The 56157-nt window shown below is 64.4% G+C and carries 53 protein-coding genes, 5 tRNA genes and 1 other RNA gene (1 of these 59 running past the window's edge); 23 read left to right on the forward strand and 36 right to left on the reverse strand.

What is annotated here, in order from left to right; all coding sequences use genetic code 11:
• From MUG94_RS10700 to MUG94_RS10725, 6 genes are all read right to left on the reverse strand, one after another.
• A protein-coding gene (locus MUG94_RS10700) for a DUF4233 domain-containing protein (protein WP_227890160.1) crosses the window boundary here: on the reverse strand, positions 1–278 show its 5' portion. The gene continues 196 nt to the left of window position 1, outside the view; 278 of the gene's 474 nt are visible here — the first part of the coding sequence; the start codon lies at positions 276–278; its stop codon lies beyond the left edge, outside the window.
• Positions 279–283: 5 nt separating this feature from the next.
• Entirely contained in the window at positions 284–1663 is a 1380-nt protein-coding gene (locus MUG94_RS10705) for a bifunctional folylpolyglutamate synthase/dihydrofolate synthase (protein WP_227908320.1), read from the reverse strand.
• Complete coding sequence (ileS, locus tag MUG94_RS10710; protein WP_227908319.1) at positions 1663–4971, reverse strand: isoleucine--tRNA ligase; 3309 nt, start codon at positions 4969–4971, stop codon at positions 1663–1665. The genes MUG94_RS10705 and ileS overlap by 1 nt, the downstream gene beginning before the upstream one ends.
• 326 nt (positions 4972–5297) lie before the next feature.
• Entirely contained in the window at positions 5298–6056 is a 759-nt protein-coding gene (locus MUG94_RS10715; protein ID WP_227908318.1) for an SDR family oxidoreductase, read from the reverse strand.
• A gap of 9 nt (positions 6057–6065) precedes the next feature.
• Positions 6066–6689 (reverse strand): NUDIX hydrolase, encoded by a 624-nt coding sequence (locus tag MUG94_RS10720; protein ID WP_227908317.1) that lies wholly within the window; start codon positions 6687–6689, stop codon positions 6066–6068.
• 39 nt (positions 6690–6728) lie between these two features.
• On the reverse strand, positions 6729–7106 hold the full coding sequence (locus tag MUG94_RS10725) for a DUF488 domain-containing protein (RefSeq protein ID WP_227908316.1): 378 nt from the start codon (positions 7104–7106) through the stop codon (positions 6729–6731).
• 114 nt (positions 7107–7220) lie between these two features.
• Between MUG94_RS10725 and valS the strand changes: the two genes are divergently transcribed.
• A complete protein-coding gene (valS, locus tag MUG94_RS10730; protein ID WP_227908315.1) occupies positions 7221–9863 on the forward strand; it encodes a valine--tRNA ligase in 2643 nt (880 codons plus the stop codon).
• Between the two features lie 86 nt (positions 9864–9949).
• On the opposite strand, the gene MUG94_RS10735 is transcribed toward valS, so the two are convergent.
• The 6 genes from MUG94_RS10735 to MUG94_RS10760 all read right to left on the reverse strand — a co-directional run bounded on the left by MUG94_RS10735 (position 9950) and on the right by MUG94_RS10760 (position 15264).
• Positions 9950–10567 (reverse strand): mycothiol-dependent nitroreductase Rv2466c family protein, encoded by a 618-nt coding sequence (locus tag MUG94_RS10735; RefSeq protein WP_423724396.1) that lies wholly within the window; start codon positions 10565–10567, stop codon positions 9950–9952.
• An 85-nt stretch (positions 10568–10652) separates the two neighbouring features.
• Positions 10653–11945, reverse strand: a complete 1293-nt coding sequence (gene clpX / locus MUG94_RS10740) for an ATP-dependent Clp protease ATP-binding subunit ClpX (RefSeq protein WP_227908314.1) — start codon at positions 11943–11945, stop codon at positions 10653–10655.
• 164 nt (positions 11946–12109) lie between these two features.
• Entirely contained in the window at positions 12110–12781 is a 672-nt protein-coding gene (locus MUG94_RS10745; RefSeq protein ID WP_227890168.1) for an ATP-dependent Clp protease proteolytic subunit, read from the reverse strand.
• Positions 12782–12827: 46 nt separating this feature from the next.
• Complete coding sequence (locus MUG94_RS10750) at positions 12828–13448, reverse strand: ATP-dependent Clp protease proteolytic subunit (RefSeq protein WP_227890314.1); 621 nt, start codon at positions 13446–13448, stop codon at positions 12828–12830.
• A gap of 306 nt (positions 13449–13754) precedes the next feature.
• On the reverse strand, positions 13755–15134 hold the full coding sequence (tig, locus tag MUG94_RS10755; protein ID WP_227890169.1) for a trigger factor: 1380 nt from the start codon (positions 15132–15134) through the stop codon (positions 13755–13757).
• Positions 15135–15190: 56 nt separating this feature from the next.
• Positions 15191–15264: transfer RNA gene (locus MUG94_RS10760), tRNA-Pro, on the reverse strand.
• Between the two features lie 139 nt (positions 15265–15403).
• Between MUG94_RS10760 and MUG94_RS10765 the strand changes: the two genes are divergently transcribed.
• Both MUG94_RS10765 and MUG94_RS10770 read left to right on the forward strand, forming a co-directional pair.
• A tRNA-Gly gene (locus tag MUG94_RS10765) sits at positions 15404–15474 on the forward strand.
• Between the two features lie 248 nt (positions 15475–15722).
• Entirely contained in the window at positions 15723–17210 is a 1488-nt protein-coding gene (locus tag MUG94_RS10770; RefSeq protein WP_227908313.1) for an HNH endonuclease, read from the forward strand.
• Positions 17211–17214: 4 nt separating this feature from the next.
• Here MUG94_RS10770 and MUG94_RS10775 read toward each other — a convergent pair whose 3' ends face one another.
• On the reverse strand, positions 17215–18102 hold the full coding sequence (locus tag MUG94_RS10775) for an Fpg/Nei family DNA glycosylase (RefSeq protein ID WP_227908312.1): 888 nt from the start codon (positions 18100–18102) through the stop codon (positions 17215–17217).
• The gene (locus MUG94_RS10780) at positions 18102–18578 is read right to left on the reverse strand and encodes a ribose-5-phosphate isomerase (protein ID WP_227890172.1); all 477 of its coding nucleotides are present in this window, start codon (positions 18576–18578) and stop codon (positions 18102–18104) included. Before MUG94_RS10780 ends, MUG94_RS10775 begins: the two co-directional genes overlap by 1 nt.
• 277 nt (positions 18579–18855) lie before the next feature.
• On the opposite strand from MUG94_RS10780, the gene pepN reads away from it, so the two are divergent.
• Positions 18856–21408: an aminopeptidase N gene (pepN, locus tag MUG94_RS10785; protein ID WP_227908311.1), complete on the forward strand. Its 2553-nt coding sequence runs from the start codon at positions 18856–18858 to the stop codon at positions 21406–21408.
• A gap of 138 nt (positions 21409–21546) precedes the next feature.
• Complete coding sequence (locus tag MUG94_RS10790; protein ID WP_227908310.1) at positions 21547–22023, forward strand: OsmC family protein; 477 nt, start codon at positions 21547–21549, stop codon at positions 22021–22023.
• A 63-nt stretch (positions 22024–22086) separates the two neighbouring features.
• Here MUG94_RS10790 and MUG94_RS10795 read toward each other — a convergent pair whose 3' ends face one another.
• Positions 22087–23100 (reverse strand): NAD-dependent epimerase/dehydratase family protein, encoded by a 1014-nt coding sequence (locus tag MUG94_RS10795; RefSeq protein WP_227908309.1) that lies wholly within the window; start codon positions 23098–23100, stop codon positions 22087–22089.
• A 96-nt stretch (positions 23101–23196) separates the two neighbouring features.
• On the opposite strand from MUG94_RS10795, the gene MUG94_RS10800 reads away from it, so the two are divergent.
• Positions 23197–23937 carry a mechanosensitive ion channel family protein gene (locus tag MUG94_RS10800; RefSeq protein WP_227908308.1) on the forward strand — a complete coding sequence of 247 codons (741 nt, stop codon included), beginning with the start codon at positions 23197–23199 and terminating at the stop codon, positions 23935–23937.
• 26 nt (positions 23938–23963) lie between these two features.
• The gene (locus MUG94_RS10805; protein WP_227890315.1) at positions 23964–24377 is read left to right on the forward strand and encodes a globin; all 414 of its coding nucleotides are present in this window, start codon (positions 23964–23966) and stop codon (positions 24375–24377) included.
• Positions 24378–24448: 71 nt separating this feature from the next.
• Here MUG94_RS10805 and MUG94_RS10810 read toward each other — a convergent pair whose 3' ends face one another.
• A complete protein-coding gene (locus tag MUG94_RS10810; RefSeq protein ID WP_227908307.1) occupies positions 24449–25141 on the reverse strand; it encodes a DUF8185 domain-containing protein in 693 nt (230 codons plus the stop codon).
• Complete coding sequence (locus MUG94_RS10815; RefSeq protein WP_227908306.1) at positions 25138–25656, reverse strand: acyl-CoA thioesterase; 519 nt, start codon at positions 25654–25656, stop codon at positions 25138–25140. The genes MUG94_RS10810 and MUG94_RS10815 overlap by 4 nt, the downstream gene beginning before the upstream one ends.
• Positions 25657–25807: 151 nt before the next feature.
• On the opposite strand from MUG94_RS10815, the gene MUG94_RS10820 reads away from it, so the two are divergent.
• Positions 25808–26692: an acyl-CoA thioesterase gene (locus MUG94_RS10820; RefSeq protein ID WP_227908305.1), complete on the forward strand. Its 885-nt coding sequence runs from the start codon at positions 25808–25810 to the stop codon at positions 26690–26692.
• Between the two features lie 133 nt (positions 26693–26825).
• Here the strand turns inward: MUG94_RS10820 and ettA are convergent, their stop codons facing one another.
• From ettA to MUG94_RS10840, 4 genes are all read right to left on the reverse strand, one after another.
• The gene (ettA, locus tag MUG94_RS10825; protein WP_227890180.1) at positions 26826–28508 is read right to left on the reverse strand and encodes an energy-dependent translational throttle protein EttA; all 1683 of its coding nucleotides are present in this window, start codon (positions 28506–28508) and stop codon (positions 26826–26828) included.
• Positions 28509–28638: 130 nt separating this feature from the next.
• Positions 28639–29097, reverse strand: coding sequence for a DUF6993 domain-containing protein (locus MUG94_RS10830; RefSeq protein WP_227890181.1), 459 nt, complete (start codon positions 29095–29097; stop codon positions 28639–28641).
• Positions 29094–29684 carry a single-stranded DNA-binding protein gene (gene ssb, locus MUG94_RS10835; protein WP_227908304.1) on the reverse strand — a complete coding sequence of 197 codons (591 nt, stop codon included), beginning with the start codon at positions 29682–29684 and terminating at the stop codon, positions 29094–29096. The genes MUG94_RS10830 and ssb overlap by 4 nt, the downstream gene beginning before the upstream one ends.
• A gap of 270 nt (positions 29685–29954) precedes the next feature.
• A tRNA-Arg gene (locus MUG94_RS10840) sits at positions 29955–30027 on the reverse strand.
• A 193-nt stretch (positions 30028–30220) separates the two neighbouring features.
• Here MUG94_RS10840 and MUG94_RS10845 point away from each other — a divergent pair.
• From MUG94_RS10845 to MUG94_RS10865, 5 genes are all read left to right on the forward strand, one after another.
• Complete coding sequence (locus tag MUG94_RS10845) at positions 30221–31039, forward strand: DUF4397 domain-containing protein (protein WP_227890183.1); 819 nt, start codon at positions 30221–30223, stop codon at positions 31037–31039.
• Between the two features lie 166 nt (positions 31040–31205).
• Complete coding sequence (locus MUG94_RS10850) at positions 31206–31883, forward strand: class F sortase (protein ID WP_227908303.1); 678 nt, start codon at positions 31206–31208, stop codon at positions 31881–31883.
• An 80-nt stretch (positions 31884–31963) separates the two neighbouring features.
• Entirely contained in the window at positions 31964–32536 is a 573-nt protein-coding gene (locus tag MUG94_RS10855) for an RNA polymerase sigma factor (protein ID WP_227908302.1), read from the forward strand.
• A complete protein-coding gene (locus tag MUG94_RS10860; RefSeq protein WP_227908301.1) occupies positions 32517–33392 on the forward strand; it encodes an anti-sigma factor in 876 nt (291 codons plus the stop codon). Before MUG94_RS10855 ends, MUG94_RS10860 begins: the two co-directional genes overlap by 20 nt.
• Positions 33392–34141 carry a M50 family metallopeptidase gene (locus tag MUG94_RS10865; protein ID WP_227908300.1) on the forward strand — a complete coding sequence of 250 codons (750 nt, stop codon included), beginning with the start codon at positions 33392–33394 and terminating at the stop codon, positions 34139–34141. Before MUG94_RS10860 ends, MUG94_RS10865 begins: the two co-directional genes overlap by 1 nt.
• Here the strand turns inward: MUG94_RS10865 and MUG94_RS10870 are convergent.
• Complete coding sequence (locus MUG94_RS10870) at positions 34138–34554, reverse strand: DUF3224 domain-containing protein (protein ID WP_227890188.1); 417 nt, start codon at positions 34552–34554, stop codon at positions 34138–34140. The genes MUG94_RS10865 and MUG94_RS10870 overlap by 4 nt on opposite strands.
• A 117-nt stretch (positions 34555–34671) precedes the next feature.
• Between MUG94_RS10870 and MUG94_RS10875 the strand changes: the two genes are divergently transcribed.
• Positions 34672–35943 carry a glycosyltransferase family 87 protein gene (locus MUG94_RS10875; protein WP_227908299.1) on the forward strand — a complete coding sequence of 424 codons (1272 nt, stop codon included), beginning with the start codon at positions 34672–34674 and terminating at the stop codon, positions 35941–35943.
• Here MUG94_RS10875 and mptB read toward each other — a convergent pair.
• Both mptB and MUG94_RS10885 read right to left on the reverse strand, forming a co-directional pair.
• Positions 35906–37444 carry a polyprenol phosphomannose-dependent alpha 1,6 mannosyltransferase MptB gene (gene mptB / locus MUG94_RS10880; protein WP_227908298.1) on the reverse strand — a complete coding sequence of 513 codons (1539 nt, stop codon included), beginning with the start codon at positions 37442–37444 and terminating at the stop codon, positions 35906–35908. The genes MUG94_RS10875 and mptB overlap by 38 nt on opposite strands.
• 801 nt (positions 37445–38245) lie before the next feature.
• Positions 38246–38515, reverse strand: a complete 270-nt coding sequence (locus MUG94_RS10885) for a hypothetical protein (protein WP_227908297.1) — start codon at positions 38513–38515, stop codon at positions 38246–38248.
• A 43-nt stretch (positions 38516–38558) separates the two neighbouring features.
• Here MUG94_RS10885 and MUG94_RS10890 point away from each other — a divergent pair, with 43 nt between their 5' ends.
• The 5 genes from MUG94_RS10890 (at position 38559) to MUG94_RS10910 (ending at position 41729) form a co-directional block, all read left to right on the forward strand.
• Positions 38559–38882 carry a hypothetical protein gene (locus MUG94_RS10890; protein ID WP_227908296.1) on the forward strand — a complete coding sequence of 108 codons (324 nt, stop codon included), beginning with the start codon at positions 38559–38561 and terminating at the stop codon, positions 38880–38882.
• 71 nt (positions 38883–38953) lie between these two features.
• Positions 38954–39556 carry an oligoribonuclease gene (orn, locus tag MUG94_RS10895; RefSeq protein ID WP_227890193.1) on the forward strand — a complete coding sequence of 201 codons (603 nt, stop codon included), beginning with the start codon at positions 38954–38956 and terminating at the stop codon, positions 39554–39556.
• A gap of 142 nt (positions 39557–39698) precedes the next feature.
• Positions 39699–39774: transfer RNA gene (locus MUG94_RS10900), tRNA-His, on the forward strand.
• 170 nt (positions 39775–39944) lie between these two features.
• Entirely contained in the window at positions 39945–41102 is a 1158-nt protein-coding gene (locus MUG94_RS10905) for an acyl-CoA dehydrogenase family protein (protein ID WP_227908295.1), read from the forward strand.
• Between the two features lie 54 nt (positions 41103–41156).
• Entirely contained in the window at positions 41157–41729 is a 573-nt protein-coding gene (locus tag MUG94_RS10910; RefSeq protein ID WP_227908294.1) for a peptide deformylase, read from the forward strand.
• Between the two features lie 111 nt (positions 41730–41840).
• Here MUG94_RS10910 and MUG94_RS10915 read toward each other — a convergent pair whose 3' ends face one another.
• The 3 genes from MUG94_RS10915 to rnpB form a co-directional block, all read right to left on the reverse strand.
• Positions 41841–43307 carry a glyceraldehyde-3-phosphate dehydrogenase gene (locus tag MUG94_RS10915; RefSeq protein WP_227908293.1) on the reverse strand — a complete coding sequence of 489 codons (1467 nt, stop codon included), beginning with the start codon at positions 43305–43307 and terminating at the stop codon, positions 41841–41843.
• A gap of 169 nt (positions 43308–43476) precedes the next feature.
• Positions 43477–44766, reverse strand: coding sequence for an MFS transporter (locus MUG94_RS10920; protein WP_227908292.1), 1290 nt, complete (start codon positions 44764–44766; stop codon positions 43477–43479).
• 116 nt (positions 44767–44882) lie between these two features.
• Positions 44883–45282: RNase P RNA component class A (gene rnpB / locus MUG94_RS10925), an RNA gene on the reverse strand.
• An 88-nt stretch (positions 45283–45370) separates the two neighbouring features.
• Between rnpB and MUG94_RS10930 the strand changes: the two genes are divergently transcribed.
• Positions 45371–46150, forward strand: coding sequence for a YaaA family protein (locus tag MUG94_RS10930; RefSeq protein ID WP_227908291.1), 780 nt, complete (start codon positions 45371–45373; stop codon positions 46148–46150).
• Here MUG94_RS10930 and MUG94_RS10935 read toward each other — a convergent pair.
• The 3 genes from MUG94_RS10935 to MUG94_RS10945 form a co-directional block, all read right to left on the reverse strand.
• Positions 46147–47106, reverse strand: a complete 960-nt coding sequence (locus MUG94_RS10935; RefSeq protein ID WP_341482163.1) for a reverse transcriptase-like protein — start codon at positions 47104–47106, stop codon at positions 46147–46149. The genes MUG94_RS10930 and MUG94_RS10935 overlap by 4 nt on opposite strands.
• A 3-nt stretch (positions 47107–47109) precedes the next feature.
• A complete protein-coding gene (locus MUG94_RS10940) occupies positions 47110–47850 on the reverse strand; it encodes a zinc ribbon domain-containing protein (protein WP_227890199.1) in 741 nt (246 codons plus the stop codon).
• Positions 47851–47921: 71 nt separating this feature from the next.
• Positions 47922–48857 carry a Nif3-like dinuclear metal center hexameric protein gene (locus MUG94_RS10945; protein ID WP_227908290.1) on the reverse strand — a complete coding sequence of 312 codons (936 nt, stop codon included), beginning with the start codon at positions 48855–48857 and terminating at the stop codon, positions 47922–47924.
• A 133-nt stretch (positions 48858–48990) separates the two neighbouring features.
• Between MUG94_RS10945 and msrA the strand changes: the two genes are divergently transcribed.
• The 3 genes from msrA to epsC all read left to right on the forward strand — a co-directional run bounded on the left by msrA (position 48991) and on the right by epsC (position 51201).
• Positions 48991–49515, forward strand: coding sequence for a peptide-methionine (S)-S-oxide reductase MsrA (gene msrA / locus MUG94_RS10950; RefSeq protein ID WP_227890201.1), 525 nt, complete (start codon positions 48991–48993; stop codon positions 49513–49515).
• Between the two features lie 113 nt (positions 49516–49628).
• Positions 49629–50564 (forward strand): cysteine synthase A, encoded by a 936-nt coding sequence (gene cysK / locus MUG94_RS10955; RefSeq protein WP_227890202.1) that lies wholly within the window; start codon positions 49629–49631, stop codon positions 50562–50564.
• 52 nt (positions 50565–50616) lie between these two features.
• Positions 50617–51201, forward strand: a complete 585-nt coding sequence (gene epsC / locus MUG94_RS10960; protein WP_227908289.1) for a serine O-acetyltransferase EpsC — start codon at positions 50617–50619, stop codon at positions 51199–51201.
• A 93-nt stretch (positions 51202–51294) separates the two neighbouring features.
• Here the strand turns inward: epsC and gndA are convergent, their stop codons facing one another.
• The 6 genes from gndA to MUG94_RS10990 all read right to left on the reverse strand — a co-directional run bounded on the left by gndA (position 51295) and on the right by MUG94_RS10990 (position 56057).
• Entirely contained in the window at positions 51295–52731 is a 1437-nt protein-coding gene (gndA, locus tag MUG94_RS10965; protein WP_227908288.1) for an NADP-dependent phosphogluconate dehydrogenase, read from the reverse strand.
• Positions 52732–52809: 78 nt separating this feature from the next.
• Positions 52810–53763, reverse strand: coding sequence for a serine hydrolase (locus MUG94_RS10970; RefSeq protein ID WP_227908287.1), 954 nt, complete (start codon positions 53761–53763; stop codon positions 52810–52812).
• A gap of 227 nt (positions 53764–53990) precedes the next feature.
• Positions 53991–54063, reverse strand: a tRNA-Val gene (locus MUG94_RS10975).
• A 116-nt stretch (positions 54064–54179) separates the two neighbouring features.
• The gene (locus tag MUG94_RS10980; protein WP_227908286.1) at positions 54180–55154 is read right to left on the reverse strand and encodes an NAD-dependent protein deacetylase; all 975 of its coding nucleotides are present in this window, start codon (positions 55152–55154) and stop codon (positions 54180–54182) included.
• Entirely contained in the window at positions 55151–55633 is a 483-nt protein-coding gene (locus MUG94_RS10985; RefSeq protein ID WP_227908285.1) for a peroxiredoxin, read from the reverse strand. Before MUG94_RS10985 ends, MUG94_RS10980 begins: the two co-directional genes overlap by 4 nt.
• Before the next feature lie 4 nt (positions 55634–55637).
• A complete protein-coding gene (locus tag MUG94_RS10990) occupies positions 55638–56057 on the reverse strand; it encodes a DUF3052 domain-containing protein (RefSeq protein WP_227890208.1) in 420 nt (139 codons plus the stop codon).
• Positions 56058–56157: the final 100 nt, after the last annotated feature.

Raw genomic sequence — 56157 nt, forward strand, 5'->3', positions numbered from 1 at the left:
ATGATGACCAGCTGCAGGATCCAGCCGACGACGGGTCCGGCTGGCTTGGACAGGAAGGCGCAGGTACCGATCAATGCAGCAAACAGGACCAGTCCGCCGGTCAGGATGATGGCGGGAGACAGGACGTCGCGTTGCAGGCCGAAAACGGCGAGCGTCGCGAAGAGCACCAGGAACGCTTCCAGGACGAGGACCGTCGAGGCGAACATGATGCGGATGGAACGCCGTTTCTTGGGCATTCCCGGGCGCCACTCGCGCTGGGCCTTGGTAAGTTTTGCCATCGTGCTTACTTTCCGAGAAGGGTGCGCGCTTCGGCCACCAGGGTAATGGAGCCGATGATGAGCACGCCGCCGGCGAGGTCATTGTTTTCCTCGGCCTTGGCCACCGCCCATTCAATGGCGTTGTCCAGGCCGGGTTCCACCTGCAGCTCTTCGTCGGCAAAGCCTGCGTCCACGGCGTCCTGGACCAGGTCTTCGGCCGAGAGGGCGCGCGGTGAGCTGGATTGCGTGAGGCAGACGCCGGCGATCTGGTCGCCAAGGGTCTCCCGCAGTTCGGTCAGGATGCCCACCGAGTCCTTCTCCGCCAGGATGCCGACCACCAGCACCAGTGAAGTGAAGCTGAAGGCTTCCAAGACCGCTTCGGCCGATGCCTTGGCACCGGCGGGGTTGTGGGCGGCATCCACCACGATGGTGGGCGCGGTACGCACCACTTCAAGGCGTCCGGGAGACGTGACCGTGGAGAACCCGGTGCGGAGCAGTTCCACGTCAAGTTCCTTGGTGCCGCCGCCAATGAAGGCCTCCAGTGCAGCCACGGCGACAGCTGCGTTCTCCGCCTGGTGCTTGCCGTGCAGCGGCAGGAGCAGCTCCTCATAGCGCCCGGCCAGGCCGGCAATGGTGAGCATCTGCCCGCCCACCGCCATGACACGGGACTCGACGCCGAATTCGACACCCTCGAAACGGTACGGAATGCCCACTTCTCGGGCCTTTTCCAGCAATACCTGCGCAGCTTCCATCGGCTGGGCGGCACTGATCAGGAAGCCGCCCTCCTTGATGATGCCGGCCTTTTCCATGGCGATGTCAGCGACGTTGTCGCCCAGCAGTTCCGTGTGGTCCAGGGAAATGGGCGTGACGACGGCAACGGAGCCGTCGCCCACGTTGGTGGCGTCGGTGATGCCGCCCAGGCCCACTTCAATGACTGCCACGTCCACGGGTTCGTCGGCGAAGACCGCAAACGCCAGGATGGTGACAGCCTCAAAGTACGTCAGGCGCGGCTCCCCGGCGGCCTCGAGTTCGCCGTCGACAATGTCCAGGTAGGGGTGGATTTCGTCCCAGATCCGGACAAACGTCTCATCGGAGACCGGTTCGCCGTCAATGCTGATCCGCTCGGTGACCTTACTCAGGTGCGGGCTGGTGTACCGGCCGGTGCGCAGCCCGTAGGCCCGCAGTCCGGCCTCGATCATCCGCGCGGTGGAGGTCTTGCCGTTGGTTCCGGTGATGTGAATGATCGGGAACGCCTTGTTCGGCTCCCCCAGCACCTCCATCGCCCGGAACAGCGGCGCCATGCGCGGTTCCATCTTGTTCTCGGGGGCGCGGCTCAGCAGCTCGGCGTAGACGCTTTCCACGGAGAAACCGTCGATTGCCCCGGAGGGTCCGTCGGACATGCTCATTAGATCTTCTCCACGGTGACGGTGAATTCTTCGGCGCCGTCGGCAAGCTCGACGGCGGTGACCACCAGTTGATCGGTCAGGGTTTCAGACTTGATCAGTTCCGCATTCGCCTCAAGGGCCGCAGCAGCTGCCGGCGATGTTTTTACCTCGGTGCGGATGTGGTCGCTGATGTGCAGGTCCGCGTCACGGCGGGCCTGCTGGATGGCGCGGATGCCGTCGCGGGCGGTGCCCTCGGCGGCCAGCTCCGGCGTGACCTCGGTGTTCAGCACCAGGAAGCCGCCGCCGGGCAGCACGGAGACAGCCTTGGAAGACTCGCCGTCGGCGGTTTCCACCACTGTTTCCAGCGTGTATTCCTGCGGCTGCAGTTCCAGGCCGCCCGCGGTGACCGTGCCGGCGTCGTCCACCGACCAGTCCCCTGACTTGGAGGCCTTGATTGCGGTCTGGACGTTCTTGCCCAGTCGGGGGCCTGCGGCACGGGCGTTGACCACGAGCTTCTGCGTGATGCCGAACTCGGCAGGATCAGCTGCGGCAGCCTCCATCAGGCGAACGGACTTCAGGTTCAGTTCATCGGCGATGATTGCCGCGAACTGGCCCTGCAGCGACTCGGCATCGGGCGCGACGACGGTCAGTTCAGACAGCGGCAGCCGCACCCGGAGGTTCGCGGCCTTGCGCAGGGACGAACCCACCGAGGCGATCCGGCGGGTGCGGTCCATCCGGTCCACCAGCGCGGGATCCTGCGGGAACAGTTCCGCGTCCGGCCAGTCGGTCAGGTGCACGGAGCGGCCGCCGGTGAGTCCGCGCCAGATCTCCTCGGAGACCAGCGGCAGCAGCGGAGCGGCCACCCGGCAGACCGTTTCCAGGCAAGTGTACAGCACATCAAACGCCTGGGTGTCTTCATCGAAGAACCGGGTGCGGCTGCGGCGGATGTACCAGTTGGTCAGCGTGTCCATGTACTGGCGCAGCGTTTCGCAGGCCTCGGACACGTCATAGCTGTCCAGCTCGGACGTCATGGTCCGCACCAGGTCACCGGTGGCGGCCAGCATGTAGTTGTCCAGCGGTTCGGTGGACTCGTAGCGCGCCGTCGCCTCGTAGCCGTTGCCGTTGTTCGCGGCGTTGGTGTACAGCGTGAAGAAGTGCCACACGTTCCACAGCGGCAGGATGACCTGGCGGACGCCTTCGCGGATGCCCTGTTCGGTGACGATCAGGTTGCCGCCGCGCAGGATCGGTGAGGCCATGAGGAACCAACGCATGGCGTCGGAGCCGTCGCGGTCCAGGACCTCGGAGACGTCCGGGTAGTTGCGCAGCGACTTGGACATCTTCTGCCCGTCGGAGCCCAGCACAATGCCGTGGCTGATGACGTTCCGGAAGGCCGGGCGGTCAAAGAGCGCGGTAGCCAGGACGTGCAGCGTGTAGAACCAGCCGCGGGTCTGCCCGATGTACTCCACGATGAAATCGCCCGGGTTGTGGTGCTCAAACCAGTCGGCGTTCTCGTGCGGGTAGTGCACCTGGGCGTAGGGCATGGAACCGGAGTCGAACCAGACGTCCAGGACGTCTTCGACGCGGCGCATGGTGGACTGGCCCTCTTCGGGGGTCCGCGGATCGTCCGGGTTCGGGCGGGTCAGTTCGTCGATGAAGGGGCGGTGCAGGTCCGGCTCGCCGGCATGGTTCAGCGGCAGCCGGCCGAAGTCGGCCTTGAGCTCTTCCAGCGAACCGTAGACATCGGTGCGCGGGTAGTTGGGATCATCGGAAACCCAGACCGGGATGGGGCTGCCCCAGTAGCGGTTTCGGCTGATGGACCAATCGCGGGCGTTCTCCAGCCACTTGCCGAACTGGCCGTCCTTGACGTTTTCCGGGATCCAGTTGATCTGCTGGTTCAGTTCGACCATGCGGTCCTTGATCTTGGTGACCTCCACGAACCAGGAGGAAACAGCCTTGTAGATCAGCGGGTTCCGGCAGCGCCAGCAGTGCGGGTAGCTGTGCTCGTAGCTGGCCTGGCGCAGCAGGCGTCCGTCGGCGCGCAGCACACGGGTGATGAGCTTGTTGGCATCAAAAACCTGCAGTCCGGCAATGTCGGACAGTGGGCCGTCGGCGAACATGGGCAGGAACTTGCCGCCCTCATCCACGGACAGGATCACGGGGATGCCGTTGGCTTCGCAGATCTTCTGGTCGTCTTCACCGTAGGCCGGAGCCTGGTGAACAATACCGGTGCCGTCGGTGGTGGTGACGTAGTCGGCCACGACAATCCGCCAGGCATTCTGCGTGCCCCACTTCTCGGTGTCCGTGTAGTAGTTCCACAGCGGTTCGTAGGCCAGTCCGGCCAGCTCGCTGCCCAGGTGCACGGAGGTGACGGCCGCGCGGGCGGCGTCGGCGTCGTCGTACCCCAGGTCCTTGGCGTAAGAGCCCACCAGGTCTTCGGCCAGCAGGTAGCGGACCTCCGGGTTGTCCTGCGGCGTACCGTTGGGTCCGGCGGGCACGACGGCGTAACGGACCGAGGGTCCGACGGCGAGGGCCATGTTGGTGGGCAGCGTCCAGGGCGTGGTGGTCCACGCGATGGCGAGGACGCCGTCGAGCTCCGCGGACAGCGCGTTGTCGCCGGCAGTGATGGGGAAGGTGACCGTGACGGTCTGGTCCTGCCGGTCCTTGTAGACGTCGTCATCCATGCGCAGCTCATGGTTGGACAGCGGGGTCTCGTCCTTCCAGCAGTACGGGAGCACCCGGAAACCGCTGTAAGTCAGGCCCTTCTCGTGAAGGGTCTTGAAGGCCCAGATGACCGACTCCATGTACTCGACGTTGAGCGTCTTGTAGTCGTTCTCGAAGTCCACCCAGCGGGCCTGGCGGGTGACGTAGTCCTTCCACTCGCCGGCGTACTCCATCACGGAGGCGCGGCAGGCGTCGTTGAACTTGTCGATGCCCATCTTCTCGATCTGGACCTTGTCGCTCATGCCCAGCTGCTTCATGGCTTCGAGCTCGGCGGGCAGGCCGTGGGTGTCCCAGCCGAAACGGCGTTCCACGCGGCGGCCGCGCTGGGTCTGGTAACGGGCCACCAGGTCCTTGACGTAGCCGGTGAGCAGGTGGCCATAGTGCGGCAGGCCGTTGGCGAAGGGCGGGCCGTCGTAGAAGACAAACTCGTTGGAGCCGTCCTTGCCGGCGGACCGGGCGTCAATGGAGGCCTGGAAGGTGCCGTCCTCGTCCCAGTACTTCAGAACCAATTCTTCGAGTTCCGGAAACTTCGGGGAGGACGGGGCGGCGTTTTCTGCCGGAGCGGCGGCCGTGGTGGCCTTGGGATAGATAGAAGGCATATTCGTCATCCTGATAGCGGCAAGTAGTTCTGATGAAGTACAGGATGCGAGGGCGGAGTTCTTGCCGGCCAAGGCCGGCGGGGAACCCGCGGTACCACCTCGCTTGCCGCCGTCGTCGTCCGCGCTGTGCTGTAAGACTTCAGTGCACTGCGCCGCCGAGTCGGGCTGCCGCTCGTTGACTGCTGTGACGGGCTTACCCGTCCGGTTCTACTGGGCCCCGTGCGCTGAAACGTTCTGGGCCGTTCTTCCGGAAGCTCACCGGTGATAGCCGGGTCAAAGCTGCTTCCGCCAGTTTAGGCCACACCCCCGGGGTTGTCGAAGTTGGGCTGTGGACGTTAGGCCTGGGCCGGCTGGCGGCGGATGACCTTGTGGTTGGCGGCCTGGGCGACGGGGCGCAGCACCACCTTGTCCAGGTTGATGTGGTGCGGCAGGTTCAGGGAGTAGGCCATGACGTCAGCGACGTCCTCTGCAGTGAGGGGCTTCTCCACTCCGGCGTAGACCTTTTCCGCCGCGTCTTTGTCGCCGAGCCGGTTCAGGGAGAATTCCTCGGTCTTGACCATTCCCGGGAGGATTCCAATGACGCGGACGTTGTTCTCCGCTTCCTCCAGGCGGAGGGTTTCCGCGAGCGCCTGCTCGGCGGACTTGGCGGCGCAGTATCCGCCGCCGCCTTCGTAGGAGGCGAGCGCAGCGGTGGAGGTCAGCATCAGGACGGAGCCCTGTCCGGAGGCGCGCAGCGCCGGCAGGAAGGCCTGGGTGACACGGAGCGCCCCGAGCACGTTGACGTTGTACATGGCTTCCCAATCCGCGAGCTTTCCCGTGCCCACGGAATCAACGCCCCAGGCACCGCCGGCATTGTTGATGACGGCGTCCACTCCCCCGGTAGCCAGCACCTCGTCGGCCATCCGGGCCACGGATTCGCTGTCGGTCACATCGGCGGTGATGACCTGTGCGCCGGTCTCAGCGGCGAGCGCCTGAAGCTTGTCCCCGCGGCGGGCCACGGCCACCACGTCCCAGCCTGAGTTACGCAGGGCACGTACGGCCGCTGCTCCAATGCCTGAACTTGCTCCGGTGACTACTGCTCGCTTAGGGGTCATGGCACTACCCTAGCGACTTCCTCTCCCGCGGCAGGCTTCTGTGTTGCGGTGTTGCAGCGACATTGCCCTGCGCCGGACATGCTCCAACCGGGCACCGAAGCCGGCCGGAACCTGAGCCGGCAGATTGTCCACCGGGAACCAGCGGACGTCCTCACTTTCATCGCTGACGGAAACTGCAGCATCCGGGCTAACAACCGCTGCGTATCCCACGTCCCAATGGGCGGAGCATGAGAAGCCCGCGTTCAACCGGTGCAGGTCAAGATCCATGAGCACGGGAGACGGAGCAGAGGAAGTCTCTGAGGCTGAGACAGAGGGCGGCACGGTGGACAGCAGGGTCAGATCATCGATTCCGGACTCTTCCCGGGCTTCCCGTTGGGCGGCTTCCGCCACTGTTGCGTCCTGCGGCTCTAGGTGCCCGCCGAACTGCACCCAGAACTGCCCCTTGCGATGGAAACACAACAGAACCCGATCGAAACCGGGAGAAAACACGAAACAGGACCCGGTGACATGTTCCGGGCCGCCGGCCCGCCGCAGGGCGGCGTCCCCGGTCTCGTTCAGGAACCGCAGGTACTCGTCCCGCGGTCCAGATTCCGGAAGTGCCCTGAGGCTGATGAGCAGGTTTTCAAGAGGCATGCTGCCATTTTGCCGCACCGGGCGGTGAAGGCTTGAACGTCAGGGCCGGCCAGCCAGGCCCAGCAGGTACTCACGGAGCACCGCTGCTTCGTTCTCGGTCGCACTGCGCGCCCCGTAGAGCAGCACCGTGTCAGGCCGGGAGGCACAGTCCCGGGAAAAGTCCGGAACCTCCGGATTGGCGGCAAGCTCCTCCCGGTACCGGTCCTGGAATCCGGTCCAGCGCTCTTCCCGGTGCCCGAACCATTTGCGCAGTTCCGTACTGGGCGCCAGATCTTTGAGCCACTCGTCGAGTTCTGCACGGGCCTTGGAAACCCCGCGCGGCCACAACCGGTCCACCAGGACCCGGTAGCCGCCGTCTGGCGCTTCATAGATGCGGCGGATACGGATCGAATCCGGGTTCTGCGCAGTCGTTGCCATACATCGGATGCTACGGCCGGCCGGCAGGACGAGGACAGAGCCGCCGGCCAGGGACTGCTGCCGGGCGGCGCAACAGTTCCCCTTGCTCCACCGCCCGCATGGAAGAATGGCAGTATGGCTGAAAACTTTCCGGGCACAGACACGCCCGACAATGAACCCAAGACCGTATCCGTCCCCGACAAGCCCGCCCTTGAAGGGCTGGAAGCAACACTGAGCCGCCGCTGGCGGGAAGAGGGAACGTACGCGTTCAACGAAGACACGGTCCGCGAGGACGTCTACTCGATCGACACTCCCCCGCCCACTGCCTCGGGCTCGCTGCACGTGGGGCACATGTTCTCCTACACGCAGACCGACGTTATGGCGCGTTACCAGCGCATGACCGGCAAGAACGTCTTCTACCCCATGGGCTGGGATGACAACGGCCTTCCCACCGAACGCCGGGTGCAGAACTACTACGGCGTCCGCTGCGATCCTACAAAGCCGTACGATCCCGATTACCGGCCCCCGGCCACCGCGCCGAAGAACCAGCGCGATTTTGACGTGATTTCCCGCCGGAATTTCATCGAGCTTTGCGAAGAGCTGGCGGTGGAGGACGAGAAGGTCTTCGAGGACCTCTTCTCCACCCTGGGCCTGTCCGTCGACTGGACGCGGACCTACCGCACCATCGATGACAACTCCCGCGCCGTCAGCCAGCGCGCCTTCCTGGAGAACCTCAAGGCCGGCGACGCCTACATGTCCGAGGCCCCCACCCTGTGGGACGTCACCTTCCGCACAGCCGTGGCCCAGGCCGAGGTGGAGGACCGGGAACAGCCCGGCGCCTACCACCGCATCAGCTTCCATGCGCCCGACGGCGAAAAGGTCTTCATCGAGACCACCCGCCCCGAACTGCTTCCGGCCTGCGTGGCCCTGGTGGCCCACCCCGACGACGAGCGCTACCAGCGCCTGTTCGGCACCAAGGTCACCTCCCCGCTGTTCGACGTCGAGCTGGAGGTGCGCGCCCACCCGCTCGCCAAGCCGGACAAGGGTTCGGGCATTGCCATGATCTGCACCTTCGGCGACCAGACCGACGTCACCTGGTGGCGCGAGCTGAACCTGCCCACCCGCGCCGTCGTCGGCCGTGACGGCCGCCTGCTGGCTGACACCCCGGAGTGGATCACCACGGACAAGGCGAAGGAAAACTACGCCGCTGTGGCCGCCAAGACGGTCTTCAGCGCCAAGGAAGCCATCGTGGAAATGCTGCGCGAAAGCGGCGACCTCGAAGGCGAGCCGAAGAAGATCACCCACCCGGTGAACTTCTTCGAAAAGGGCGACAAGCCCCTTGAGGTTGTCACCAGCCGCCAGTGGTACATCCGCAACGGCGGCCGCGACGAGGACCGACGTGCGGCCCTGATTGCCCGCGGCAAGGAAATCGACTTCCACCCGTCCTTCATGCGCTCACGCTACGAAAACTGGATCGAAGGCCTGAACGGTGACTGGCTGGTCTCACGTCAGCGCTTCTTCGGCGTTCCGGTTCCTGTCTGGTATCCGCTGGATACCTCCGGCAACCCGGACTACGACAACCCCGTGCTGCCGTCCTCCGAGCAGCTGCCCGTGGATCCGGCCGCTGAACCGGCTCCGGGCTACGAGGAATCCCAGCGCAACCAGCCGGGCGGCTTCGTGGGCGACGCCGATGTCCTGGACACCTGGGCCACCTCGTCCCTGACCCCGCAGATTGTGGGCGGCTGGAGCCGGGACGAGGACCTGTTCAGCAAGGTCTTCCCGTTTGACCTGCGTCCGCAGGGCCACGACATCATCCGCACCTGGCTGTTCTCCTCCGTGGTGCGCGCCGATGCCCTGAACCACGTGGCGCCGTGGAAGCACGCGGCCATCTCCGGCTGGATCCTGGATCCGGACCGCAAGAAGATGTCCAAGTCCAAGGGCAACGTGGTGGTCCCCACCGATGTGCTCAATGACTACGGATCCGACGCCGTGCGCTACTGGGCGGCTTCCGCCAAGCTGGGCGCGGACACGGCCTACGAGATTGCGCAGATGAAGATTGGCCGCCGCCTGGCCATCAAGTTGCTCAACGCCTCCAAGTTCGTCCTGAACCTGGGTGCCACCGAGGCAAACGTCGTCACGGCGGACACTTCGGTGATTACCAACGCCCTGGACTCCGCACTGCTAAAGCAGCTGGCCGAAGTGGTCAATGCTTCCACTGCGGCGTTTGAGCGCTACGACTATGCCAAGGCCCTGCAGCTGACCGAGTCCTTCTTCTGGTCCTTCACGGACGACTATGTGGAGCTGATCAAGGACCGCGCCTACGGTGCCGCCGGCGAGGCGGAGCAGGCTTCGGTGCTGGCTACCCTGGCCACCACGCTGGACGCGCTGCTGCGCCTGTTCGCCCCGTTCCTGCCCTTCGCCACCGAAGAGGTCTGGGGCTGGTGGCGTCACGGCTCGGTGCACCGCGCACCGTGGCCGAACGTCGACGCGTTGTCCTCCGCAGTGGCAACGGCCGACGCCGGCATCCTGGCCACGGTTGCCACCGCTCTGGGCGGCATCCGCAAGGCCAAGTCCGAGGCGAAGGTCAAGCAGCGCACCGAGGTTCTCACGGCCACGGTGACGGCGTCCGAGGCGCAGGTTTCGCAGCTGCGGGCGGGCCTCGCGGATCTGAAGGCAGCAGGCAACGTCCGGGAGCTTTCCTTGGCGACGGGCGACGGCGAACTGGCCGTGTCCGATGTCGAGCTGGCGCCGGTGGAACCGGCTCCTGCGGCCGAATAAACAGCACGCCCTGAGCACGAAAAGGCCCCGCCGGAAGAAATCCGGCGGGGCCTTTTTGTGTCCCGAGGTCTAAAGCGGAACGGACCTTAGTCGAACTGCGGGCTCTCGGTGCGGCTGCGCTTGAGCTCGAAGAAGGCGGGGTTCTCCGCCAGCATGACGGCGCCGTCGAACATCCGGCCTGCCTCTTCGCCGCGCGGGATGCGGGTCAGGACCGGACCGAAGAAGGCGGTGCCGTTGAAGGCCACGATGGGAGTTCCGACATCGTCGCCCACCTTGGAGATGCCTTCCTGGTGCGAGGCACGCAGCTGGGTGTCGTACTCGTCGCTGTCGGCGTACCGTGCCAGGTCGGCCGGAAGGCCAACCTCGTCGAGGGACTCGCGGATGACTGCGTCGAGATCATCATTGCCGCCGACATGGATCCGGGTGCCCATGGCATCGTAGAGCGGCTTGATGTACTTGTCGCCGTGGAGCTCGGTGGCGGCAATGATGACGCGTACCGGCTTGATGGCCGCCTTCATACGCTCCATGTAGTTCTCGGGCAGGTCCCGTCCTTCATTCAGGAGGGACAGGCTCATCACGTGCCAGTCGGTGCTGACGTCGCGGACCTGCTCCACTTCACCCATCCAGCGGGACGTGACCCACGCGAACGGACAGATCGGGTCGAACCAAAAATCGGCTTTTGCTGCAGAATCGGGCAAGCTCACGAAATTCTCCTTCAGGGCATTGCGGACCCGCGGCGAAGATCGCGGGTTGCTGGGAACAGCATTGGTTATTCGTGCAAACCCGCGGTCAGGCTGATTTGTTCCGGCGTTTGGTCGCAACTGCCTGGGAGATCAGCGTGGGTTCAGCCTTGTGGGTGACAACCTCTTCAGTGATGACCACTGTGGCGATGTCGTCACGGCTGGGCAGGTCAAACATGACGGGCAGCAGGACTTCCTCAAGGATCGCCCGCAGCCCGCGCGCACCGGTGCCGCGCGACAAAGCGGCATCCGCGATCGCGTCCAGGGCGGCAGGCTCGAAGGTGAGTTCAACGCCGTCGAGCTGGAACATCTTTTGGAACTGCTTGACCAGGGCATTCTTCGGTTCGGTGAGGATCCGGATCAGTGCCTCCCGGTCCAGGTTGGAGACCGTGGTGATCACAGGCAGCCGGCCGATGAATTCCGGGATCAGGCCGAACTTCAGCAGGTCCTCGGGCATGACATCGGCATAGGAATCGGCTTCCTTGGCATTCTCATTCAGCGGGGCGCCGAAACCGATGCCCTTGCGTCCGGAGCGGGACCCAATAATCTCCTCCAGCCCGGCGAAGGCACCGGCAACGATAAAGAGCACGTTTGTGGTGTCGATCTGGATGAATTCCTGGTGCGGATGCTTGCGGCCACCCTGCGGGGGCACCGAGGCCACCGTGCCTTCCAGGATCTTCAGCAGCGCCTGCTGCACACCCTCGCCGGATACGTCGCGGGTGATGGAGGGGTTTTCGCTTTTGCGCGAGATCTTGTCGATCTCGTCGATGTAGATGATGCCCTGCTCGGCCTTCTTGACGTCATAGTCTGCGGCCTGGATGAGCTTGAGCAGGATGTTCTCGACGTCCTCACCCACGTATCCTGCTTCGGTCAGCGCCGTGGCGTCGGCGACGGCGAAGGGCACGTTCAAGCGGCGTGCCAGGGTTTGCGCCAGATAGGTTTTGCCGCACCCGGTGGGACCGATGAGCAGGATGTTGGACTTGCCGATTTCCACGTCATCCGAAACGACAGCATCCGACAGATTGCCGGTGTTGCGCGGCGCGTGGCCGGACTGGATGCGCTTGTAGTGGTTGTAGACGGCGACGGCGAGGGAACGCTTGGCCGGTTCCTGGCCAATGACATATTCCTGCAGCGAATCGAAGATCTCCCGCGGCTTGGGCAACTCGAAGGAGCCCAGGTCAGCTACTTCGGAGAGCTCTTCTTCAATGATCTCGTTGCAGAGATCAATGCACTCGTCGCAGATGTAGACTCCGGGGCCGGCAATAAGCTTGCGGACCTGTTTCTGGCTCTTTCCGCAGAAAGAGCACTTGAGCAGATCTGTGCTCTCACCAATGCGAGCCATAGTTCAGTCCCCTTAGATGGTCCAGCGTTATACGGTGCCGACGGTCATCCCGTGCAGGACGGCAGAAGCCGGTCGGCATGTTCCACTCTAGGACACTTGGTTGGGTGATACAGCAACCGAAAGGCCCGCGGTGCGATATTTCGCGCCGCGGGCCTCCCTGATGCTTACATTCGGTTGATGGCCGGAGTCTTGATCTTGCGGGAGTCCAGCACCTGGTCAATCAGTCCGTATTCAAGGGCACCGGCGGCCGTGAGAATCTTGTCACGCTCGATGTCCCGGTTGACTTCCTCGGACGTGTGGTTGGAGTGCAGGGCCAGAGTGTCCTCCAGCCAGGTCCGCATCCGCATGACTTCCGCTGCCTGGATTTCCAGGTCGGAAGCCTGTCCACGCTCGCCGCCGCCGAGGGCCGGCTGGTGGATCAGCACGCGGGCGTTCGGCAGCGCCAGCCTCTTCCCCGGCGTACCGGCAGCCAGCAGCACAGCTGCGGCGCTGGCTGCCTGGCCCAGGCAGACGGTCTGAATTTCCGGCCGGATGTACTGCATGGTGTCGTAAATGGCCGTCATGGCCGTGAACGAACCGCCCGGAGAGTTGATGTACAGGGTGATGTCGCGGTCCGGGTCGTTGGACTCGAGGACCAACAGCTGGGCCATGACGTCGTCGGCTGACGCGTCATCCACCTGGACGCCGAGGAAGATGATGCGGTCCTCAAACAGCTTGGTGTACGGGTCCTGGCGCTTGAAGCCGTAAGGCGTGCGCTCTTCGAACTGCGGCAATACGTAGCGGTTGGAGGGCATTTGCGGTGCCGTTCCGCCTGCGGTTCCAAAATTCATGTTCATTGTTACTCCTGAAGTCTAAGAAAGGTGCGCTGGAGGGAAGGGAGAGTCAGTCCTCGACCGGGGCTGCGCCCTTGTCCTGATCCGTTCCGCCGCCGCCGGTAACGCCGCCGGCATGCGCGGAAATCTTGTCAAAGAATCCGTATTCCAGAGCTTCCTGGGCCGTGAACCACTTGTCACGGTCGTTGTCCTTCAGGATGGTCTCCACGGTCTGGCCGGTCTGCTCGGCGGTCAGTTCCGCCATGACCTGCTTCATGTGGAGGATCAGTTCTGCCTGAATCCGGATATCGGAAGCGGTGCCGCCGATGCCGCCGGAGGGCTGGTGCATGAGGATGCGTGCGTGGGGCGTGGCGTAGCGCTTGCCCTTGGTGCCCGAGGACAGCAGGAACTGGCCCATGGACGCTGCCAAACCCGTTGCCACGGTGACCACGTCGTTGGGGATGAACTGCATCGTGTCGTAGATGGCCATGCCGGCCGTCACTGACCCGCCGGGAGAGTTGATGTAGAGGAAGATGTCCTTCTCAGGGTCCTCAGCCGAGAGCAGCAGGAGCTGCGAGCAGATGGCGTTGGCGTTGTCATCGCGGACTTCCGAGCCCAACCAGATGATCCGCTCACGCAGCAGACGATTGTAGATGTAGTCGTCCCGGCTAGCCGGGTCCACCGTTGCCATTGTGGGTGTGTTGGGTGCAATTGCCATACTGAGTGACCTCTCGCTCTGGCGGGGTACAGAACCGCTAACCGCGTCAGCTGGTCCCGCCGTTTATCTCTCCTAGGACACTAACCTGTTGCGCGTGTGATCTGCTCGCGTTTCGCGGACTGTTCGCTGACGGCGCACGATGCCCGTCACAGCACGGCGCCGGGCGGGTCACAGCCCCGGACGCCGTCGAGAGCACCTTAAACGCAAATACGCCGCCTGCCCTTTCGGGCGGACGGCGCATTTGCGGTGACCTTGGATCACCCTGTGTTCTTGGTCCGACTATGCCTTGTCGTCGCTCTTGGACTCTTCGGCAACCTCAGCCTCGGCGGCTTCAGTCTCGGCGTCAGCAACCGGTGCTTCTTCGCCGGCGGGGCGGACGAATTCGCTGAGGTCGATTTCAACGCCTGCGGTGTCGGTGACCTTGGCCTGCTCGAGGACCTTGGCAAGTGCCTTGCGGCGGCGAACTTCGCCAACCATCATCGGGACCTGGCCGCTCTGGTCGATCAGCTGGGCGAACTGGTTCGGATCCATGCCGTACTGGCCCGCTGCGGAAACGATGTAGTCGATCAGCTCGTTCTGGCTGACACCCACTTCTTCCTTGTCGGCAACAGCGTCGAGGATGATCTCGTTCTTGAAGGCGGCAGCAGTGTTCTCGCGAACTTCTGCGCGGTGCTCTTCGGTGTCGTGATCCTCGCCCTGGGACTGTGCGCTCTCAGAGTTGAAGTGCTGCTCCAGCTGTTCTTCGATGACGGACTCCGGAACCGGAACCTCGATCATTTCCAGCAGCTTCTCCAGGACCTTGTCGCGGGCTTCGACGCCCTGCTCCATGAGCTTGGACTCTGCGGCACGCTTGGTCAGGTCTTCGCGGAGTTCTTCGATGGTGTCGAATTCGCTGGCCAGCTGAGCGAAGTCGTCGTCGGCCTCGGGAAGCTCGCGCTCCTTGACCGCCTTGACCGTCACCGTGACAGTGGCGTCTTCGCCGGCGTGCTCGCCGCCGGCCAGCTTCGTTTCGAAGGTGGCGGATTCGTCAGCGGACAGACCGGTGACTGCTTCGTCCATGCCCTCAAGCATGGTGCCGGCGCCAACCTGGTAGGAGAGGTCAGCAGCGGAGTCGATTTCTTCGTCGCCAACCTTGGCCACGAGATCCATGGTCAGGAAGTCGCCCTCGGCGGCGGGACGGTCCACGGACTTCAGCGTGCCGAAGCGGCCGCGCAGTTCGTCCAGTGCCTTGGTGACGTCGTCGTCGGAGGCTTCGGCAGGCTCAACCGTGACCTCAAGGCCGGAGTAGTCCGGGAGCTCGATTTCGGGGCGGATGTCCAGCTCAACATTGAAGACCAGCTGGCCTTCGTTCGTGGCGGGGTCCGGAACTTCGCTGATCTCAACCTCGGGGCGGCTCAGCGGACGGATGCCCGTTTCCTGCACGGCACCCTGGTAGAAACCGTTCAGGCCGTCATTGATCGCGGTCTCCAGGACGTAGCCGCGGCCGACGCGCTGGTCGATGAGCCTGTTGGGGACCTTGCCCTTGCGGAAGCCAGGCACCTGCACCTGGGTGGCGATGGTCTTGTAGGCCTCGTCGATGCTCGGCTTCAGTTCCTCGAACGGAACTTCGACAACGAGCTTTACCCGGGTGGGTGTGAGGTTTTCTACAGCGCTCTTCACAGCGTAGTTCTCCTGAGGTTTCTGGGGATTGGGTCTGCACCATGTGTACTACAGAGTCGGGGTGACAGGATTTGAACCTGCGACTTCCTGCTCCCAAAGCAGGCGCTCTTCCAAGCTGAGCTACACCCCGTCAGTGCACCTGACAGCCTACCGGCAGAAACCGCCCTGTGCACAATTGGAGGGAGCCCAGCCTTGCCGCAGGCCGTTTCCCGGAAGGGATTACCGAACCGCTGAATTCCCGTGCTAAGGTAAAACCTGCCTTAGGCGCCGGGGATGTAGCTCAATGGTAGAGCCTCAGTCTTCCAAACTGATTACGCGGGTTCGATTCCCGTCATCCCCTCAGTAATATAACCGGCACCCGCCGGCTTCGAAAGGGTTCTGCACTACTGTGCAGGACCCTTTTGTGTTTGCCGTTTATTCCATCGGCCCTGGGGCTGATGCGCTCGACCCCCGGAGTTGAGGTGATCGATCCCCGAGGCTGAGGTGCAGCCGCCGGCGGCACTGCGGATCGCTGGCCGGGAAATACGGGTATTCCGCAAGTAACCGCGGGCCTGATGAACAGCGGCCTGAGTTACTAAAATCGAATGTATGTACTACTCAACAGGGCGTCTCGTCGCCTCGAATCAGGTCAGCCGTGTCGCTAACCGGCCGGCTTCAAACCTTACTGCTGGTCGGGTTTTCAACCCCTCCGTAACCCGGGATGCTCTGGAAGCCGCCGAGCGGGTGCGCCTGATCGATGAGATTCGAGCGTTGGAGGAGTTGAAGTGTGCCGTAGCCGCGGCTCAGGCACGTGCTGCGGCCGCCTTTGACGAATCCACCCGTGCTGCACAGTCCCGGGCCGGACTCAGGGCGGAACAGCTGGGACGCGGCGTCGCAGCACAAATTGCGCTGGCGCGGCGGGAGTCGCCCCATAACGGTGCCAAGCTGCTCGGCTTGGCGCGAATTCTTAGCACCGAAATGCCGTGGACCTTGAAAGCCCTCGCTGCGGGCGTAATCAGCGAATGGCGGGCCACTATCCTGGTCCGGGAAACAGCGTGCCTGTCGCTGGCTCACCGGCAGCAGGTGGACAAGCTCATTGCCGGCAACCCCGCAGAACTGGAACAACTTGGAGACCGAAAGCTCATAGCCCGGATCAAGTCCCTGTCCTACGGCCTGGATCCGCACTCCGTGGTCAACCGGGCGGCGAAGGCGGCAGCCGACCGCTACGTTTCCTGTCGTCCGGCGCCGGACACCATGGCCTATGTATCCGCACTTCTGCCGGTGGCCCAGGGTGTAAGCGTGTTCGCTGCCCTCACCAAGGAAGCGCACCGGCTCCGCGCCGCCGGAGATCCCCGTTCCAAGGGGCAGATCATGGCGGACACCTTCGTCGAGCGCTCTACTGGTCAGGCACGGGCAGAAGATGTGCGGGTTGAAGTGCAGCTCATCATGACGGACAGGGCCCTGCTGCACGGAATCCTGCCCACGGCCGGATCCGGCTTGAACCGGGAACCGGCACCGGCGTCAGCATCAGCATCAACGTCAACGTCAACGTCAACGTCAGGTGAGGATTCCATCCCCGACGGTTCAGAACCGGCGCTACTGGCCGGGTACGGCGTAGTTCCGGCACAGTGGGCGCGGGATCTGATCCTCAGCAGCCGTGCTGGAAGCGATCGGCACACGGGCCGCGGCCGCCGCACAGAAGTCTGGCTGCGGCGCCTCTACACGGAACCGGCTTCGGGCCGCTTGACGGCAATGGATTCCAGAGCACGCCTCGTTCCCGCCGGACTGGCGAGACTGATTGCCACCAGAGACCAGCTCTGCCGGACACCGTGGTGCGGGGCACCGATCCGGCACTTCGACCACATCAAGCCCTTCCGTAACGGCGGGCCAACCAATGCCGAGAATGTCCAAGGCCTTTGCGAAGCATGCAATCAAGCGAAAGAGGCACCCGGTTGGTCTGCGTCCGCCGTTTCTGTGGCCGCTCCAGCTGCGGGCAAGTGCGGCTCAGGCAACGCAGCCGGCAGGCACACTGTGCTCACGAAGACACCCACGGGTCACATCTACCGCTCCACGGCGCCGCCTCTTCCAACCGGATGATCGGTCAGGCGTCCTGGCAGTTCGGGCACCAGTAGAGTTTCCGGGCACCCATCTCGGTACCGGCAACCGCCGTTCCACATCGACGGCACGGCAATCCGGTCCGCTTGTAAACGTAGTGGGCGTCCGCCAGGGGCACTGGCACGGAGTCGCTGTCCCGATCGGCAGGCAGGGTGGTGATAATCCGGCCCTCGGCAACGCCGTCGCGCATAACGGACGCAATGTCCGCCCACAGGTTCGCTGCTTCGTCCTCGCTCACATCCCGTCCCAGCCGGAAGGGCGAGATCCGCTGCCGGAAGAGCACTTCGGCACGGTAGACGTTGCCCACCCCGGCCAGGATTTCCTGGTTCATCAGCAGCAGGCCCACCGGAGAACCTTTACCGCGCAGGCGCGCTGCGAATTCCGTACCGTCAGCTTCGTCCTGAAGCGGGTCCGGTCCCAGCCGTGCGACGACGGCGGCACGCTCCGCTTCGGTGATCACCTCGCAGGCAGTGGGGCCGCGCAGATCTGCCCAGCCGTGCTCCGACACCAGCCGCACCCGGACAGCACCCTTGGGAGGGGGCGGTCCCGCGTAGGTACCGCCGTCGTCGTCGGACGCGATCTCCCGCTCCCCCACCTTCCGCGGGGCACCAATGCTGGAGGCACCAAGGAAGCTGGAGTCTCCGCCAAAATCAAACGCGCCGTACAGGCCGAGGTGGATGCGCAGGTACAGGTCGTTGTCGAACCCCAGGAACAACTGCTTTCCGTGCGCCGCAGCGCCCGCCAGAACGTGTCCGTCCAGCCGCGCTGCACCCGCCGCGAAGCGGCCCTGCGGGCTGGATACTTCCAGCCGGTGGCCGGCAAACACCGAGGTGAACTGCCGGGCTAACCGGTGGATGGAATGCCCTTCAGGCATCAGGAGTCCGCGATGGTACCGGTGGTCTCGTACTCGGCGATCTTCGCGATGCGGCGGTTGTGCCGCTCGGCATTGCTGTAGGGCTCGGCGAGGAAAGCCTCGATAATTTCAGTGGCTTCCTCAACCGTGTGCTGCCGGCCGCCGACGGCAACGACGTTCGCATCATTGTGTTCGCGGGCCAGCTTGGCAGTGGAGAGATTCCAGGCGAGGGCGGCACGGACGCCCCGAACCTTGTTGGCGGCAATCTGCTCGCCGTTGCCGGAACCGCCCAGCACGATGCCCAGGGCGTCAATTCCGCTCTGCTGGTCAATCACCACGGCCTCGGCGGCTGCAATGCAGAACGCCGGGTAATCGTCCTCGGCGTCGTAAACCTGCGGGCCGTGATCGACCATCTCGTAGCCCTTGCCGCGAAGGTGGGCCAAGAGGTGGGCACTTAGTTCCATGCCCGCGTGGTCGGTTGCAATATGGACGCGCATGTTCCATCCGTTTTCTGTGAGGGGATATCCTGCGCTTCCAGCCTAGCCGCTGTCCTACGGGCACAAATAATGCTCCGGCGGTCTGTGTCCTGGTGTGCACGCGCCGGGAAAACTGCACCCTTTAGCCAAACAATCAGCGGTTCCTTTCTTTACTGGGCGTAAACCAGTGAGACAATGTTGCAATTGTTATAAGCCGTAAGGCCGAGTTCCGTCAGGCCGAGTTAGAGCACGGCGGACTCCACTTCGCACATATTGGAAAGGCAACACCTTGCCAGGTATGAATCTCACGCGCTCAGAAGCCCGTGAACGAGCAGAACTGATCAGCGTCGATTCCTATGACGTGAACCTGGACCTCACCCGCGGGGACGAGGTCTTCGGCAGCACCACCGTGGTTCGGTTCTCCGCGCGGCAGGGCGCCTCCACGTTTATCGATGCGGTGACCGCCGCCGTACGCCGTGTCACCCTGAACGGCGTTGATCTGGATCCTGCCGAGGTGTCCGACGGCGTCCGCATCCAGTTGCCGAACCTCGCAGCGACCAATGAACTTGTGGTGGAGGCCGAAGCCTTCTACATGAACACGGGTGAAGGACTGCACCGCTTCGTGGACCCGGTGGACAACGAGGTATACCTCTACTCCCAGTTTGAGGTCCCGGATTCCCGCCGGATGTTCACCGTCTTCGAACAGCCCGATCTGAAGGCCACCTTCCGCTTCACCGTTACGGCGCCGTCGCACTGGGATGTCATCTCCAACTCCCCCACCCCGGAACCGGTGCCCGCCGGCTCGCTGGAAGAGGGCGGCAAGCACGCCACCTGGTCGTTTGACCCGACGCCCCGTATCTCCTCTTACATCACGGCATTGATCGCTGGTCCCTACCAGTCAGTGCGCAGCGAGCTCACCAGCTCCGACGGCCGCGTGATTCCGCTGGGCGTGTTCGCCCGCAAGTCACTCATGCAGCACTTGGACGCGGAGAACGTGTTCAAGCTGACCCGGCAGGGCTTCGAGTTCTACGAAGCGCAGTTCGGCACGCCGTACCCGTTTGAGAAGTATGACCAGTTGTTCGTGCCGGAATTCAACGCCGGAGCCATGGAAAACGCCGGAGCCGTCACCTTCCTGGAAAGCTATGTCTTCCGCTCCCGCGTGCCCGACGCCACTGTGGAGCGCCGTGCCATCACCATCCTGCACGAGCTGGCGCACATGTGGTTCGGCGACCTGGTCACCATGCGCTGGTGGAACGACCTGTGGCTGAACGAGTCCTTTGCCGAATTCATGTCCACGCTGGCGGCCGCCGATGCCACTGAGTTCAAGCAGTCCTGGACCACGTTCGCGTCCATGGAGAAGGCCTGGGCCTACCGCCAGGACCAGCTCCCCACCACCCACCCGATCGTCGCCGAGATCCGCGACCTCGAAGACGTGCAGGTGAACTTCGACGGCATCACCTATGCCAAGGGCGCCTCCGTGCTCAAGCAGCTGGTGGCCTGGGTTGGCCAGGACCAGTTCATGGCCGGTGTCCGCCAGTACTTCGGCAAGCATGCCTGGGGCAACACCGAGCTCAAGGACCTGCTCTCGGAATTGGAAGCAGCCAGCGGCCGCGACCTGAAGCAGTGGTCCGAGCTGTGGCTCGAGACCGCCGGCGTCAACACCCTGCGGCCTGAGCTGGAAGTGGACGACGACGGCGTGATCACCTCGTTTGCGGTTCTCCAGAGCGCCGTGGCCGAGTATCCGACGTTGCGCCCGCACCGGCTGGCCATTGGCTTCTACGACAGCGGCGAGGACGGAAAGCTGCACCGCACCCACCGGGTGGAGCTGGACGTCGACGGCGAACGCACCGACGTTGCCGAGCTGGTGGGACGGCAGCGTCCGGACCTTCTCCTGCTGAACGACGATGACCTGGCCTACGCCAAGATCCGCCTCGATCCGAAGTCCGAACACACCGCCGTCCGGCGGCTGCGGGACATTGCGGAGTCGCTGCCCCGCACGCTGGTCTGGGCTTCCGCCTGGGACGCTGCACGCGACGGCGAGATTCCGGCCCGCAACTACGTGGAACTGGTGCTGCAGAACATCGGCTCCGAGTCCGACTCTTCGGTGGTCCAGGTGCTGCTGCGCCAGCTCGCCACCACGCTGGCCTTCTACGTGGCTCCCAAGGACCGAGAGCCCATGATGGCCGCAGCGGCGGACAGCCTCTGGGAGCTGGCGGCCGCAGCGGCCCCGGGTTCCGATTCCCAGCTGCAGTTCGTGAAGTCCTTCGCCGGACACGCAGTGACGGATGAGCACCTCGACACGCTGGACGGTCTGCTGTCCGGCGACCGGACGCTGGAGGGCCTGCAGATTGATGCCGACCTGCGCTGGGAACTGCTCACCGGTCTGGTCGCCGGCGGCCGCCTGGGCGAAGCGGACATCGCAGCTGAGGCCGAGAAGGACCCCACTGCCACCGGCCAGCTCGCTGCCGCCATGGCCCGTGCCGCCCTCCCCACCGCTGAAGCAAAGGCCGCAGCATGGGAAGCCATTGTGGAGCGCACCGACATGCCCAACGCAGCCCAGCGTTCGGCGATTGTTGGCTTCAGCCGCGTGCACGACTCAGCGCTGCTGGAACCCTACGCGGAGAAGTACTTCTCTTCGGTACGTGAGGTCTGGAATACCCGGACCCATGAAATTGCCCAGCAGATCGTCACCGGCCTGTACCCGTCCCGGCTGACCACGCAGGCCACTGTGGATGCCACGGACGAGTTCCTGGCGTCCCTGGGCGACGAAGCTCCCTCGCTGCGCCGGCTGCTGCTGGAAAGCCGTGACGGAGTGGTCCGTGCGCTGAAGGCCCAGGCAGCGGACAAGTAAAACCCGCCGGCCGGTGGATAACGCCTGCCGGTGGCGCTCAACCATTGCGCACGGCGGTGTCCAGGACCAATCCGGGACACCGCCGTCGGCCCCTGTCGGTAGAAAACGAGCCACACCAGAAACGAGATGCCAGGAATCATGAACCTGTCCGAACACCGGTACGCCATCTCCCTGGAGTGGACGGGGAACCGTGGCAGCGGCACCTCGACTTATCGGGGCTACGGCCGCGACCACATCATCCGAGCCGCCGGCCTGCCGGACCTGGCTGGAACCGCCGATCCCACCTTCCACGGCGACCGGGACCGGTGGAACCCGGAACAGCTGCTGCTCACGGCGCTCTCGCAGTGCCACATGCTGTCCTACCTGCATGTTGCCGTGAAGCACGGCATCACCGTGGTGGCCTATTCCGACGACGCCGAAGGAACCCTGCGCCTAAACCGCGACGGAAGCGGTGAGTTCACCGGCGCACTGCTCCGGCCCCGGGTCACCATTGCCGCCGGCGGCTCCCCCATCACCGCCGGGGAGCTTCACGCCGAGGCCAACCGGCTGTGTTTCATCGCGCGCAGCGTGAACTTTCCGGTGCTGCACGAGCCCGAGACCGCCGTCGCCGGCTGAAAACCGCGCTGCCCGCTGGCCTGACCGCTTCTCCGGGCCTGACCCCTTCTACAGGGCCGGCTGCTACTTCCTGGCGCCCGATTCGTCCAAAGCGGCCAGCAATGCCGTTTCACGGGCGGCCGACAGCCCGGATTTGCGCTCCCGGTGCAGTCCCCTGGACTCTTCGTCCGCGAGGACGTCGCGGACGGTGTGTTCGACGGGACGCAGGACAAGCCCGGCGGCCAGGGCAGCAGCATTGGAGCGGGTGGAGAAACCCTCATACCCTTCCGGCATCCACAACGGCAGCGACTCGTTTCCCGCCCAGTAGGCCACGCCCTGCTCATGCAGCCACTGGGGGTCCGCGGTGCGGAAACTGCCGTGGTAGCCGGCCGCTGCGGTGGACAGGGCCAGCAGCTCTCCAAAGGGAACCGAGGGACCCATGGCGTTGTAGGTGCCCGTCCGGTGTTCTTCTGCTCCGGTGACCAGCCACAGTGCCAGGTCGCGGACGTCGATGGTCTGCGTCATTGCCTCGGCCATGTCGGGGATGAGGACCGGACTGCGTTCCTGGGCCACCCGTGCCGGCCAGTAGCCAAACCGGTCACTTTCGTCCTCCGGGCCGGTGATCAGACCCGGTCTTGTCACCAGCACATCCCCCGGGCCCAGGTCCCACACCAGTTCTTCGCAGGCAACCTTGCCCTCACCGTATTCATTGTCGGCGGGGTCCGGAAACACCCCGTCAACGGGCTTCAACGCCGGAACCAGCTCGGCATTCTCGTCTTCTCCCGGAGTGTCGCTGGAGGCGTACACCGAGGCGGTGGACACCAGCGACCAGTGGCTGCTGCGTCCTGACAGCGCTGCCAGGGCTTCCTGGACCTGCCGGGGTTTGCGGGCAACGTCGATCACTGCGTCCCAGGCGCCGTCGAGCTGCTCATAGGCGGCCGCGCCCGCGTCCCGGTCCGCTCGGACAAAGGCCGCACCGGTGACGGGCGGCCCGGACTCTCCCCGGGCCAGACACGTCACATCATGGCCGCGGGCAACCGCCTGCCGGGCAACTTCACGGGACAGGAACCGGGTTCCACCAAGAATAAGGATGCGCATGTTGGGAGCCTATCCCGGTAGCCTTGTTTGTGCCCGCAGCTTGCTTGCCAACACGGAAGACAAGCTCCTCCACATGAAAGAGACGGTAACCGTCCGTTGCTGACCGCCGCAGAAATCGACACCCCATCCGTCCCCATCGAGGACTTTGACTGGACCGGGCTGATTCAGGCAGGGTTCATTATCCTGACCGGCCTGCTGCTCTGGACGGCAGCACGGTTCCTGATCAACCGCGTGGTCCAGCGCGCACAGAAGGGGTATGCGCTCTTCAGTTCCTCGAAGCTGAAATGGGCCCAGCCCGTCATGCGCACCCTGGACAAGAAACGCCGCGCCCAGCGGGCAGACACCATCGGCGCGCTGCTGCGCAGCGCCGTGAGCCTGTTCATTTGGACCACCGTGATCATCATGGTGCTCAAGGCCGTCGGCATCGACGTTGCCCCCTTGATTGCCAGCGTGGGGATTGTCGGCATCACCCTCGGCTTTGGTGCCCGCGAGCTGATCCGCGATGCCCTGGCCGGATTCTTCATTACCATCGAGGACCAGTACGGCATCGGCGATGTGATTGAAGTGGGCGACACCATCGGTACCGTGCAGTCAGTGGGCATCCGCATCACCCGCATGGTCGATGACCGCGGCGTGATCTGGTACATCCGGAACGGCGAGCTGGCCAAGGTGGGCAACCGCTCCCAGGGGAATTACCGTGAGCCCCAGGAGGTTCCCGAAGAGGGCCCCGCCGCCGGCAACGCTGCTTCCGGAAACGCTGCCGCGGTCCCCGCTGAAGCGGCGCCGGCTACGGCGCCCGCTGCACCCACTGCTTCCACCAAGGGAAAACAACTGTGAGCACACCATCCGAGAACCGGCCCGCCATGCCGCTGTCAGTCCAGCCGGCCTTTACCCAGCCTGCCTACACCGAAAATTTCTACGAAGCTGTGGGCGGGCACGAGACCTTCGCCAAACTCGTTGACGTTTTCTACGCCGGTGTGGCTGAGGACGCCCTCATGCGGCCCATGTACCCGGAAGAAGACCTGACCGCCGCCAAGGAACGTTTGCTGGGGTTTTTGGAGCAGTACTGGGGCGGTCCGCGGACCTACTCGGAGCAGCGCGGACACCCGAGGCTGCGGATGAGGCACATGCCCTTTGCCGTCACACCGCAGGCCCGCGACGCCTGGCTGAAGCACATGCGCGACGCCGTTGACGCCTTGGAACTCTCACCGCTGCATGAGGCGACACTCTGGGACTACCTTGAACGCGCAGCACACTCGATGGTCAATTCTGCCTGAGCGGGTCCTTTCGCCTGAGTGGTCCGTTTCGCCTCACTCCGGAGCAGGCTCAACCCAAGACCGGAGCAGGCTCAACCCAAGACGGATGCGGAACGGATCAGCACGTGGCCACGCGGCATGCTTAGCCGGGTCCAGCGGCCGCAGCGGAAGACTGCAGCTTCCCCGTCCGATTCGCCCGGGAGGAAACCAAGCGTCAGCGCCGCAAACGCCGCTCCGGCCGGAATGGCCGCGGCAACGTCCGGCAGCTGCTGTCCCCAGACCGCACCCCGCGCGGTTTGGACCACCGGCGCTCCCGAGCTGGCCGGAACCAGAGCAGCCACTTCCCTGATGCCGCGGTGCGCGGCCTGCTCCAAAAGCTTGAAGGGAACATCATCGCTGCGTTCCCACCCGCTGCGCGGCGCACCCACACCGGTCCAGCTTTCCGTGACGGTCATGGGCGGCACCGGCAGCACCGTCTCCGTCTCCCCCATCCGCGCCAGCCGGTCCGCAACTGAGGCCAGGGACACGGCGGCATCCAGCCGGGCCGGAACTGCAAGAGGCATGGTCCGCATGCCCAGCACAGTGGGGGTGTCCTCCCCCAATGCTCGAGGCCGCAGCACGCAGACGTAGGCAGCCAGCACGGACCCGACGGCTTGGAGGCGCACGGCGCCGTCGTCGGCCGCCCGGGCGCGCACAACGAACGTCCGCAGGTCGGCTGTGACCTGCGGGTCCGCGAGAACCAGTTCAGTGGATTCCGGCATCGACGAGGCGGCCGGCGCGGTCATCGGGTTACCCCGGCGGATGCGGATACGCCGTCGTTGGCCTTGGACCGCGTGCTTCGCCGGAACGGCACGGGGTCCCCGCGCCAGCTCTCCAGCACCCGAATCTGCACATCGGACAGGGCCGTCGGACGGCCGGTTTGCGCGTCAGCCATGACCAGCGTCGATTCGGCGAGGGCATAGACCATACCGCCGTCGTCGTCAGCGATGCGGAAGCCGTACGTCAGGCTGGAGCCTCCGATTGCGGTCACCCAGACTTCCACCCACACCGGCTCCTGGCGGTAGATCAAGGGGGCACGGTATTCGATCTCCTGGTGTGCCACCAGGGTCATCCCGGTTCGGGACGTCACTGAGCGGAAGGTGTCGGCGGGTTCGGCCGGGCTGATTTCCGCACCCAGCGGCAGAAGGCTCAGGCGGACCCGAGCCTCTTCCAGGAATTGGATAAAGCGCACGTTGTTCACGTGTCCGTTGGAATCCTCGTCGCCAAAGCGCAGCTGGATGGGAAAGCGATTCATAGGCATGACCCCATCTTCTCAAACGCCGCGGGCACCTGCGCATTCCTGCTCCGGCTTGGGTGTTGTTGAAGGGTGCGTCTAATCTCGAAGAGGGCCCGGGGATTTTTCGGGGCCCTCACCACTGCCTGTTTATTTTGTCCGAGGAGACCAACCACCCATGGCCGACACCGTCGATCCCACCGCTTCCCTGCTGAGACTGCTAAAACTCAGCCCTGCCGACGGCGCGCAGACGGACGAAGATATTTTTGTGGGCGGATCCCAGCAGGAACCGCGCAAACGGGTGTTCGGCGGGCAGGTGCTTGGGCAGTCCCTCGTCGCCGCGGCGCTGACCGTGGAGCCCGGCCGGCTGATGCATTCGATGCACGGCTACTTCCTGCGCCCCGGGGATACGGAGATTCCCATCACCTTTGGTGTGCAGCGGCTGCGTGACGGCCGGTCCTTCTCGGCCCGACGGACACATGCCTACCAAAACGGCTTGCCCATCCTCTCCATGATTTCCTCGTTCCAGGAGCCGGGCGAGGGGCTGGACCACCAGGTTGAGATGCCGGAAGGGATTCCCGAGCCTGAGTCCCTGCCGACCACAGCCGAGCTGCTCAAAGGTATCGACCATCCGGTAGCCAAGGCCTGGTCCCATGACCGGCCGATGGACATCCGCCATGTGGAAAAGCCCGTGTACTTTGAGGCCGGACCGGAGAAGGTGGCCCGCAATGCCGTCTGGATGAAGACTTTCGGACCCATGCCCGATGACCAGAACCTGCACCGCGCGGCCCTCGCGTACGCCAGCGACTACACACTGCTGGAGTCGGTCCTGCGCCGCCACGGCCTCGCATGGTCCACACGGGGCATGTCGGTTGCCAGCCTGGACCACGCCATGTGGTGGCACCGTCCGCTGCGGGTGGATGACTGGTTGCTGTACGTCCAGGAATCGCCGAGCGCCTCCGGTGCCCGCGGGCTGGCCAGCGGAAGGATCTTCAACCGTGCCGGCGAGCTGGTGGCCACCGTTGCCCAGGAGGGCATGCTCCGCATACCGGAACAGCCGTAGCCCCGGCGGGTCTGGTCCCGCCACAGGCCAAGCCCTCCGAGACAACCCGGCACAGACAAGAGGAACCCGCTCCGTTCATACGGGGCGGGTTCCTCTTTTCAGGCGGGCTGCCAGTGTCTGGCCGGCCGCTTTCCTAGTCGCGGGTCAGGCGGCGGTGGGTCACGCGGTGCGGCTTGGCTGCATCCGGGCCCAGACGCTCGATCTTGTTCTGCTCATAGGATTCGAAGTTACCCTCGAACCAGTACCAGTTCGCCGGGTTCTCCTCGGTGCCTTCGTACGCCAGGATGTGGGTGGACACGCGGTCCAGGAACCACCGGTCGTGCGAGACAACCACGGCGCAGCCGGGGAATTCCAGCAGCGCGTTTTCCAGGCTGGAGAGGGTTTCCACGTCCAGGTCGTTAGTGGGCTCATCGAGCAGGAGGAGGTTTCCGCCCTGCTTCAGGGTCATGGCCAGGTTCAGGCGGTTCCGCTCACCACCGGAGAGCACACCTGCCTTCTTCTGCTGGTCCGGGCCCTTGAACCCGAAGGCGGAGACGTAGGCTCGGGAAGGCATTTCCACCTGGCCGACCTGGATCCAGTCGTGACCTTCGGAGACAACCTCCCAGAGGCTCTTCTCGGGGTCGATGCCGCCGCGGGACTGGTCGACGTAGGAGATCTTGACGGAATCGCCGATCTTCAGGTCACCGCCGTCGAGCTCTTCAAGGCCAACGATGGTCTTGAACAGCGTGGACTTACCCACACCGTTGGGACCGATGACGCCGACGATGCCGTTGCGCGGCAGGGAGAAGGACAGTCCGTCGATGAGCTGGCGGTCGCCAAAACCCTTCTGCAGGTTCTTGGCTTCCAGCACCAGCGAACCCAGGCGCGGGCCCGGCGGGATCTGGATTTCTTCGAAGTCCAGCTTGCGGGTGCGGTCCGCTTCGGCTGCCATTTCCTCGTACCGGGCGAGGCGGGCCTTGGACTTGGTCTGGCGACCCTTGGCATTGGAACGGACCCAGTCCAGTTCCTCCGTGAGGCGCTTGGCCAGTTTCTGGTCCTTCTTGCCCTGGACTTCCAGGCGGGCGCGCTTCTTCTCCAGGTAGGTGGAGTAGTTGCCCTCATACGGGTAGAGGTGTCCGCGGTCCACTTCGGCGATCCACTGGGCCACGTGGTCCAGGAAGTACCGGTCGTGGGTCACGGCCAGCACGGCGCCGTGGTAGGCGGAGAGGTGCTGTTCGAGCCAGAGCACGCTCTCGGCGTCGAGGTGGTTGGTGGGCTCATCGAGGAGCAGCAGGTCCGGCTTCTGCAGCAGCAGCTTGCACAGTGCAACACGGCGCCGCTCACCACCCGAAAGAAGCGTGACATCGGCGTCCGGCGGCGGGCACCGCAGTGCGTCCATGGCCTGTTCGAGCTGGGAGTCAATGTCCCAGGCATCGGCAGCGTCGATGGCTTCCTGCAGCTTGCCCATTTCTTCGAGCAGGCTGTCGAAATCCGCGTCAGGCTCGGACATTGCCTCGGAGATCTCGTTGAAGCGCTGGATCTTGGCATAGATCTCGCCAACGCCCTCCTGGACGTTGCCGAGTACGGTCTTTTCCTCATTCAGCGGTGGTTCCTGGAGCAGGATGCCCACAGAGTAGCCGGCACTCAGCCGTGCTTCACCATTGGAGGGGGTGTCCAGTCCGGCCATGATTTTCAGGATGGTGGACTTACCCGCACCGTTGGGACCCACCACGCCGATCTTGGCACCGGGATAGAAGGACATGCTTACGTCGTCGAGGATAACTTTGTCGCCAACGGCCTTGCGGGCCTTGGTCATCGTGTAGATAAATTCCGCCATAGGTTCAAGGCTAGTGGGTCAGGCGGGATAAGTGCCATTTGGTCGCCGACGCATGGTGGCGCCGGCCGGCGGGCGGGAACGCATTCATCCCCCAATGACCGCCGCCGGCCCTTCCCTGACCAGCAGCGGTCTAGCGCTGATCCCCCACGAAGCAGTACCCGCTGTCCAGCACCGGCAGCGTGGTGACCGAGACCGCTCCGTCGCGCACCTCTCCGAAAAGGCACGAGCCATCCTCGATTGCCGCTCCGCGGATGGAATCGACGGCGAGACCCGTGGGCGTAATATCCAGGGACACTTCCACGGAATCACCGGAGAATCCTGCCTCTGAGAAGGCCTGCAGGATCATGGCGCGGTCCGGACTGGGTGATGTTGCGGCGAGCGCTTCCAACGCCGTGGACAAGCTCTCCGGGGTCCGCTCCGCGGCTGCCGGAACCATGGTGCCGGCCCCCTGCAGCACGGACGCCGCCTGCCGGGCTCCCGGCAGAGGCGACGCCGGGACGGCGGCCGGCGCGAGCAGGCCCAGCGAACCGATCACCAGAACGGAAACGGTAACCCCGGAGAGCCTGCTGTTGCGGCGAACGCGAATCATCCGCCCATTCTGCCACGCCCCCGGCCTGCATCGGCCGCCGCGGCACCTTGAAGCACATCCTGCAGGTCATCCCCTGCTTCCTCCGCCGTGTCGGCGGTCCCGGTACCGGTCCCGGCCAGTTCACCGGTTTCCAGATCCAGATCCGCTGGAAGATCATCGGTTCCGCTGTCCTCAGCGGTTGAGTCTTCGTTGCCCTCACCGCCGGTGGCCGAGCCCGCGGAGCGGTCCTGGACGTTGCGGCGATAGTTGGCGGTGCCCCACATGAGGTCATGTCCCACGCTCTCCGCATCAATGTCTACGGAGGTTCCGCTTCGTCCATCATCGGAGACCCATTGCCGAACCTTCAGCCTGCCGGTCACGATGACCCGATCCCCTTTGTGAACGCTGAACGCAGCGTTGGCGGCCAGCTGGCGAAAAAGGGAAACCGAAAACCAGTTCGTTTGGCCGTCGGTCCAACTTCCGGTGTCCCGGTCATAGCGCCGTTCCGTGGTGCACATGCGGAATCCCGCAATGGCGAGTCCGCTGTCCGCAGTGGTGCTTCGAACGTCCGTGGCAACGTATCCCCGGACTGTGATCGTGTCGCTCATGCTGTTCCCTGCCTGTCTGGATGCCTGTGGATGTCTGTCCTGCTCAGGCAAGTCTTGCTCCGGATGAGACGACCGGGCCGGGCACAGGTGCAGTTGTGGATCACGGCTCTGGACCGGGGTCCTGTGGAGGAATCCCAGTGGGGGGACGGCGGAGGACTTAAACCAGTGATGCCGAAAGGGCGGCACGCACCTCAGGGGACATTTCCTGAGGTGTCGTGCGACCGTTTCGGCATCACGGAATCACATCACGAGCTCAACTGCGCAACTGTGTGCCCCCGGCAGGATTCGAACCTGCGACCAAGAGATTAGAAGGCTCCTGCTCTATCCCCTGAGCTACGGAGGCGACCTGACGATAATACTACGCAGCAGCCCCGACCCACGGACGCATCACTTTCCCGGGCGGGGGCGGGCTCGATGTCATGGCGAAAATTCTTTTTCAGAAATCTGCATCCAAACTCCCGGCGGCGGAAGTAAAGGGGATGTAAGCAACATACGGATTCTTCGCTGCCGGCGGAGATCAACACCCAGGAGACATCATGCGTAAGACCGTGACCGCCCTCGCCGCAGCCGCAGGCTTGACTGCCGCAGTGGGATTCATGACCCCAGCCGCAGCAGCAGACACCGCCCAGCTCTCGGTTCTGCACGGGATACCCGACACAACAGTGGATGTGTACGTCAACGGGGCGCTGACGCTCGACGATTTCACCCCGGGCACCCTCGCCGGACCGCTTGACCTGCCGTCAGGCAGCTACGATCTGGCAATCACCGCCCCCGACGCCGCCGATGCCTCGGCACCGATTATTGGACCGGTCACAGTGCAGATGGCCGCCGGCGGAAACTACACCGCCGTAGCCAACCTGGATGCCTCCGGGCAGCCCACGGCAAACTTCTACACCAATGACCTGTCCACTGTCGCTCCGGGCAAGGCCCACCTGACCGTGCGCCACGACGCAGCAGCTCCTGCCGTGGATGTCCTGGCCGGCGGAACCCCCGTGATCACCGGATTGGAAAACCCGGATGAGGAGACCCTGGCGGTCGACGCCGGGACCATCTCCGCTTCCGTGGCCGCAGCGGGAACCACCGAGCCCGTGATCGGCCCGGCCGATCTGACCCTCGCCGAAGGCACCCACACCTTCGTGTACGCGTGGGGCTCACTGGAAGACGGCAACCTTGCCCTCGCCACCCAGACGATCGCAGGCATGGAATCCGCTCCGAACGCCGTTCCCGGTGCACTGGCGTCCGACGAAGGCAACGGCGGCGCATTGGCCGCAGGTGCAGGCGCAGCCGTCATGCTCCTGGTGGGCGCAGCTGCTGTGGCACGCCGCAAGAACTCGGCAGCTGCAGCCCGCAGCTAGCCGTTCCGTCCACCCGGCCACACCGAAAGGCGTGGTCGGGTGAACATCGGTTCAGATCCCCGTGCCGGTGGCCTCCCCCCGGCCACCGGCACGGCCCAACCAGCACCCGCAACAACATGCGCCGCCACACAACTGTTACTGCACCATCGATTGGAAGATAACACCCATGCCCCGTTCAGCCGCCGGCCGCCGATTCCGGGCCAGTGCCGCTCTCCTCGCCGCGCTCGCGGCCGGAACCACCGCCTGCGGCAATTCGGCGGACGCACCACCGGAAACCGCCCCCTCGACTGTCAGCTCATCCGCACCGGCCACCGGCGCAGCGCCGGTTCCTGCACCTTCGGTACCCGCGCCGTCGGCCATCCCAATCCGCCCGGCGGTGCCGGAAGCCCAAACCAGCATCCCCGCACCGGTGAGGATCCAGGTCGAAGGGACGGGAATCGACCTCGAAGTGATTCCCGTTGGAGTGGAGGACAACGGAGCAATGACCCTTCCCGACAACCACTATCAAGCCGGCTGGTATCAATACGGTCCGGCTCCGGGTGCCGGCTCAGGATCCAGTGTGCTCGCAGCGCACGTGGATTCCCGCACCGAACAGCTCCCGATCGCCGGACTCAAAAACGTTGCGGCCGGCACCATCATCACGGTGACGCGTGAGGACGGTTCCCTCCAGCGGTACGCCACCGAACAGGTGGAGAACATTGCCAAGCGGAGCCTGGACGGCCACCGGCTGTTTGACCGCACCGGAGAACCACGGCTGAAACTGGTCACCTGCGGCGGCCAATGGCTCGAAGCACAGGACGACTACGAAGATAACGTGGTCCTGACCGCGGCACCGGTATCATAGGGAAAACTGCCGATCCTCGGGGCGGGCCGGAAAGCCGTGCCGCCCAGGATTGGCTTCCCGAGATCAGGAGTCCGCGCCCGATGCCATTTGGTTCCCTGGAGGAGGACGCAGGCCTTGACCAGGCCTTCGCTTCCGGCGACCAAAGCGCGCTCGCTGAAGCCTACCGGCGGTTTGCGCCCCTGATCCGGTCCCTGGCTCTGCGGCGCATGACCGATTCCACTGCCGCCGACGACGTCGTGCAGGAGGTCTTCATCCGGGCCTGGAAGTACCGGGCCAGCTACTCCCCCGAGCGGTCAAGTCTCGTGGCCTGGCTGGTTGGCATCGGCCGCAACGTCGCGACCGGCATGGGAACGTCACGGGCCCGCGAAGAGAATGTGCGGGAACTGGCTGCCGCACAGCACCGCGAAGAGTCCGACGACGGAGCCGGCAACCCCGACCACGTCGCCGACAGGGTGGTCATCGAGGCGGAGTTGGACCGGTTGGGAGAACCGCAGGGTTCAATCCTCAGGCTGGCGTTTCACTCGGACCTGACCCACCAGCAGATCGCGGACCGGCTCGAAATGCCGCTGGGAACCGTTAAAAGCCATATACGCCGAAGTCTCGTCCAGTTGAGGCAAAGATTGGAGGTCAGTGATGCAGCACCTGCACGATGACGCGCTCACCCTCCTTGCTCTGGGTGAAGAAGCCAGCGATGAGGAGTTCGCCCACCTTGACCTCTGTCCGCGCTGCCGCGCGGACCTGGGGTCCTTCCAGCGGGTGGTGGCTGCCGCCCGTCTGGCCGGCGCTGCAGACAACGGCTCGGCAGACGGCGGCGCTGCAGCAAACGGCGACGGCGCTGCGCCGGTCCCTGAGTCTTCGGACCGCGGCGAACCGGCCACCACCCACCAGGCACCGGATTCCTCGGTGTGGGAGAACATTCACCGCGAACTGGAGCTCGACGAACACCTGCGTCCGGATCCGCTGGCAACACCCGTTTCCTCTTCTCCGTCGCCCCCGACGGATCTTCCGTCTTCCAAGCCCGGTGCGCCGGCCGGCTCCAGCGCGCCGGTGGCTTCCCTGTCCGCAGCCCGCCAACGGCGCCGCCGCGGGCCGTGGCTGGCGGCGGCGGCCGCCGCCGTCGTTGTTGGCGCAGCAGGCACGTGGGGTGCCCTGCGAGCGGTTGATCCTGTTCCCGGACCGGAGGTTATCGCTTCCGTGGATCTCTCGCCGCTGGCGTCATACTCAGATACCGGCAGCGCCGTGGTGGACCGGCTTCCAAACGGCCAGCGGGAGCTCGTGGTGACCTCCAGCAGCAACGCTGCCCAGGGCTACCGTGAGGTGTGGCTGCTCGCTCCGGATGCGGGGTCGATGGTTAGCCTGGGAACCATGGACGGCACCGAAGGCCACTTTGTGCTGCCGGAGGATTTGGACCTAAGCCAGTACCCCGTCGTGGATATTTCAGACGAGCCGTACGACGGCGATCCCGCGCATTCGGGTGATTCCATCCTGCGCGGGAAACTGGATCTTTAGTGGACACAGGGGCTGCCGGGTCGATCATCAGCGCATGGTTCTCCAAGGTGGCAAACGGTTTTGCCCGCGGAACCCCGCTGGAAGTGGATTGGACCGTTCTTGTGCTCATTGTCGCCGGGGCCGCCGTACTCACCGTTCCCCGGCCGACGTGGCGGTGGTTTGGCCTCTTCGTCACGTTTGTCCATGAGCTGGGGCATGCCTTTGCCGCTCTTATGACGGGACAGATGGTTAAGGGCATCCACCTGCGGTTCGACCACTCCGGGCAGATGCGCAGCATGGGCCGCAGCCGCCTTGCCGCAGCTTGGACCGGGTTCTGGGGCTATCCCGTACCCGCAGTCGTCGGTGCACTGCTGGTCTGGGCCGCCTTCAACGGCTGGGCAGGGTTTGCGCTGTCCACCGGGGCGCTGGTCCTGCTGGCAGCGCTGCTGTTCATCCGCAACGCGCAGGGGCTGGTAATCGCCTGTGGCTGCGCCGGCGTTTCGGTGCTGCTGGTCTGGTTTGCCTCGCCGTTTGCCGTCTCCTGCATCACCCTGGGTGTGGGCATCGCCCTGCTGGCGGGTGCCGTGCGCGACTGGTTCAACGTGCTTGGCGTCCATACCCGGCGCCGGCGTTCCCTGCAGAGCTCGGATGCCTTCATCCTCTACCAGCGCACCGGGGTGCCTGCCGTTCTCTGGCTGGCTGCCTTTGCCGTGGTTATCGCCGCATCGGCGGCCGCCGCCCTCTGGTGGTTCCGGCCGGCGGTTGGTTAGACGTCTTCGGGCAGCGTTACCCGAAGTTCCAACCGGTGCTGCCCGTCGGGTTCCTGCGTGAAAATGGCCTTGCCGGCAATTCCGGCCAGCCCGTCAGTGCCGGAGCCGGGGATAATGTGGCCGGAGCTCGCAGTGGCCGTGCCCTCGGCAAGCCCCCAATGCTGAACAACCATGGTGCCCGTCCGGCCGGCGATCGTTCCAGCGAAAACCTCGGAGCAGACGTAACCGGCACCCACGGCATTTCCGGCCATAATGAGGTCGGCAACGCTTGTCCCCACGATGTCCCCCTCAAAGATCTTCACCGCCCGGACCGTCGAGAGTTCACTGTTGGTTCCTTCCACCTGATAAGGGGTGGGCTCCCACTGCGAGACATCAAAATCTGCCGTAATTACCTGTTCTGTTCCGTCGGTCATGCGTCCAGTATCCCGTGTCCGGCAATGGATTGCATGCCGCGGCACGGCCGCCGGTACCCTTATCGCTGTGCCTTGACAGCGCACCGCACCTGCACCAACTAAGGAGAACCCCCCGGAATGTCGCAGAAAATGACCCGTCTGCCGGAGCGCTTCATGCGCCGCAAATCGTTATGGATTTGCTTCGCAATTGTCCACTTGGTTTTCTTCGCGGCCTTGTCCTCACTGATATTTTCCGGCGGCGTCCTCAGCGACATCAATCTTTACCGCCGGTGGGCCTTCGAGGGTATTAATGACGGAGTCTGGCAGGGCATCAGCGGGGATTGGGTGTATCCGATCGGGGCGCTCCTGCCGATGCTTCTCGCGGCAGTCCTCGGCTGGGGGGCCTATCAGGTGGTGTGGTTTGCGATCTTCGCAGCACTGAACGCCTTCGCCGTGGCAGTGATCAGCAAACCCGGGACCCCGTCCCGGTATACGGCCTCCTACTGGTGGCTGCTCATTACCGGGCTGCTGGGACCCGTTGCGGTGGGCCGGGTGGACGGACTCACGGCTCCCCTGGTGATTATGGGACTCCTGCTGCTGGCCAGCCGCCCGGTGGTTGCGTCCGCCCTGCTGTCGGTTGCCACCTGGATGAAGGTCTGGCCCGCCGCGGTGATCCTGGCAGTGCTGGTGGCCTCGCGCCGGCGGCTGACGCTGCTGGCCACCGGAGCGGCAGTGTCCGCGCTGATGGCCGGGATTGTCATCGCCGGCGGCGGCATCCATCACCTGCTGTCTTTTGTCGGGGCCCAGGGTGCGCGCGGGATGCAGATGGAGGCGCCGTTCACCACCCCCGGCCTGTGGCAAGCCATCCTCGGCGGGGATTCCGGTGCCTACATCTTCGAGGACAAGATCATCAACACGCGTGAAGTGCGCGGGGCGCTCGGCGAGCCGGTGGCGGCCCTGATGATGCCGCTGCTCGCAGCCGCAGCCCTCGCCGTCGTCGTCCTGCTGATCTGGGCGCTTCGCCGGGGCGCCGACGCCGGCCAGCTGCTCATTGCCGGGTCGCTGGCACTGGTAGCCGCCTTCATCGTGTTCAACAAGGTGGGTTCGCCCCAGTTCATGCTGTGGCTTGGTGCCGTGGTGGCAGTCGGCGTGGCCTGGGAAGGCAGGAGCTGGCATGTCCCGGCCATCCTCATGCTGGCCATCGCTTCCCTGACCACCCTGGTGTACCCGCTGTTTTACGCCGCGCTCTACAACGACCTGAACATTGGGGTTGCCCTGCTGCTGACAGTCCGCAACATCGCGCTGCTGGTGCTCTTCGGCTGGTCGCTGGTGCGCATTGTCCGGCTGGCCAGGGCCGGCGGCAGCCGCCCGCTCAGCGCACCCGAAGTTCGCCCGGAGACGGCTCCGTAAGTTTCTTCTGGAACAGGACCTTGGTCTTCGGATCCAGGAAGATCAGGTACAGCGCGAAGCCCAGGGCTATCACGGCAGCAATCTGCCGGGCGGCGCTGAGGCTGAAGTCGAAGTACGGCCAGATATCCAGCTGGTCGCTGATCGCGTACACCATGAAAAACGAGACCAGCAGATACAACGTTTTGACCTGCCAGTCATTGCGGATTCCGGTAACGGCAAACAGCGGAATCAGCCACACCACGTACCAGGACTGGATCATCGGCGCGAGCATGACGATGGCGGCAAAGGCCAGGGCGAGCCGGCGCACCAGCTTGCTGTACTCCCCCACGAACATCTGCCAGAACACTATGAGCAGCGAGGCCACCCTGCCCACAGTGTGGACGATATCCGCGAAGGTCCAGCCCGGCAGGCCCAGTGCGTTGCCCAGAGTGGCAACGAGCATGCCGAGGAAGCCCACGGGGGCGTACCAGATCCAGACACTGCCCGGGGTGCTCAGCGCACCCACCCACCCGAAGCCCAGGCCGTTGACGATGCCCAGGATCCACAGCAGCCCGAGCGAGATGCCGGCCGTCATGAACCAGTAGAGGAACTTCCGCGGCCAGGATGCGCCCTTGCCTGCCCACATGAGGCCGACGAAGGGCAGCAGGATCAGCGTGATCGGCTTGATGCCCACCGACAGTGTGATGAGCAGGATGCCGGGTATGGCGCGCTTGGTCGCGGCCAGGTACAGGCCGGCCAGGGCCAGGCCGATCATCAGCGCATCGTTGTGGATGCTGGCGATGAAGGTAGTGAGGAACAGCGGGTTTGCCGTGGTCAGCCAGAGGGCACGGTTGGGATTGATGTTGTGCAGCTCGGCGAGCTTGGGCACGTAGTAGACGCAGAGGGCCACACCGATCAGCGAAATGAGCCGGAACAGCAGAATGGAGTATTCGGGCTGGCCTCCGGTGACCCGGACAACGAGTTCCTCCAGCCACAGGAAGATCGGGCCGTACGGCGTGGGGCTCTGGGCCCACAGGTCGTCAGCGCCGATCTGCACATAGTTGGAAATCTGGGAGTAGCCGTCTTTGTACGGGTCCAAACCGCTGACCATGACCAGGCCCTGGGCGATATAGGCAAACACGTCGCGGCTGAAAAGCGGCAGCGCAACGCACATTGGTGCGGCCCAGGCGATGGTGGCCTTCAGCACCACCGGACGGGCTTCCGGTCCCCACGAGGTGATGCGCTGGCCCAGCCGCAGCCACGAACGGACCAGGAGCATTCCGCCCAGGGCGAGCAGGAACACGGAGAGCACTGCGCCCTCCGGCTCAAACCGGAGCCACATGATGACCGGGTTGCGGCGAAGGTCGTACGAGGCCAGAGACAGCCAGCCGACACCAAGCGAGCCGGCGAGCATCATGAGGGAACCGATGAGGCCCTGGATGATCGCGACGTTGGGGTTGTTGGCTTTCGCTATCTCCGGGCCCGGAGACGAGGGCTCGGTCGCGGGGACCTGGGCGGTCATCTACGTGGTTCCAATCTTTGGGTTCGTACAGTTTGCCCAACGGCGGCGGTGCACGCCTGGCATCACGGCGGAGCCGCAGTCCTCGGGGAGCACTCACCGGCAGTAAATCGTCGCGGCCAGCGGCACCGCAGCACACACGACAAACGCACCGCGGTGAGGACCGTCAGTAGCCAAGATATTAGCACCGCAGGGTGTATAAAGCCGGGATGTACGGACGCGCCGGACCGGGATCACACAGATGCGGAGTACGTCACATAGACTGAAAAATCGTTGAAACATCAAGGCAAGGCGGGTATTGGCTGTGGGGCGCCACCGGGCAGACAGTGAAGACAAGCAGCACGTTGGCACGCAACAGCGGGCCCGCGGGCAGCAGAAAGCCGTAGGGCCACAGAATTCCGGAGGTCCCCGGCTTGCTGACAGCCCGCAGCCGGAGGTTTCGCATTCCGAGGTACCCGAAGCAGCGGGACTGCGGCCGCGAAGGGACTCCAGGCGGAAGCGTCAGAATTCCGCCGCTCAGTCAGCCGCCGATAAGTCTGCCGTTGTTCAAGGCGCCGTTGTCGAACCGGCGGCTGCACAACCGACAGCCGCCCAGACGCAAATCGTGCACCCGGCCGGTGTGCGGCAGAAGAACCACGACCTGCTTCTCTGGGGCATCTTCCTGGCCGTCACCGCTGTCGGGACAATGACGTGGGCAGAAATTGATTGGCGTGTTACCGCAGCCGTTTCCTTCCTCCTGTTGCTGTCCTTCACTGCGGTTTGGCACTTCTCTGCGGCTTCCCCTGCGGTGCATGGTGCGGGAGGTCAGGGCAGCCGTGAAGACTCGATTCCCTCGGCACCGGCAACCTCCATGCCAACAGCACCTGCAACATCGACTCCCGCGGAGTCGCTCCCCGTCGCCGCACCGACGAGGTCAATCTCAGAGCCGGAGCCGAAGCCTCCGATCACCCGCAAGGAAATGCGGGCGGCGGATCCCACCACGGGTGTCTTGCCGGTGGTTTCGGTCTTCGCCCGCAAGCCCGGCGCGGGAAGCGGCCGTCCTTCTGCCCGGCCTGCCACGGCGGTGCCTGCCACGGCCGTGCCTGCCAAGGATTCCAGCAATGCAACCGAATCAAGCGTGCCTTTGGCCCCTGCCGGGCACATGCTGCAAGGAATCGATGCCGGACAGGTAAAACCGGACAGCAGGAAGGCACGGCGGCGGGCAGAGGCTTCGACCCCTGCATCCAAGCCTGCCGCCGAAACCGAAGCCGCAGCACCCAAAACCGCCGAGACTTCCGAACAAGACACCACCGCCTCCGGCGACAGCCGCTGGACGCGCACCTTCGGTCCGCCCGAAACCGGCCAGCTTCCGATCCAGCAGTATGACGCAGCGGCGGCCGCCGTCACGCCCTCCGAACCGGAGTTCACTGACCGCCGCCAGCGGAGCCATTCGAGTCACTGAAACAAGGCCGCAGCCGTTGTGGCCCCGGTGTTCCGAGCCTGTCCGCACGGGCAGCGCGGTACATTGGTTCTGTGCCAATAACTAATGAACGCATTGTTTGGATCGACTGTGAAATGACCGGCCTGGACATCAAGAACGACGCCCTGATTGAGGTGGCGGTCTTGGTGACCGATTCTGAGCTGAACATTCTGGGCGACGGAGTGGACGTGGTCATCCGGCCCGACGACGCCGCGCTGGCCCAAATGGGTGACTTTGTGCGGAACATGCACACCACCTCCAAGCTCCTGGACGAGCTGCCCCACGGAATGACCATGCCTGAGGCGGAGGCCCAGGTCATCGAGTACATCACCAAGTGGGTGCCGGAGCCGAAGAAGGCACAGCTGGCAGGAAACTCCGTGGGAACCGACAAGATGTTCCTGGCCCGGGATATGCCGGAAGTCATTGACTACCTGCACTACCGGATCATCGACGTGTCCACCATCAAGGAACTCGCCCGCCGCTGGTACCCGCGCGCCTATTTCCAGGCCCCGGCAAAAACCGGAAACCACCGTGCGCTGGGAGACATCGTGGACTCCATCAACGAACTTCGGTATTACCGGGAAGCCGTCTTTGTGCCGGCTCCGGGCCCGGATTCGGCCACGGCGAAGAAGATTGCGGAGAGCCTCAAGAGTTAGCTCGGTCACATTTGGGCGTCTTGGCGGCAACTTGGTCAGGACTCCCCCAAAAACCGTGTAAGCTTGATTCCGCTGCCTCAGATAAATGAGTTTGCAAAGACCACTCGCCTGGACTTTGCGGATATGTTATCCGGGGCACATGGTGGGTATAGCTCAGTTGGCAGAGCGCCTGGTTGTGGTCCAGGAGGTCGCGGGTTCAACCCCCGTTACTCACCCCAAGGAGACTGGCAGGATCAGTTTCACAAAGGCCGTCCCGTTTCATCGGGGCGGCCTTTGTTGTTGTGTCCTTATGTTTGACTTGTTTATGAGGCACCCCGGCCAACGCCGCGGCAGCCCGGCAGCACCGCCGCTGGAACATATTGCGGCCAATCGATGAGGAGAACCCGCCTTGGAGCGCAGATTGTTCGACGAAGATCATGAGCTTTTCCGTGACCTCGCCCGCGAGTTCAATACCCGTGAGGTAGCTCCCGGCTACGCCCAGTGGGACGCCGAACACATGATGCCCCGGCAGTTGTGGAAGGCCGCCGGAGAGCAGGGACTGCTCGGACTTGCCGTACCGGAAGAATTCGGCGGCGCCGGCATGCCCGATTACCGCTACCGTGCGGTGATGGACGAGGAGTTCGCCAAAGCCAACCACCTCGCCGTCGGCCTGGCCTTCCACCTGCATGACGATCTGGTCCTCCCCCATCTGCTGGCTTACGGCTCCGATGACCTCAAGGAACGCTGGCTGCCGGACATGGTCAGCGGGGACAAGGTCACCTCAGTCGCCTGGACCGAGCCCGGCGCCGGCAGCGACCTGCGCGGCATCCGCACCAAGGCGGTGCGCGACGACGACGGCGGCTGGCGGCTAAACGGCCAGAAGACATTCATCGGCAACGGCATCAGCGGCGACGCTTCCCTGGTCCTGGCCCGCACTGACGGCGGAACCGGCCGCGGCGGCAAAGACTCGTTCAGCATGTTCATGGTGGAGAAGACCGAGGGCTACAAGACCGGCGGCCAGCTGGACAAGATGGGCCTGAAGGCCTCGGACACGGCCGAGCTTTTCTTCGACGACGTCCATGTCCCGGAGGGCAACCTCGTGGGCGAGGTGGGCCGCGGCCTGGAGTACGCGGCCGGGCAGCTTCCCCAGGGCCGGCTGGCCATCGCCGTCGCATCCTCCGCCGTGGCCCGGCAGATCTACGAAGCCACCGTTGAGTACACGAAGAACCGCAATGCCTTCGGGGAACGCATTGCGGACTTCCAGAACAGCCGTTTCGCCTTGGCGGACATCGCCACTGAAGTTGAGGTCACCGAGGCCTACGTGGATTCGGCCATCCTCGCCTTCAATGAAGGCCGACTGGACGCCGTCTCCGCAGCGAAGGCCAAGCTCTGGGCCAGCGAACGGGTGAAGTCCATCACGGACCGCTGCCTGCAGCTGCACGGAGGCTACGGCTACATCCTGGAGTACCCGGTGGCCCAGGCCTTCCTGGCCGCCCGGCTGCTGACCATCTTCGGCGGGACCTCCGAAATCATGCGCGAAGTCATCGGCCGGCAGATCACCGCTTAGCCCCGTCCCGGCTCCACCAGCACCAGCACCGCCCGTCCAACAGAAAGACCAGCAATGACCGTCCGTCCCATTGTCATCCACGGAGAACCCGTTCTGCACCGCCGAGCCGCTCCGGTGGAAAAGTTCGACGACGAGCTTCGCACCCTGGTGGCGGACATGTACGAGACCATGGATGTGGCCAACGGTGTCGGCCTGGCTGCCCCCCAGGTGGGTGTGGGGCTGCGCCTGTTCACCTTCGCGTATCAGAACGACGACGATGCTCCGGACCGCGGCGTTGTCATCAATCCCGTGCTCATCACCTCCAAGGTTCCCGGCTCCGCACCGGATCCGGAGGAGGACGCGGAGGGCTGCCTGTCCGTTCCGGGCGAGAACTTCCCGGTGAACCGCGCCGACTGGGTCAAAATCTCCGGCTTCGATGAGAACGGAACACCGCTGCAGTTCGAGGCCACCGGCTGGTTTGCCCGGGTCCTGCAGCACGAGTACGACCATTTGGATGGCAAGCTGTACGTGGACAAGCTCAATGACCGATGGAGCCGCAAGGCGCGGAAAGTCATTAAAGCCCAGGGGTGGAACGTTCCCGGCCTCACTTGGATGCCCGGCGTCGATCCGGATCCCTTCGGCCACTAAGGGTACTCGGAAACCAGGAGCTCAAACCGGACCAAGCGAAAGGCGCGTTCCCCGACAGGGAAACGCGCCTTTCGCTTTGTCTATTTGCCTTGTTGTCGGTGAAGTTCCCGACTAGATCGAGGCGGCCAGTTCCTCGACGCGCGGGTAGGCCGGCGGATTTACTTGCGCCATTTCCTCCAGCACCCGGATGACCTGGCAGCTGTAGCCGAACTCGTTGTCGTACCAGACGTAGAGGACGGCATTCTTGCCGTTGGAGATGGTGGCCAGTCCGTCCACGATCCCGGCCCGTTTGGACCCCACGAAGTCGGTGGAAACGACCTCGGGTGAATCGATGTAGTCGATCTGCTTGTGCAGGTCCGAGTTCAGCGAGGTTTCCCGGAGGAAGGTGTTGATCTCTTCCTTCGTGGTGGAGGTCTCGAAGTTGAGGTTCAGGATGGCCATGGAGACATCGGGGGTGGGAACCCGGATGGCGTTTCCGCTGAGCTTGCCCGCCAGTTCCGGCAGTGCCTTCGCAACGGCCTTGGCGGCACCGGTTTCGGTGATCACCATGTTCAGCGCAGCGGAGCGGCCGCGGCGGTCGCCCTTGTGGAAGTTGTCGATCAGGTTCTGGTCATTGGTGAACGAGTGCACGGTTTCCACGTGGCCGTGGATGATCCCGTACTTGTCGTTGAGGACCTTCAGCACCGGGGTAATGGCGTTGGTGGTGCAGGAGGCGGCGGTGACGATCTTGTCATCATCGGAAATCGACGCGTGATTGATGCCGTGCACAATGTTCTTGAGGCTGCCCTTGCCAGGAGCGGTGAGCAGCACGCGCGCCACGCCCTTGGCGGCCAGGTGCTGGGACAGTCCCTCTTCATCGCGCCAGCGGCCGGTGTTGTCCACCACCACGGCGTCTTTGATCCCGTAGGCCGTGTAGTCCACGGTGGACGGGTCGTTGGAGTAGATGACCTGGATCAGCGTGCCGTTGGCCAGGATGGTGTTCTTATCCTCATCCACGGTGATGGTTCCGTCGAAGGCACCGTGGACGGAATCACGGCGCAGCAGCGACGCACGCTTAACCAGGTCATTTTCCGCACCCTTGCGGACCACGATGGCACGCAGGCGCAGCCCCTGTCCGCCGCCGGCGTGGTCAATGAGGATGCGGGCCAGCAGCCGTCCGATCCGGCCAAAGCCGTAGAGGACGACGTCGGTGCTGGTGCGCTCGTCAGCGCCGTGTTTGCCCGCCACATCAGCCAACTCGCTGCGCAGGAAGTCCACCAGATCAACGCCGGCGCCCTCTGCCTTGTATTTCAGGCTCAGGCGGGCCAAATCGATGGACGCGGCGCCCAGTTCAAGCCCATCCAGCGCCTGCAGCAGCGGGAAGGTATCGGAGACCGGGAGTTCAACTTCATCGATCTGCCGGGCAAAGCGGTGCGCCTTCAGGATGTCGATGACGGAACGGTTCACCAAGGGGCGGCCATACACGGACGTGACCACACTGTTTTCCCGGTAGAGCCGCCCGATCAGCGGAATCATTGCCTCGGCAATGGCCTCACGGTCCATCCACGTATCAAGGCAGGCATCGGAGAACTGGCTCAAGATTTTCACTTCCTTTTCTCAGCCGGCACTGCTTTGTGCCGGTTGGGTCGTCCCTCCAAGTGTATTGGGACACACTTGCCGAACCGGCTTGTTGAGCGAGACGTTTGTCACACTGTTATTCCGCGGTCCGATTGCGGTCCGCGATCAGCCGGCACATCGCCGGGTCCGGTCAGCGGACTTCGAGGCCGGTTTCCACCGTTTCGGGCTCCAGATCTTCCAGGTCCCTAATGCCCCGCAGCGGCCCCAGCGCGGCGGCTGCCGGAGCCAGGAACGCAATTCCCAGCCCGATGAGGACAGCGGCGCGAATTCCCAGGCTCTCCACTAGGACGCCGCCGATGACGCCGGCAATGGCCAGCATCCCCCATGTCACCATGCGGGAGGCGGACCCCAGCCGCCCCAGCATTCCGGGCGGGCACACCCGTTGGCGGAAACTCGTGGACACCACAACATTCATGGAGATGGCATATCCGGCCAGGAAAAGCCCGATGAAGCCCGGAACCATTCCCCAGCCCGGAGTCATCAGCAGCAGGCTGGCATAGCCCGCAGCGGCCGGCAGCATGGAAAAGCGCCATACCGTTCCCGAACCCCACCGCTGCGTGACCCGCTTGACGGTGAGGCCGCCCAGGGTGCCGCCCAGCGCAGTGGACGCCGTCAGGAATCCCAGCATGGCTCCGGACTCCCCCAGTGTCCGCACCACAAGGATGACCATCAGAGAAACCACGATGGCCCCGCCCAGGTTCCACAATGCCCCTACGAGCAGGATGGTGCGCAGCGGAGCGGTGCTGAAGCTGTATCGGAGCCCTTCTCCCATGTCTCGGAAAATCCGGGCGGCTCCCGGGTTGTCGCTGGCCGTTCGGGTTTCCTGCACTTTCAGGGACGCCACAGAGGCCAGGGACACTGTGGACGCCGCCACTTGCAGCAGAAGGGAGTTAGAGGCACCCCAGGCGCCGGTGAGCCAACCGCCCAGACCCCTGCCCACCGCATCCGCTGAGGCTGCCGAGCCCGTCATCAGCCCGTTGCCTTCAATCAGTTCCTCCCGCTTCACTGCCAGTGGGACGAGGGCGGATTCCGCCAGCATGGAAAAGACGGCTGCCAAACCGGACAGGAAAGACACCACAAAGAGCTGGGCCACGCTGAGCCGGTCCAGCCAGAAGGCCACGGGCAGGGTCATCAGCACGGTTATCCGGATCACGAGCGCAGCCATGACCAGGGGTTTCCGGCGGTAGCGGTCCACCAAAGCGCCAATCGGCAGCCCGAACAACAGCCACGGCAGGAATCCCACGCCGGAAAGGGCAGCAACGGCAAAATTGGAAGCGTCCAATTCAACAGCAGCAATGAGAGGCAGCGCCACCGCGGCAACAGAAGTGCCAAAGATGCCGGCGGTGGACGAAATCCACAGGCCGCGGAAGTTCGCATTGCGAAGCACCAGCGGGCGTTGTTCTCTCGGAGTTCGGGACATGGCCAAACAATAGTCGGGCCGTTGCCGGTACGGGCGCTTTACACACCTCTTGCGCAAATCCTGCGGAAAAACAGGATGAAATGCTGAGACACCGTTGCGGGTTCTCGCTGTTTGTGTGGACGGGTTGGCCGATAAGCCGGGTTTTGTATCTCCGGACCGTTACCGGACCGGAGGCGGCAATCATCCATCTAGGAACGCCGTTGCCGGCGCCCTCAAGCGGCCTACCCGGACGCATCGGGCGAGCAGCCCTCAAACGCGTCCTGTCTGGCCTTGCTCCGGGTGGGGTTTACCTAGCCATTCCGGTCACCCGGAACGCTGGTGGTCTCTTACACCACCTTTTCACCCTTACCGACGACGGCGGTCCTAACGGATCGCCCTCAACGGCGGTTTCTTTTCTGTGGCACTGGCCTGCGGGTTTCCCCGAGTGGGCGTTACCCACCACCCTGCTCTGCGGAGCCCGGACTTTCCTCGGTGGCTCCTTTAATAAGGACCCAACGCGATCGCCTGGCCAACCCGTCCAGCCTCAATGCTACCGTCTCCGGCGGGTTGTTCGGATTCAGTGCGCCGGCCCGGGAGGCTCACACACCTCGCGTAGGATTAATTGGTGTTGATTTTGCTCCCGCCCTCTGAAGGAAAAACCGCCGCCGTCTCAGGTCCGGATTTCGACCCCGACAAGCTGCATTTCCCCGGGCTTAACGACGCCCGCAAACAGGTCCTTGAAGCCGTGGCGCAGGCCAGTGCTGCGGCGGACGCGCACGCCGTCCTGGGCGTCGGCCCGTCACTGGCCGCAGAGGTGCAGCGCAACACCGTCCTGCAGGATCAGCCCTGCGCCCCGGCACACCGCATCTACAGCGGAGTGCTCTACGACGCCCTGGGCTACTCAACGCTGACTCCCGCCCAGCAGCGCACTGCGGATAGCTCCGTCGTCGTCATCTCCGGCCTGTGGGGGGCGCTGGGATTCAGCGATCCGATTCCCGCTTACCGGTTGTCCATGGCAGTGAAGCTGCCGGAAACGGGCAAACTCGCTTCCTTCTGGAAACGCCATTTGACGCCCGTCCTGAATGAGTATGCGGCGGAACAACTGGTGGTGGACTGCCGGTCCAGCACCTACGCGGCTGCGTGGGCGCCGGAACCGGCCCGGGCAGCGGCTGTGAACGTCTTCCAGATGCGCAACGGCAAACGCACAGTGGTCTCGCACTTCGCCAAGCACACCCGCGGAGAGCTCGCCCGGCACCTGCTGACCCGCACCGGCTCCGCTCCCGAAACACCTGAACAGCTGCTGGCTGCCGCCCGGGAGAAATGGGAGGCGGAACTGGTCCCTGCCACGGCACGGAAACCCTTCCAGCTCAACCTCATGCTTCCCGGGCAGGAAACGGCCGGCTAGTCTTCGGCCACCAGTTCCACTTCGAAGCCCTCGCTGTTCTCAAGGTAGGCAGCGTAGTGGTCCGGACCGCCGGCATGGGGATGCCGGTCGGCAAAGAGCAGCGTCCAGCCGTGGCTCGACGCGCGTCGGGCCAACAGGTCCACATCCGCCCGGGACCCGGCGCGGAAGGCCAGATGATTCAGACCCGGCCGGCGGCGTTCGTGCGCTGAATCCAGCACATCCGGACCTGCTTCAATAACGACATAGCTGTCGGCTCCCTGCCACCGGGCGCCGGTTTCCCAGCTGTCCGCACGCAGGTAGCCCAACCGTTCCAGCAGCCAGCCCAGGGACAGTTCTGCAGCGGCGAAGTCCCGCACCCAAAGCTCGGTGTGGTGCAGCCGTCCGGTGGCTGTTGGTTTGGCCTCGGCGACCGGCTCGGAAACCTCTGCCGGTTCCCGGAGCGCAGCCTCGGCTGCCCCCTTCTGCACCCAGGGAACCCCGGCCATGCCGGCATCCATGGCCTCGTTGGAGAGGCGGTCAGCGTCCTTGTTTAGTTCACGCGGAATCCACTGGTACTTCACCCGGCGCGGGTTGACGATCCCGCGGGCTTTGGCGGCCAGCTTCTGCATGTCCTCATGCTTGATCTTCCACCGGCCGCTCATCTGTTCCACGACGAGCTTGGAGTCCATCTTGGCCAGGATCCAGCAGTCTGGATCGATCTCATGGGCCATTTCCAGTGCCGCCACGAGGCCGGAGTACTCCGCCACATTGTTGGAGGCCTTGCCGATGTACTGTGCCTTTTCCGCCAGAATGCGTCCCGTCTCAGGATCGCGGACCAGGGCACCGTAGCCGGCGTGCCCGGGATTGCCGCGGGAGCCGCCGTCGGCCTCCACAATCAGCGTGCGCCGGGGCGCGTTCGAAGAAGCCGCGTTCCCTGAAGGCTCAGCAGGGGTGTCGGACGGGTCGAACAGGGTCACCGGTCAGCTGCCCCACTCAGCGGAACGCACCAGGATGCAGCCGGAGTCGGGGCAGAAGACAATGTCGTCCTCGGCGGCCTTGCGGATGTCGGCCAGGTCCCCGGGGCTCAGCTGCATGCCGGACCCCTCGGAGGTGCCGTTGAACAGCCGCGCGGCGCCGATGCCGTGCTTGGCCAGTGTCTTTTCGTAAACGGCCAGCAGACCGGGTTCAAAAGTGGCTGCCAGCTCCTCACGGCTGGCGACCACGGCCTGCCGTTCGGTTTCAATCTCGGCCAGCTCGGCGTCGCGCTTTTCCTCCAGCGCGGCCATTTCAGCGTCCAGGGCGGCGGCTGCCTCACGGGACTGCTCCTCGGCGGCCTTAGCCGTCTCGAGCCGTTCCATGACCTCCAGCTCCACGTCCTCCAGATCGGAGCGGCGGCGCTTCAGCGACTCCATTTCGCTCTGCAGGGCGGTGAGCTCCTTGGAGGTTCCGTGGCCGCTGTCCAGGTGCTTCTGGTTGCGCTCAACACGGGCTGCCACGGAAGCGACGTCAGCTTCGGCGCGGGTCAGTTCACGCGTAATGTCAGCGGCCTCGGTGGAGGCGGCAACGAGCCTGCTCTGTGCCGCAGCACGCTGCAGGGCAAGAGCTGCGATCTCCGAGTTGTCGCTGACGATGCGAGCCCGGTTCCGGAGTTTGTGGACCGTACTGTCCAGAGCCTGCAAATCGAGCAGCCGCAGCTGCTCCTCCGACGATGCTTTTGCCACCGAAAACCTCCAACTATGACCGGGCCAACCTGGCCCGGTTCTTCCCCCTAGCCTATGCCAAAGGGTAAAGGTCAGCTCAGCCCGGGTGTCAGCACAAAGTCCCACGGATCGGTGTTCGTGCCGCTGATCCGAATCTCCGCACTGAAGCCCTGATCGTTCAGGACATTCTCCAAAGCATTGGCTGCGGGAGTCAACCACAGCCATTCGCTGCCAAAATGCGACACATCGATCAGGTAGGGGCGTCCGTTAACGGCAGCTTCACGGGCTTCGGATGCGGGATGGTGGCGCAGGTCGGCTGTGACGTAAACGTCAGCCTGATGACGCCGGACGGCGTCAAAAAGACTGTCACCGGCGCCGCCGCAGACAGCGACCCGCCGGACCAGCCCGTGCGGATCACCGGCAACACGGACCCCTCCCGCGACGGCAGGCAGGATGCTGAAAACCAGCTTGGCGAAGTCCGCCAGGGTGGTGGCCTCGGGCAGTTCCCCCACCCGTCCGATGCCCTCTTCGGGCAGTCCGTCGTCGGCGGGGACCAGCGGTTCCACCCCTTCGAGCCCAAACGCGTCAGCCAGCACATCAGAGACGCCGCCCACGGCGCTGTCGCCGTTGGTGTGGACCGTCAGCAGTGCGCAGCTGCCCTCGATCAGGCGGTGCACAACATCACCCTTGAACCCGGTGCCCGCCACCGAGTGCACGGGCTTCAGGAACAGCGGATGGTGGGTCACCAGCAGGTCAGCACCCCATTCCAGGGCTTCGTCTATCACCTCGGAGGTGGGGTCCACGGCGAAGAGAATCCGCTTGACCGTCCGGAACGGACGGCCGGCCACCAGGCCCACGGCGTCCCAGCCCTCGGCGAGGGATTCGGGCCACAGCTCCTCTGCGGCCAGGAGAACATCGCCCAGGGTCGGTGCGGATAACTCTGCTTCTGCCGCAGCCACAGCCGGGGTTTCCGGGTCCGATCCCGGTGCGGCCTGCTCGCCGCCGTCGGCGGGCTTGTCTGTATCCATGGTTTCAGTTGTACCCGCTAGGTTTCCCGCGCTCAATTCGGCCGCGCCGCAGCAGGCCGGCTTTCGCGGACGTTCCGGGTATTGGAAGGAAAGACCGGGAATCAATACGGGCACGCGTGCATTGATACAGGGTATGAAGACCTATGTACTTGGCGGAGGCTGCTTTTGGTGCCTCGACGCCCTTTACCAGAAGACCCGCGGTGTCACCGACGTCGTTTCCGGCTACACCGGAGGGCACACCGCCCATCCGGACTATGACAGCGTCTGCTCCGGCACCACAGGGCACGCGGAGGTGGTGGCCGTAACCTTTGACGAGGACATCATTCCGGGCGAAGTGATCCTGGACATGTTCTTCATCTCCCACGACCCCACCACGCTGAACCGGCAGGGGTACGACGTCGGCACCCAGTACCGGTCCTCGATGTTCTACACCAACGAGACCGAGCGCGAGGAATTCGAGAAGGCACGCGACCGGGCGCAGTCGCACTGGGACAACCCGATCGTGACGGAAATCTCCCCGCTGCCGCGGTTCCACGTTGCGGAGGACTGGCATCAGGATTTCTACGCCAAACACCCCGAACAGGGCTACTGCCAGGTCATCATCAATCCCAAGCTCGCCAAGGCGCGGAAATATTACGCTGAATGGCTTGACAACTGACCTGCACACATGCTGCCGGATAAGCTGGATGGGTCCGCTGCAAAGATTTGACGGCGGCACCATCCCCAGCCGCCCTACTGCTTCACAGACATTTAACGGATAGAGGATAAACCATGGCACGGATTTACGACGACGTCACGCAGCTGGTCGGCGGCACCCCGCTGGTGCGGCTGAACCGCCTCACCGAAGGCCTCGACGCCGAGGTTGCGGTCAAGCTCGAGTTCTACAACCCCGCCAACAGCGTGAAGGACCGCATTGGCGTGGCCATCGTCGACGCCGCCGAGAAGGCGGGAGCCCTCAAGCCCGGCGGCACCATTGTGGAAGGCACCTCCGGCAATACCGGCATCGCCCTGGCCATGGTGGGCGCAGCCCGCGGCTACAAGGTCATCCTGACCATGCCGGAAACCATGTCCACCGAACGCCGCGTCATGCTCCGCGCGTACGGAGCCGAAATTGTCCTGACGCCCGGTTCCGAAGGAATGCGCGGCGCCGTGGACAAGGCCAAGGAGATCGTGGCCACCACCGAGAACGCCATCTGGGCCCAGCAGTTTGCCAATGAGGCAAACACGGCCATCCACCGCGCCACCACCGCCGAGGAAATCTGGGAGGATACCGACGGCAAGGTGGACATCTTTGTTGCCGGCGTCGGCACCGGCGGCACCGTCACCGGCGTCGGGCAGGTCCTGAAGAAGCGCAAGCCCGGCGTGCAGATCGTGGCTGTTGAGCCGAAGGATTCCGCCATCCTCAACGGCGGCTCCCCGGGTCCGCACAAGATCCAGGGCATCGGCGCGAACTTCGTTCCCGAGATCCTGGACACCACGATCTATGACGAGGTTTTCGACGCCTCCATTGAGGACTCCGTCGCCACGGCCCGCGCGCTTGGCAGCAAGGAAGGCATTCTGGGCGGCATTTCCTCCGGCGCCATCGTTTGGGCGGCCCTGGAGCTGGCCAAGCGGCCGGAAAACGCCGGTAAGCTGATTGTCGCCGTCGTTTGCGACTTCGGTGAGCGCTACATCTCCACCGTGCTCTACGACGATATCCGGGGCTGATCCCCGCACCGCCCACGGTTCCCCCGGGATCCGCACGATCAGAAAGTCATCTGTGAGCTTCCTTGCACGCCTGCGTGAAGACCTCGACGCCGCTGCGTCCCATGACCCGGCCGCGCGCGGTTCCATGGAGAACCTCGTGGTCTACTCCGGGCTGCACGCCATTTGGATGCACCGGTTGACTCATCGCATGTGGGCGCGGTCAGGACTGCGCTTCCCGGCCCGCGTGCTCTCGCAGCTGACCCGCTTCGCCACGGGGATCGAAATTCACCCCGGGGCAACGATCGGGCGCCGCTTTTTCATCGACCACGGCATGGGCGTGGTTATCGGTGAGACTGCGGAAATCGGCGACGACGTCATGCTTTATCACGGGGTCACCCTGGGTGGACGGTCGCTGGCCCGGATCAAACGCCATCCCACGCTTTGCGACGGCGTGACGGTGGGTGCAGGCGCGAAGATCCTGGGTCCGGTGACCATTGGCAGGAACAGTGCTGTGGGAGCCAACGCCGTGGTGGTCAAGGATGCGCCGGCTGACTCCATCATCACCGGCATTCCTGCCCGCTGGCGGCACCGCCAGGTCAAGGAGACCCAGGCAGCCGTGGATCCGGCGGAATACATCGATCCCGCGATTTATATCTGACGCACGTTTTACATCTGACGCAGGCCCTGCGGTAACCAAAAGGCCGCCGGCACCCAGTGGGTGCCGGCGGCCTTTTGCTGTGTTCAGCAGTTGCTAGTGGGTGTCCACTGCCTCTACCTCGGAATGGTCCCCGCCCCACAGCGTGTGGAAGGTTCCTTCAGCATCCACCCGGTTGTAGGTGTGTGCTCCGAAGAGGTCGCGCAGCCCTTGGGTCAGGGCGGCGGGCAGGCGCTTGCGGCGCAGTCCGTCGTAGTAGGCCAGCGAGGAGCTGAAGACGGGCACGGGGATGCCCAGCTGGACCGCAACGGACACCACGCGGCGCCAGGCCGGCAGGGCGGCGGCAATGGCCTCTGCGAAGGCCGGAGCCAGCAGCAGGTTGGCCGGGGCCTGGTCGCCCGCGTAGGCCTTCATGATGTCATCGAGCAGTTCGGCCCGGATGATGCAGCCGGCGCGCCACAGGGAGGCGATCTGGTCCAGTTTCAGGTCCCAGCCGTACTCCTTTGCGGCACTGTTGAGCATGTCGATGCCCTGGGCGTAGCTGACGAGCTTGGACGCATACAGCGCCTGGCGGACGTCATCCACGAAGGTGTCGGGCAGCTCCACTGTTGCTTCGCCGCCGGCAAGGATCTCCTGTGCCTGCCCGCGCTGGCCCCGCTGGGAGGACAGGGCGCGGGCAAAAACGGACTCCGCAATGGCGGACACGGGCGACCCCAGGTCGAGGCCGGAGACCACGGTCCAGCGGCCGGTGCCCTTCTGGCCGGCGGAATCCACCACGACGTCGACAAACGGCTTGCCCGTCTTGGCGTCAGTGTGCGCCAGGACCTCGGCAGTGATCTCGATCAGGAACGAGCTGAGCTGGCCGGTGTTCCACTCGGTGAAAATCTTGGCCTGGTCCGCCGGTTCGATGCCCGCAGCGGACCGCAGCAGGTCGTAGGCTTCTCCGATGACCTGCATGTCGGCGTACTCGATGCCGTTGTGCACCATCTTCACGAAGTGACCCGCGCCGTCGGTGCCGATCCAGCTGCAGCAGGGTTCGCCGTCGTACTTCGCAGCGATCTTTTCCAGCATCGGGCCGAGGGAGTCGTAGGACTCGCGGGAGCCGCCGGGCATGATGGACGGGCCCAGAAGGGCACCCTCCTCGCCGCCGGACACGCCGACGCCCACGAAGTGCAGGTCCTTTTCGGCCAGGGCAGCCTCCCGGCGCCGGGTGTCTTCATAGTGCGAGTTGCCGGCATCAATCACGATGTCACCGGGTTCCAGCAGGGGCACGAGCTGATTAATTACGGAGTCGACGGGTGCGCCGGCCTTGACCATGATCAGGACCCGGCGCGGCTTCTCCAGGGAATCGACAAGCTCCTGCAGGGATTCCGTGCGGATAAAGTCGCCTTCGTCGCCGTGGGCGGACAGCAGGGCGTCGGTTTTTCCAATCGACCGGTTGTGAAGGGCTACGGTGTAGCCGTTCCGGGCGAGGTTCCGCGCCAGGTTTGCACCCATGACGGCCAGGCCGGTGACACCAATTTGTGCGCTCAAGTTTTCTCCACGATTCTTCGGGTGCCCCAGCCATGGGGCACGGCGATTGGCGCTCGCCCGCCGTCTTTATCCTCCAGCCTATGCTTCCGACCCGTCGGCCCGCCACACAGGCGCTTCCGTGTCGGCGGAGTCGGGCGTTCCCGTGGTTTCGAAGGAGTTGATGATGCGGGCCACGCGCTCCACCACTGACACTCCGTCTTCCATCGTGCTGCTGCCGGAGGTGAGGACCACCACTGCGTATTCTGCACCGCCGGTGCGGACAAAACCCATGCTGCCGACGTTCCAAGACAAGGCGTCGTCCTGCAGCCAGCCATTCTTCAGGGCAATTTCGGCACCTAGGTCGGAGGCTCCGGCGCTGATTCCCCAGCTTTGGCCTGATTCCACATTTTCCATGAGCTCCACGGCGAACTCCTGCAGGCCGGGGTCGATCCAGTCCACTCCCTCGAGAAGCGCGCGTGCAATCTTGAGCTGGTCCTCGACTCCGGTCTCATTAGCACCCCATACCTCGGAGGCGTCAGTTTCCGTGACACCGAGCATGCCGTAGGTCCGGGCCAGTTCCGGCGCTCCCCCAACGGCTTCGTACAGGGCCGTCGTGGCGTCATTGTCGCTGTACTCGATCATCATCACCGCCTGGTATTCCTCTTCCAGGGTCAGGTCCCGCTCCTCCTGCGTGGCTTCACGCAGCAGGGTCAGCAGGATGGGAACCTTGACGAGGCTTGCTTCCAGATAGCTGCCGCCGGGGTTGTAGTGCCAGGCGCGGCCGGAATTGGCTTCATAAACCGCTGCGGAGAACTCCGTGTCTGATGAGTTGCCCTCCGGGTCCGTGGAGGCGTTGACCTCATCCGCCCAGGCATCCAGCGCGTCGGTAAGCATGTCCGCTTCTTCTGCCGGGAGCGGGGCGGTGCCGGGCGATTCCTGCACGGCCTCCGGGCCTGCACCGGCTGCAGCGCCGTTCGAGGGATTCATGCTGCAGCCGGCGGTGAGCGGAAGCAGCAGCGCCGCAAGGGCCGCCACCGTACGCCTGAACGTCACGTGCATGCCTGTACCTCCCATTCCTGTCTGCACACATCCTGTCCTTCATTTCAGAAATAGCAACGGAGTCTGTTCAAAAGCTGAGAGTTTGGACAGCGAGGTGCGTGCCTCCCGGCGAAGGTGCCTGTGTGGCGGCACCGGCGCGGGTTGGACGGGCAAAGACGGTTCACGCAAAGCAAAACCCGCCGTCCGGTTCCGGACGACGGGTTCATTGCCTGTTGCTTTTGTGGGTCCTACCGGGATCGAACCGATGACATCCACGGTGTAAACGTGGCGCTCTACCAGCTGAGCTAAAGACCCTTTTGTGACCGTTATGCCTTTCAAGTTTCCCTGATCAGCGCCGCATCACGAGGAATTACTCTACCGGACGTTTGGGGATATTGCCTAATCAGCCCGATGTGTCCGCTGAGTTGTCTTCAGGGGCGCGGATTATTTCCGTCAGCGTCCCCGGATAAATCCGGCAGTTCAGCCGCCAGATACTCCAGTGCGGTGGCCACGCCGGCATTGATTTTGAGATCCGCCAGGTCATCCCCCCGGGTGGGTCCGCGATTGATGATCACCACGGGCTTGCCGGTCTTGTGCGCGTGTTTTACGAACCGGAGCCCGCTCATCACGGTCAGGGACGATCCGGCAACCAGAAGGGCGTCGGCCGCATTGAGCATGGCAAAGGCTGCGGCCACGCGGTCCCGTGGTACGTTCTCGCCGAAGTAGACGAAGTCCGGTTTCAGCATCCCGCCGCACACGGGGCAGTCCGCCACGACAAAGTCGTCGGTGTCGGCCACGTCGGCGTCGGCGTCGGGAGCTATGTCACCGTCAATGCGGGTGCGCTCCAGGAATCCGGGGTTCAGATCCTCCAGCAACCGGGAAATGGTTTGGCGGGTGTATCTGGTCCCGCACTCCAGGCACACGACGCGGTCAAAGCGTCCGTGGAGGTCTACGGCCAGCGCGCTGCCGGCGTCCGTGTGCAGCCGGTCCACGTTCTGGGTGATCAAGCCGGTAGTGAGGCCCCTGCGTTCCAAGCGGGCGACGGCGGCGTGGCCGGCGTTGGGTGCCGCATGCCGCAGATGGTGCCAGCCCACATGGTTTCGAGCCCAGTAGCGGCGGCGCAGCACCGGGTCCCCCACAAATTCCTGATAGGTCATGGGGTTGCGCGGCGGCGCCTCCGGCCCACGGTAATCGGGGATGCCGGAATCGGTACTCAGGCCCGCCCCGGTGAGAACGGCCAGGCGGCGCCCCGCCAGCAGTTCCACGGCGCTGCGCAGCTGCCGCTCCTCATCCGGTGTGGGCGGCGGAGCAGACTGGGCCGGGTCTGAGCGGACAAATCCGGTGAGCCCCAGCCCCGGGCGGGAGAAGCCGGGGCCTTCCTTGCCTGCAGCCGGTGTATTGGTCATGACGAAGCCAGCTCCTTGAATGCGTCGCGGTAAGCCTGCAGCGGGCGCGGCGTTCCTGCGTCGGAGCGGATCACGCGTCGGACAGTGCCCTCTTGGTCGATGATGAAGGAGGCACGCAACGGGCGCCCGTGTTCGGCGTCGAACGCTCCGTAGGCGTGCGCCACCTCGCCGTGGGGCCAGAAGTCCGCGAGCAGGTCAAACGAATATCCGCGTGTCTGCGCATAAGCGCGCAGGGAGTACTTGGAGTCGCAGGAGACCGCGAGGATGCGGATCCCGCCGCGGTCAAACTCCCCGCGGACAGCCTCAAGTTCGTCAAGTTCCCCGGAGCAGACACCTGAAAAGGCAAAGGGGTAGAACACGAGAAGCACGGGGGAACCCTTTAGCCCGGAAAGCCGGGTTGGCTCCCCAAACTGGTTGGGGAGCTCAAAGTCCGGAGCCGGATACCGCCCGTCAACTGCGGGTGACGGTCTCAGCTCCAAGCCGCTACTTCTTGCGTCGGGCAACCAGGCGGGTGGCAGCCCAGTCTTCGCTTACCGCCGGCGATGTGGTGACGTGGAGGCCGGCAGTGGGTGCCGCTTCTTCGATATCCGCGGGAGGAACGTATCCGTCGCGCCCGGACTTCGGCGTCAGGACCCAGACCACGCCGCCGTCGTCGAGCGTCGTAATGGAATCCACCAGCGCATCCACGAGGTCGCCGTCGTCGGCACGCCACCAGAGGATGACTCCGTCTACGACTTCGTGGTCCTCTTCTGTGAGGAGCTCACTCCCGACCAAGTCCTCGAGTCCGTCTCGGAGGTCAAAATCGACGTCCTCGTCGTAGCCGAATTCCTGAATCAGGTCTTGGTCTTTGAAACCCAATCTTCCCGCCACGCTGTTTTCCGTGACGGCTTCGGCCTCGCTCACTTCACTCCTCCTGGTTGACTGCATGAATACAAGGGAATCACATATTTGGACGAGATGCGGTGTCTTGGACACAAGCCAACACCTTTTGGGCACAACGTTC

This window comes from Arthrobacter gengyunqii, assembly GCF_023022985.1.
Classification (GTDB): domain Bacteria; phylum Actinomycetota; class Actinomycetes; order Actinomycetales; family Micrococcaceae; genus Arthrobacter_B; species Arthrobacter_B gengyunqii.

Coding starts and splice junctions, on each gene's coding strand:
- MUG94_RS10750 (WP_227890314.1), bottom strand. CDS start 13,448: ATGGCAACGGTGGACCCGGCTAGCCGGGACGACTACATCTACAATCGT.
- msrA (WP_227890201.1), top strand. CDS start 48,991: ATGAAGACCTATGTACTTGGCGGAGGCTGCTTTTGGTGCCTCGACGCC.
- MUG94_RS10875 (WP_227908299.1), top strand. CDS start 34,672: ATGTCGCAGAAAATGACCCGTCTGCCGGAGCGCTTCATGCGCCGCAAA.
- MUG94_RS10805 (WP_227890315.1), top strand. CDS start 23,964: ATGCCGCTGTCAGTCCAGCCGGCCTTTACCCAGCCTGCCTACACCGAA.
- mptB (WP_227908298.1), bottom strand. CDS start 37,444: ATGACCGCCCAGGTCCCCGCGACCGAGCCCTCGTCTCCGGGCCCGGAG.
- MUG94_RS10780 (WP_227890172.1), bottom strand. CDS start 18,578: ATGCGCGTCCATATTGCAACCGACCACGCGGGCATGGAACTAAGTGCC.
- MUG94_RS10845 (WP_227890183.1), top strand. CDS start 30,221: ATGCGTAAGACCGTGACCGCCCTCGCCGCAGCCGCAGGCTTGACTGCC.
- MUG94_RS10790 (WP_227908310.1), top strand. CDS start 21,547: ATGAACCTGTCCGAACACCGGTACGCCATCTCCCTGGAGTGGACGGGG.
- MUG94_RS10870 (WP_227890188.1), bottom strand. CDS start 34,554: ATGACCGACGGAACAGAACAGGTAATTACGGCAGATTTTGATGTCTCG.
- MUG94_RS10775 (WP_227908312.1), bottom strand. CDS start 18,102: ATGCCTGAAGGGCATTCCATCCACCGGTTAGCCCGGCAGTTCACCTCG.
- MUG94_RS10850 (WP_227908303.1), top strand. CDS start 31,206: ATGCCCCGTTCAGCCGCCGGCCGCCGATTCCGGGCCAGTGCCGCTCTC.
- MUG94_RS10945 (WP_227908290.1), bottom strand. CDS start 48,857: ATGGATACAGACAAGCCCGCCGACGGCGGCGAGCAGGCCGCACCGGGA.
- valS (WP_227908315.1), top strand. CDS start 7,221: ATGGCTGAAAACTTTCCGGGCACAGACACGCCCGACAATGAACCCAAG.
- MUG94_RS10920 (WP_227908292.1), bottom strand. CDS start 44,766: ATGTCCCGAACTCCGAGAGAACAACGCCCGCTGGTGCTTCGCAATGCG.
- MUG94_RS10860 (WP_227908301.1), top strand. CDS start 32,517: ATGCAGCACCTGCACGATGACGCGCTCACCCTCCTTGCTCTGGGTGAA.
- MUG94_RS10820 (WP_227908305.1), top strand. CDS start 25,808: ATGGCCGACACCGTCGATCCCACCGCTTCCCTGCTGAGACTGCTAAAA.
- MUG94_RS10725 (WP_227908316.1), bottom strand. CDS start 7,106: ATGGCAACGACTGCGCAGAACCCGGATTCGATCCGTATCCGCCGCATC.
- pepN (WP_227908311.1), top strand. CDS start 18,856: ATGAATCTCACGCGCTCAGAAGCCCGTGAACGAGCAGAACTGATCAGC.
- MUG94_RS10745 (WP_227890168.1), bottom strand. CDS start 12,781: ATGAACATGAATTTTGGAACCGCAGGCGGAACGGCACCGCAAATGCCC.
- ssb (WP_227908304.1), bottom strand. CDS start 29,684: ATGAGCGACACGATCACAGTCCGGGGATACGTTGCCACGGACGTTCGA.
- MUG94_RS10715 (WP_227908318.1), bottom strand. CDS start 6,056: ATGACCCCTAAGCGAGCAGTAGTCACCGGAGCAAGTTCAGGCATTGGA.
- cysK (WP_227890202.1), top strand. CDS start 49,629: ATGGCACGGATTTACGACGACGTCACGCAGCTGGTCGGCGGCACCCCG.
- MUG94_RS10855 (WP_227908302.1), top strand. CDS start 31,964: ATGCCATTTGGTTCCCTGGAGGAGGACGCAGGCCTTGACCAGGCCTTC.
- MUG94_RS10770 (WP_227908313.1), top strand. CDS start 15,723: ATGTACTACTCAACAGGGCGTCTCGTCGCCTCGAATCAGGTCAGCCGT.
- MUG94_RS10980 (WP_227908286.1), bottom strand. CDS start 55,154: ATGACCAATACACCGGCTGCAGGCAAGGAAGGCCCCGGCTTCTCCCGC.
- ettA (WP_227890180.1), bottom strand. CDS start 28,508: ATGGCGGAATTTATCTACACGATGACCAAGGCCCGCAAGGCCGTTGGC.
- MUG94_RS10815 (WP_227908306.1), bottom strand. CDS start 25,656: ATGCCTATGAATCGCTTTCCCATCCAGCTGCGCTTTGGCGACGAGGAT.
- clpX (WP_227908314.1), bottom strand. CDS start 11,945: ATGGCTCGCATTGGTGAGAGCACAGATCTGCTCAAGTGCTCTTTCTGC.
- ileS (WP_227908319.1), bottom strand. CDS start 4,971: ATGACGAATATGCCTTCTATCTATCCCAAGGCCACCACGGCCGCCGCT.
- MUG94_RS10705 (WP_227908320.1), bottom strand. CDS start 1,663: ATGAGCATGTCCGACGGACCCTCCGGGGCAATCGACGGTTTCTCCGTG.
- MUG94_RS10720 (WP_227908317.1), bottom strand. CDS start 6,689: ATGCCTCTTGAAAACCTGCTCATCAGCCTCAGGGCACTTCCGGAATCT.
- MUG94_RS10810 (WP_227908307.1), bottom strand. CDS start 25,141: ATGACCGCGCCGGCCGCCTCGTCGATGCCGGAATCCACTGAACTGGTT.
- MUG94_RS10830 (WP_227890181.1), bottom strand. CDS start 29,097: ATGATTCGCGTTCGCCGCAACAGCAGGCTCTCCGGGGTTACCGTTTCC.
- MUG94_RS10795 (WP_227908309.1), bottom strand. CDS start 23,100: ATGCGCATCCTTATTCTTGGTGGAACCCGGTTCCTGTCCCGTGAAGTT.
- MUG94_RS10910 (WP_227908294.1), top strand. CDS start 41,157: ATGACCGTCCGTCCCATTGTCATCCACGGAGAACCCGTTCTGCACCGC.